This is a genomic window from Phenylobacterium zucineum HLK1, from assembly GCF_000017265.1.
GTDB classification, from domain to species: domain Bacteria; phylum Pseudomonadota; class Alphaproteobacteria; order Caulobacterales; family Caulobacteraceae; genus Phenylobacterium; species Phenylobacterium zucineum.
Genome location: NC_011144.1, coordinates 3,385,326 through 3,439,539 on the forward strand (window position 1 = coordinate 3,385,326; position 54,214 = coordinate 3,439,539).

59 protein-coding genes and 1 tRNA gene (2 of these 60 only partly in view) are annotated in these 54,214 nt (G+C 71.1%); 42 read left to right on the top strand and 18 right to left on the bottom strand.

The annotated features are described in order from the left end of the window. Positions 1 to 1,014 carry the 3' portion of a glutamine--fructose-6-phosphate transaminase (isomerizing) gene (gene glmS / locus PHZ_RS16440; RefSeq protein WP_012523510.1) on the top strand. 804 nt of this gene lie to the left of the window's left edge, so only the last 1,014 of its 1,818 coding nucleotides appear in the window; its start codon lies off the left edge, out of view; it ends in the stop codon at positions 1,012 to 1,014. Between the two features lie 63 nt (positions 1,015 to 1,077). Here glmS and PHZ_RS16445 read toward each other — a convergent pair whose 3' ends face one another. Next, entirely contained in the window at positions 1,078 to 1,326 is a 249-nt protein-coding gene (locus tag PHZ_RS16445; RefSeq protein WP_012523511.1) for a hypothetical protein, read from the bottom strand. Positions 1,327 to 1,567: 241 nt separating this feature from the next. Between PHZ_RS16445 and PHZ_RS16450 the strand changes: the two genes are divergently transcribed. The 3 genes from PHZ_RS16450 to PHZ_RS16460 all read left to right on the top strand — a co-directional run bounded on the left by PHZ_RS16450 (position 1,568) and on the right by PHZ_RS16460 (position 4,612). Next, entirely contained in the window at positions 1,568 to 2,437 is an 870-nt protein-coding gene (locus PHZ_RS16450; protein ID WP_012523512.1) for a UTP--glucose-1-phosphate uridylyltransferase, read from the top strand. A 108-nt stretch (positions 2,438 to 2,545) separates the two neighbouring features. Further along, the gene (locus PHZ_RS16455; RefSeq protein ID WP_012523513.1) at positions 2,546 to 3,754 is read left to right on the top strand and encodes an NAD-dependent epimerase/dehydratase family protein; all 1,209 of its coding nucleotides are present in this window, start codon (positions 2,546 to 2,548) and stop codon (positions 3,752 to 3,754) included. Between the two features lie 3 nt (positions 3,755 to 3,757). Beyond that, positions 3,758 to 4,612: an SDR family oxidoreductase gene (locus PHZ_RS16460; RefSeq protein ID WP_012523514.1), complete on the top strand. Its 855-nt coding sequence runs from the start codon at positions 3,758 to 3,760 to the stop codon at positions 4,610 to 4,612. Here the strand turns inward: PHZ_RS16460 and PHZ_RS16465 are convergent. Beyond that, positions 4,584 to 5,510: a DMT family transporter gene (locus tag PHZ_RS16465; protein WP_041374332.1), complete on the bottom strand. Its 927-nt coding sequence runs from the start codon at positions 5,508 to 5,510 to the stop codon at positions 4,584 to 4,586. The two genes, PHZ_RS16460 and PHZ_RS16465, sit on opposite strands and share 29 nt — an antisense overlap. Further along, positions 5,507 to 6,256, bottom strand: coding sequence for an alpha/beta fold hydrolase (locus PHZ_RS16470; protein ID WP_012523516.1), 750 nt, complete (start codon positions 6,254 to 6,256; stop codon positions 5,507 to 5,509). Before PHZ_RS16470 ends, PHZ_RS16465 begins: the two co-directional genes overlap by 4 nt. Before the next feature lie 59 nt (positions 6,257 to 6,315). On the opposite strand from PHZ_RS16470, the gene PHZ_RS16475 reads away from it, so the two are divergent. The 5 genes from PHZ_RS16475 to PHZ_RS16495 all read left to right on the top strand — a co-directional run bounded on the left by PHZ_RS16475 (position 6,316) and on the right by PHZ_RS16495 (position 11,343). Beyond that, positions 6,316 to 7,482, top strand: coding sequence for a glycosyltransferase family 4 protein (locus tag PHZ_RS16475; protein ID WP_236611847.1), 1,167 nt, complete (start codon positions 6,316 to 6,318; stop codon positions 7,480 to 7,482). Next, positions 7,479 to 8,465: a glycosyltransferase family 9 protein gene (locus PHZ_RS16480; protein WP_012523518.1), complete on the top strand. Its 987-nt coding sequence runs from the start codon at positions 7,479 to 7,481 to the stop codon at positions 8,463 to 8,465. The genes PHZ_RS16475 and PHZ_RS16480 overlap by 4 nt, the downstream gene beginning before the upstream one ends. A 109-nt stretch (positions 8,466 to 8,574) precedes the next feature. After that, positions 8,575 to 9,096, top strand: a complete 522-nt coding sequence (infC, locus tag PHZ_RS16485; protein WP_012523519.1) for a translation initiation factor IF-3 — start codon at positions 8,575 to 8,577, stop codon at positions 9,094 to 9,096. A gap of 10 nt (positions 9,097 to 9,106) precedes the next feature. Continuing rightward, on the top strand, positions 9,107 to 9,982 hold the full coding sequence (bla, locus tag PHZ_RS16490) for a subclass B3 metallo-beta-lactamase (protein ID WP_012523520.1): 876 nt from the start codon (positions 9,107 to 9,109) through the stop codon (positions 9,980 to 9,982). 83 nt (positions 9,983 to 10,065) lie between these two features. Then, complete coding sequence (locus PHZ_RS16495; RefSeq protein ID WP_083770977.1) at positions 10,066 to 11,343, top strand: MFS transporter; 1,278 nt, start codon at positions 10,066 to 10,068, stop codon at positions 11,341 to 11,343. A gap of 40 nt (positions 11,344 to 11,383) precedes the next feature. Here the strand turns inward: PHZ_RS16495 and PHZ_RS16500 are convergent, their stop codons facing one another. After that, positions 11,384 to 11,596, bottom strand: a complete 213-nt coding sequence (locus PHZ_RS16500) for a hypothetical protein (protein WP_041373640.1) — start codon at positions 11,594 to 11,596, stop codon at positions 11,384 to 11,386. A gap of 242 nt (positions 11,597 to 11,838) precedes the next feature. On the opposite strand from PHZ_RS16500, the gene rpmI reads away from it, so the two are divergent. From rpmI to PHZ_RS16525, 5 genes are all read left to right on the top strand, one after another. Next, entirely contained in the window at positions 11,839 to 12,039 is a 201-nt protein-coding gene (rpmI, locus tag PHZ_RS16505; protein ID WP_012523522.1) for a 50S ribosomal protein L35, read from the top strand. 13 nt (positions 12,040 to 12,052) lie between these two features. Beyond that, positions 12,053 to 12,409, top strand: a complete 357-nt coding sequence (rplT, locus tag PHZ_RS16510) for a 50S ribosomal protein L20 (RefSeq protein WP_012523523.1) — start codon at positions 12,053 to 12,055, stop codon at positions 12,407 to 12,409. A 116-nt stretch (positions 12,410 to 12,525) separates the two neighbouring features. Continuing rightward, on the top strand, positions 12,526 to 13,635 hold the full coding sequence (pheS, locus tag PHZ_RS16515; protein ID WP_012523524.1) for a phenylalanine--tRNA ligase subunit alpha: 1,110 nt from the start codon (positions 12,526 to 12,528) through the stop codon (positions 13,633 to 13,635). A gap of 13 nt (positions 13,636 to 13,648) precedes the next feature. After that, entirely contained in the window at positions 13,649 to 16,072 is a 2,424-nt protein-coding gene (gene pheT, locus PHZ_RS16520) for a phenylalanine--tRNA ligase subunit beta (RefSeq protein ID WP_012523525.1), read from the top strand. 56 nt (positions 16,073 to 16,128) lie between these two features. Next, a complete protein-coding gene (locus PHZ_RS16525) occupies positions 16,129 to 16,674 on the top strand; it encodes a TIGR00645 family protein (RefSeq protein WP_012523526.1) in 546 nt (181 codons plus the stop codon). A 74-nt stretch (positions 16,675 to 16,748) separates the two neighbouring features. Here the strand turns inward: PHZ_RS16525 and PHZ_RS16530 are convergent, their stop codons facing one another. After that, on the bottom strand, positions 16,749 to 17,381 hold the full coding sequence (locus PHZ_RS16530; RefSeq protein WP_012523527.1) for a DUF1134 domain-containing protein: 633 nt from the start codon (positions 17,379 to 17,381) through the stop codon (positions 16,749 to 16,751). Positions 17,382 to 17,532: 151 nt separating this feature from the next. Between PHZ_RS16530 and lepA the strand changes: the two genes are divergently transcribed. Beyond that, a complete protein-coding gene (gene lepA, locus PHZ_RS16535) occupies positions 17,533 to 19,338 on the top strand; it encodes a translation elongation factor 4 (protein ID WP_012523528.1) in 1,806 nt (601 codons plus the stop codon). Between the two features lie 25 nt (positions 19,339 to 19,363). Here lepA and PHZ_RS16540 read toward each other — a convergent pair whose 3' ends face one another. Beyond that, the gene (locus tag PHZ_RS16540) at positions 19,364 to 19,570 is read right to left on the bottom strand and encodes a hypothetical protein (protein ID WP_148216896.1); all 207 of its coding nucleotides are present in this window, start codon (positions 19,568 to 19,570) and stop codon (positions 19,364 to 19,366) included. Positions 19,571 to 19,686: 116 nt separating this feature from the next. Further along, the gene (locus PHZ_RS16545) at positions 19,687 to 20,058 is read right to left on the bottom strand and encodes a DUF2784 domain-containing protein (protein WP_012523529.1); all 372 of its coding nucleotides are present in this window, start codon (positions 20,056 to 20,058) and stop codon (positions 19,687 to 19,689) included. A 33-nt stretch (positions 20,059 to 20,091) separates the two neighbouring features. Here PHZ_RS16545 and PHZ_RS16550 point away from each other — a divergent pair, with 33 nt between their 5' ends. The 7 genes from PHZ_RS16550 to PHZ_RS16575 all read left to right on the top strand — a co-directional run bounded on the left by PHZ_RS16550 (position 20,092) and on the right by PHZ_RS16575 (position 23,971). After that, positions 20,092 to 20,562 (top strand): DUF5615 family PIN-like protein, encoded by a 471-nt coding sequence (locus tag PHZ_RS16550; RefSeq protein ID WP_012523530.1) that lies wholly within the window; start codon positions 20,092 to 20,094, stop codon positions 20,560 to 20,562. Positions 20,563 to 20,614: 52 nt separating this feature from the next. Beyond that, on the top strand, positions 20,615 to 20,752 hold the full coding sequence (locus tag PHZ_RS16555; RefSeq protein ID WP_012523531.1) for an entericidin A/B family lipoprotein: 138 nt from the start codon (positions 20,615 to 20,617) through the stop codon (positions 20,750 to 20,752). A gap of 57 nt (positions 20,753 to 20,809) precedes the next feature. Next, positions 20,810 to 21,031 carry a hypothetical protein gene (locus PHZ_RS16560; RefSeq protein WP_012523532.1) on the top strand — a complete coding sequence of 74 codons (222 nt, stop codon included), beginning with the start codon at positions 20,810 to 20,812 and terminating at the stop codon, positions 21,029 to 21,031. Between the two features lie 77 nt (positions 21,032 to 21,108). After that, on the top strand, positions 21,109 to 21,504 hold the full coding sequence (locus PHZ_RS16565) for a DUF983 domain-containing protein (RefSeq protein ID WP_012523533.1): 396 nt from the start codon (positions 21,109 to 21,111) through the stop codon (positions 21,502 to 21,504). A gap of 98 nt (positions 21,505 to 21,602) precedes the next feature. Next, positions 21,603 to 21,761 (top strand): DUF3309 family protein, encoded by a 159-nt coding sequence (locus PHZ_RS22250; protein ID WP_012523534.1) that lies wholly within the window; start codon positions 21,603 to 21,605, stop codon positions 21,759 to 21,761. A 181-nt stretch (positions 21,762 to 21,942) separates the two neighbouring features. Next, positions 21,943 to 23,277, top strand: a complete 1,335-nt coding sequence (locus PHZ_RS16570; RefSeq protein WP_012523535.1) for an MFS transporter — start codon at positions 21,943 to 21,945, stop codon at positions 23,275 to 23,277. A 1-nt stretch (position 23,278) separates the two neighbouring features. Beyond that, the gene (locus PHZ_RS16575) at positions 23,279 to 23,971 is read left to right on the top strand and encodes a DUF599 domain-containing protein (RefSeq protein ID WP_012523536.1); all 693 of its coding nucleotides are present in this window, start codon (positions 23,279 to 23,281) and stop codon (positions 23,969 to 23,971) included. Between the two features lie 11 nt (positions 23,972 to 23,982). Here PHZ_RS16575 and PHZ_RS16580 read toward each other — a convergent pair whose 3' ends face one another. Continuing rightward, complete coding sequence (locus PHZ_RS16580) at positions 23,983 to 24,327, bottom strand: MmcQ/YjbR family DNA-binding protein (protein WP_236611848.1); 345 nt, start codon at positions 24,325 to 24,327, stop codon at positions 23,983 to 23,985. Between the two features lie 11 nt (positions 24,328 to 24,338). Then, positions 24,339 to 24,992: a peptide-methionine (S)-S-oxide reductase MsrA gene (gene msrA / locus PHZ_RS16585; RefSeq protein WP_012523538.1), complete on the bottom strand. Its 654-nt coding sequence runs from the start codon at positions 24,990 to 24,992 to the stop codon at positions 24,339 to 24,341. Between the two features lie 160 nt (positions 24,993 to 25,152). On the opposite strand from msrA, the gene PHZ_RS16590 reads away from it, so the two are divergent. Next, positions 25,153 to 25,242, top strand: a tRNA-Ser gene (locus PHZ_RS16590). An 830-nt stretch (positions 25,243 to 26,072) separates the two neighbouring features. Then, on the top strand, positions 26,073 to 26,390 hold the full coding sequence (locus PHZ_RS22815; protein WP_148216897.1) for a DUF6968 family protein: 318 nt from the start codon (positions 26,073 to 26,075) through the stop codon (positions 26,388 to 26,390). A gap of 190 nt (positions 26,391 to 26,580) precedes the next feature. Here the strand turns inward: PHZ_RS22815 and PHZ_RS16595 are convergent, their stop codons facing one another. Further along, positions 26,581 to 27,183: a hypothetical protein gene (locus PHZ_RS16595; protein WP_148216898.1), complete on the bottom strand. Its 603-nt coding sequence runs from the start codon at positions 27,181 to 27,183 to the stop codon at positions 26,581 to 26,583. Positions 27,184 to 27,531: 348 nt separating this feature from the next. Here PHZ_RS16595 and PHZ_RS16600 point away from each other — a divergent pair, with 348 nt between their 5' ends. The 11 genes from PHZ_RS16600 to PHZ_RS16650 all read left to right on the top strand — a co-directional run bounded on the left by PHZ_RS16600 (position 27,532) and on the right by PHZ_RS16650 (position 37,581). Further along, on the top strand, positions 27,532 to 27,996 hold the full coding sequence (locus tag PHZ_RS16600) for a TadE/TadG family type IV pilus assembly protein (RefSeq protein ID WP_183280186.1): 465 nt from the start codon (positions 27,532 to 27,534) through the stop codon (positions 27,994 to 27,996). Then, the gene (locus PHZ_RS16605) at positions 27,993 to 28,412 is read left to right on the top strand and encodes a TadE/TadG family type IV pilus assembly protein (protein ID WP_041373643.1); all 420 of its coding nucleotides are present in this window, start codon (positions 27,993 to 27,995) and stop codon (positions 28,410 to 28,412) included. The genes PHZ_RS16600 and PHZ_RS16605 overlap by 4 nt, the downstream gene beginning before the upstream one ends. A 1-nt stretch (position 28,413) precedes the next feature. After that, positions 28,414 to 29,664: a pilus assembly protein TadG-related protein gene (locus PHZ_RS16610; protein WP_012523541.1), complete on the top strand. Its 1,251-nt coding sequence runs from the start codon at positions 28,414 to 28,416 to the stop codon at positions 29,662 to 29,664. Between the two features lie 302 nt (positions 29,665 to 29,966). Further along, positions 29,967 to 30,146 carry a Flp family type IVb pilin gene (locus PHZ_RS16615; RefSeq protein ID WP_041373644.1) on the top strand — a complete coding sequence of 60 codons (180 nt, stop codon included), beginning with the start codon at positions 29,967 to 29,969 and terminating at the stop codon, positions 30,144 to 30,146. A gap of 60 nt (positions 30,147 to 30,206) precedes the next feature. Then, a complete protein-coding gene (locus PHZ_RS21875) occupies positions 30,207 to 30,701 on the top strand; it encodes an A24 family peptidase (protein ID WP_012523543.1) in 495 nt (164 codons plus the stop codon). A gap of 12 nt (positions 30,702 to 30,713) precedes the next feature. Then, positions 30,714 to 31,577, top strand: a complete 864-nt coding sequence (cpaB, locus tag PHZ_RS16625) for a Flp pilus assembly protein CpaB (protein WP_012523544.1) — start codon at positions 30,714 to 30,716, stop codon at positions 31,575 to 31,577. Next, complete coding sequence (locus PHZ_RS16630; RefSeq protein WP_012523545.1) at positions 31,574 to 33,028, top strand: type II and III secretion system protein family protein; 1,455 nt, start codon at positions 31,574 to 31,576, stop codon at positions 33,026 to 33,028. The genes cpaB and PHZ_RS16630 overlap by 4 nt, the downstream gene beginning before the upstream one ends. Position 33,029: 1 nt before the next feature. Beyond that, positions 33,030 to 34,265 (top strand): AAA family ATPase, encoded by a 1,236-nt coding sequence (locus PHZ_RS16635; RefSeq protein WP_012523546.1) that lies wholly within the window; start codon positions 33,030 to 33,032, stop codon positions 34,263 to 34,265. A gap of 3 nt (positions 34,266 to 34,268) precedes the next feature. Further along, entirely contained in the window at positions 34,269 to 35,669 is a 1,401-nt protein-coding gene (locus tag PHZ_RS16640) for a CpaF family protein (RefSeq protein ID WP_012523547.1), read from the top strand. Beyond that, positions 35,666 to 36,622, top strand: coding sequence for a type II secretion system F family protein (locus tag PHZ_RS16645; protein ID WP_049758306.1), 957 nt, complete (start codon positions 35,666 to 35,668; stop codon positions 36,620 to 36,622). Before PHZ_RS16640 ends, PHZ_RS16645 begins: the two co-directional genes overlap by 4 nt. Continuing rightward, on the top strand, positions 36,619 to 37,581 hold the full coding sequence (locus tag PHZ_RS16650; protein WP_012523549.1) for a type II secretion system F family protein: 963 nt from the start codon (positions 36,619 to 36,621) through the stop codon (positions 37,579 to 37,581). Before PHZ_RS16645 ends, PHZ_RS16650 begins: the two co-directional genes overlap by 4 nt. Positions 37,582 to 37,588: 7 nt before the next feature. Here PHZ_RS16650 and PHZ_RS16655 read toward each other — a convergent pair whose 3' ends face one another. Next, positions 37,589 to 37,978: a helix-turn-helix domain-containing protein gene (locus PHZ_RS16655; RefSeq protein ID WP_012523550.1), complete on the bottom strand. Its 390-nt coding sequence runs from the start codon at positions 37,976 to 37,978 to the stop codon at positions 37,589 to 37,591. A gap of 166 nt (positions 37,979 to 38,144) precedes the next feature. Here PHZ_RS16655 and PHZ_RS16660 point away from each other — a divergent pair, with 166 nt between their 5' ends. Further along, positions 38,145 to 39,554: a helix-turn-helix domain-containing protein gene (locus tag PHZ_RS16660; protein ID WP_012523551.1), complete on the top strand. Its 1,410-nt coding sequence runs from the start codon at positions 38,145 to 38,147 to the stop codon at positions 39,552 to 39,554. 78 nt (positions 39,555 to 39,632) lie between these two features. Then, positions 39,633 to 40,523: an enoyl-CoA hydratase-related protein gene (locus PHZ_RS16665; protein WP_012523552.1), complete on the top strand. Its 891-nt coding sequence runs from the start codon at positions 39,633 to 39,635 to the stop codon at positions 40,521 to 40,523. On the opposite strand, the gene PHZ_RS16670 is transcribed toward PHZ_RS16665, so the two are convergent. The 4 genes from PHZ_RS16670 to PHZ_RS16685 form a co-directional block, all read right to left on the bottom strand. Beyond that, on the bottom strand, positions 40,520 to 42,826 hold the full coding sequence (locus PHZ_RS16670; RefSeq protein ID WP_012523553.1) for a TonB-dependent receptor: 2,307 nt from the start codon (positions 42,824 to 42,826) through the stop codon (positions 40,520 to 40,522). The two genes, PHZ_RS16665 and PHZ_RS16670, sit on opposite strands and share 4 nt — an antisense overlap. 30 nt (positions 42,827 to 42,856) lie before the next feature. Beyond that, complete coding sequence (locus tag PHZ_RS16675) at positions 42,857 to 44,689, bottom strand: tetratricopeptide repeat-containing sulfotransferase family protein (protein ID WP_012523554.1); 1,833 nt, start codon at positions 44,687 to 44,689, stop codon at positions 42,857 to 42,859. A gap of 56 nt (positions 44,690 to 44,745) precedes the next feature. Further along, the gene (dgcA, locus tag PHZ_RS16680; protein WP_012523555.1) at positions 44,746 to 45,723 is read right to left on the bottom strand and encodes an N-acetyl-D-Glu racemase DgcA; all 978 of its coding nucleotides are present in this window, start codon (positions 45,721 to 45,723) and stop codon (positions 44,746 to 44,748) included. 130 nt (positions 45,724 to 45,853) lie between these two features. Further along, entirely contained in the window at positions 45,854 to 46,903 is a 1,050-nt protein-coding gene (locus PHZ_RS16685) for a mechanosensitive ion channel family protein (RefSeq protein WP_012523556.1), read from the bottom strand. 80 nt (positions 46,904 to 46,983) lie between these two features. Between PHZ_RS16685 and PHZ_RS16690 the strand changes: the two genes are divergently transcribed. The 5 genes from PHZ_RS16690 (at position 46,984) to PHZ_RS16710 (ending at position 52,350) form a co-directional block, all read left to right on the top strand. Further along, positions 46,984 to 48,009, top strand: coding sequence for an adenosine deaminase (locus PHZ_RS16690; RefSeq protein WP_012523557.1), 1,026 nt, complete (start codon positions 46,984 to 46,986; stop codon positions 48,007 to 48,009). A gap of 97 nt (positions 48,010 to 48,106) precedes the next feature. Further along, positions 48,107 to 49,315, top strand: a complete 1,209-nt coding sequence (locus PHZ_RS16695; RefSeq protein ID WP_012523558.1) for a parallel beta-helix domain-containing protein — start codon at positions 48,107 to 48,109, stop codon at positions 49,313 to 49,315. Next, entirely contained in the window at positions 49,312 to 50,367 is a 1,056-nt protein-coding gene (locus tag PHZ_RS16700) for an SO2930 family diheme c-type cytochrome (RefSeq protein WP_012523559.1), read from the top strand. Before PHZ_RS16695 ends, PHZ_RS16700 begins: the two co-directional genes overlap by 4 nt. Further along, positions 50,364 to 51,152, top strand: a complete 789-nt coding sequence (locus PHZ_RS16705) for a CAP domain-containing protein (RefSeq protein ID WP_012523560.1) — start codon at positions 50,364 to 50,366, stop codon at positions 51,150 to 51,152. The genes PHZ_RS16700 and PHZ_RS16705 overlap by 4 nt, the downstream gene beginning before the upstream one ends. 118 nt (positions 51,153 to 51,270) lie before the next feature. After that, on the top strand, positions 51,271 to 52,350 hold the full coding sequence (locus tag PHZ_RS16710; RefSeq protein ID WP_012523561.1) for an NADH:flavin oxidoreductase: 1,080 nt from the start codon (positions 51,271 to 51,273) through the stop codon (positions 52,348 to 52,350). Here the strand turns inward: PHZ_RS16710 and PHZ_RS16715 are convergent. The 3 genes in view from PHZ_RS16715 to PHZ_RS16725 are tightly spaced (at most 43 nt apart) and all read right to left on the bottom strand, a layout consistent with a single transcriptional unit that may run on beyond the window. Then, positions 52,347 to 52,760, bottom strand: a complete 414-nt coding sequence (locus tag PHZ_RS16715; protein WP_012523562.1) for a hypothetical protein — start codon at positions 52,758 to 52,760, stop codon at positions 52,347 to 52,349. The two genes, PHZ_RS16710 and PHZ_RS16715, sit on opposite strands and share 4 nt — an antisense overlap. Further along, the gene (locus tag PHZ_RS16720; RefSeq protein WP_201765260.1) at positions 52,760 to 53,560 is read right to left on the bottom strand and encodes a TIGR02587 family membrane protein; all 801 of its coding nucleotides are present in this window, start codon (positions 53,558 to 53,560) and stop codon (positions 52,760 to 52,762) included. The genes PHZ_RS16715 and PHZ_RS16720 overlap by 1 nt, the downstream gene beginning before the upstream one ends. Before the next feature lie 43 nt (positions 53,561 to 53,603). After that, positions 53,604 to 54,214 carry the 3' portion of an exodeoxyribonuclease III gene (locus tag PHZ_RS16725; RefSeq protein WP_012523564.1) on the bottom strand. The gene runs 160 nt beyond the window's last position, so only the last 611 of its 771 coding nucleotides appear in the window; its start codon lies beyond the right edge, outside the window; the stop codon is at positions 53,604 to 53,606.

A 54,214-nucleotide genomic window follows, 5' to 3' on the forward strand; every position in this document is an offset into this window, starting at 1 on the left:
GCCTATGTGGACATGGTCGCCGGCGCCACCACCTTCGAGGGCGTGGACCTGGCCGGCGTCGAGCGGATCCAGGTCGTCGGCTGCGGCACGGCCTATCTGGCGGGCCTGGTCGGCAAGTACCTGATCGAGCCCCTGGCCGACCTGCCGGTGGACGTCGATGTCGCCTCCGAGTTCCGCTACCGGCAGCCGGCGCTGCGGGAGAACACCCTGACGATCGCCATCTCGCAGTCGGGCGAGACGGCCGACACGCTGGCGGCCCTGCGCTACTGCAAGGACAAGGGCCTGCAGACCGCCGTCGTGGTCAACGCCCAGGGCTCCACCATGGCCCGCGAGGCCGACGTGGTGTGGCCGATCTACTGCGGCCCCGAGATCGGGGTGGCCTCCACCAAGGCCTTCACCGCCCAGGTGAGCGTGCTGACCGCCCTGGCGGTCGCGGCCGCCCGCGCCCGCGGCAGGATCGACGCGGCCGAGGAGAAGCGGCTGGTCGGCGTGCTGGTCGAGGCGCCGCGGCTGATCGCCGAGTCCATCAACCTGGAAGAGGCGGTGCAGGGGATCGCCCACGAGGTGTCGAAGGCGCGCGACGTCCTCTACCTGGGCCGGGGGCCGATGTACCCGCTGGCCCTGGAAGGGGCGCTGAAGCTGAAGGAGATCAGCTACATCCACGCCGAGGGCTACGCCGCCGGCGAGCTGAAACACGGCCCCATCGCCCTGGTCGACGAGGAGACGCCGATCGTCATCCTCGCCCCCTACGACAGCTATTTCGAGAAGTCGGCCTCGAACATGAGCGAGGTGATGGCCCGCGGCGGCCAGGTGGTGTTCATCACCGACCCCGAGGGCGAACGCCATGCGCCGGCAGGGGCGAAGGTGGTCGTCACCGCGCCGCGCTGCGATCCGCTGATCGCCCCGCTGGTGATGTCCGCCCCGATCCAGCTCCTGGCCTACCAGGTGGCGGTGCAGAAGGGCGCGGACGTGGACCAGCCCCGCAATCTCGCCAAGTCGGTGACGGTGGAATAGCCCGCAAAGCAAAACGGCCGCCCCGAGGGGCGGCCGTTCCAGTCTTTCGACCTGGCAGAAGTCTTACTTCTGCTCGGGCGTCGCAGCAGCGTCGGCCGGCGGGGCCGCAGCGGCGTCGGCGGCCGGAGCGGCAGCGCCGTCAGCGGCCGGAGCCGTGGCGTCGGCAGCCGGAGCGGCGGCGTCGGCCGGAGCGGCTTCCATGGCCGGGGCCTCGGCGGCCGGCGCCGGGGCTTCTTCGGTCTTTTGTTGGCAGGCGGCCAGGCCCAGGGCCATGACGCCGGCGGCGGCGACGGTCAGAATGCGAAGCTTCATTGAGTTGGCTCCCCTGAGGGTGAATCCCCCGACGCCTCCACCGTACACAACTTCTCGTGATCGCAAAATCGTGATCGTCGACAAGTCGTGGAATTTTGTCGCCCCGCCTGTGGATTTCGTCCCGGCCCTCCTCTAGTGCGGCCAGGACGCTGGCGGCGGGATCGCTCGGCGGGGAAGCGCGTTTGAGACCCGCCTGAATGGCGGAGCTTCGGCGAGGGGCCGGGGCCTTCGGAGGGGATGAATGACGAAGCGCGTGCGCAAGGCCGTCCTGCCCGTGGCGGGACTGGGAACCCGGGTGCTGCCCGGAGCGAAGACCACTCCCAAGAACCTGCTGAACGTCGTGGACCGGCCGATCCTGTCCTACATCGTCGAGGAGGCGCGGGCGGCCGGCATCGAGCACATCGTCTTCATCGTCGGCCGCGGCCAGGGCGCCATCGAGGACTATTTCGACGCCAGTCCCGAGATCGAGCAGGCGCTGGAGGCCAAGGGCAAGACCGACATCCTGGCCGAGGTGCGCCGCGACCTGCCCCAGCCCGGCCAGATGAGCTTCGTGCGCCAGATGGCGCCCCTGGGCCTGGGGCACGCCGTCTGGTGCGCCAGGGACGTGATCGGCGACGAGCCCTTCGCCGTCATGCTGCCCGACATGCTGATGGCCGCCGAGCCCGGCGCGCTGGCGCAGGCGGTGGCGGCCTACGAGAGGGTCGGCGGCAACATCGTGGTGGTCGAGCCCGCCCCCGAGGGCGAGGCGCACAAGTACGGGATCGTCGCCCTGCAGGGCCAGGACGGCCGGCTGAACCGGATGACCGGCATGGTCGAGAAGCCGAAGCCGGGGACCGAGCCCTCGAACCTGTTCATCTCGGGCCGCTACATCCTGCAGCCCGAGATCTTCGAGATCCTGGAGACCCAGGAGCGCGGCGCGGGCGGCGAGATCCAACTCACCGACGGCATGGCGAACCTGATGAAGGTCCAGGACTTCCACGCCCTGGAGTACGAGGGGACCACCTACGACTGCGGCGACAAGATCGGCCTGCTGCGCGCCAACGTGGCCTTCGCCCTGATGCGTCCCGAGCTGAAGGACGCCGCCCGCAAGGCGATCGAGGCGCTGCTCTGACGCCTGATCCGCGCTTGGCCCGCCGCGGCGCGGGCGCAGGACTTTGCCAAACCCCGCCGGTGCGCTAGCCCTAGCGGCGGGGCGGGGCTCTCGGGACTGGGAGCGACGATGCGGGTACTGATCCTTGGCGGGGACGGCTTCTGCGGATGGCCGACCGCGCTGCACCTTTCGGCGCGGGGCCACGAGGTGGCCGTGGTGGACAACGGGTCGCGGCGCAGGATCGACGAGGAGTTGGGCGCCGGATCGCTGACGCCCATCGAGAGCCTGGAGGTCCGCGCCGACGCCTGGCGCGAGGTCTCGGGGCGCACGATCGAGACCCACGACCTGACCGTCGGCAAGGACTTCGAGGGGCTGCTCGAGCTGCTGGCGCGGTTCCGGCCCGACGCGATGGTCCACTTCGCCGAACAGCGCGCCGCGCCCTATTCGATGAAGTCGGCCAGGCACAAGCGCTACACCGTCGACAACAACCTGAACGCCACCCACGACGTGCTGGCGGCCATCGTCGAGAGCGGCCAGGACATCCACCTGGCGCACCTGGGGACCATGGGAGTCTACGGCTACGGCACGGCCGGCGTCGCCATACCCGAGGGCTATCTGACGGTGCAGGTGGAGGGCGCCGACGGCTGGATTCCCAAGGAGATCCTCTATCCGCCCAATCCGGGCTCGATCTACCACATGACGAAGACGCAGGACGCCCTGCTCTTCCAGTTCTACGCCAAGAACGACGGTCTTCGGATCACCGACCTGCACCAGGGCATCGTTTGGGGCACCCAGACGGCCGAGACGCGGATGGACCCCCGGCTGATCAACCGCTTCGACTACGACGGCGACTACGGGACGGTGCTGAACCGGTTCCTGATGCAGGCGGCGGTCGGCTATCCGCTCACCGTCCACGGCGCGGGCGGCCAGACGCGGGCGTTCATCAACATCCAGGACACGGTGCGCTGCGTGGAGCTGGCCCTGCTCCATCCGCCGGCCCGCGGCGACCGCGTCAAGGTGATGAACCAGATGACCGAATGCTGGCGGGTCCGGGACCTGGCGCAGATGGTCGCCCGCCTCACCGGCGCCCAGGTGGCCCACCTGCCGAACCCGCGCGCCGAGGCCGACGAGAACGAGCTCTGCGTCGAGAACAAGCGCCTGCTGGGCTACGGGCTCGAGCCGATCACGCTGGAGGAGGGGCTGCTGCTGGAGGCGGCCGAGATCGCGCGGGCCTACGCCGACCGCGCGGACCTGTCGAAGATCCCCTGCGTCTCGGCCTGGAACGCCGAGCGGGCGCAGGCGCTGGCGGCCGGCCAGTCCCGCGTCGCCGCGGAGTAGCGGTTGCGGCTGTTCGTCTTCGGCTACGGCTTCTCGGGCGCGGCGCTGGCGCGACGCCTGAAGGCCAGGGGCTGGGACGTTGCGGCCAGCTACCGCACGAGCCCCGAGCCTCTGGAGGCCGACGGCGTGCGCCCCGTCCATGTGGAGGACCGAAAGGGGCTGGCCGAGGCGCTGTCGACGACCCGGGCGCTGCTGGCGACCGCCCCGCCGCAGGCGGACGGCTGCCCGGCGCTGAACGCCCTCGTGCCCGCTCTGGCCAGCGCCGGCGCCTTCCCGGACTGGACCGGCTATCTCTCAACCACCGGGGTCTACGGCGACCGGCGCGGCCGCTGGGTGACCGAGAAGAGCCGCCTCGCCGCCCAATCGGTGGAAGGCGCCCGGCGGGTGCGGGCCGAGCGCGACTGGCTGGACGCCGGCCGCGGCATGGGCCTGACGATCGCCGTCTTCCGCCTGCCCGGCATCTACGGCCCCCGCCGCTCGGCCTTCGACCGCCTGCGCGAGGGCCGCGCCCGGCGCATCGCGGCGCCCGGCCAGGTGTTCTCGCGGATTCACGTGGACGACCTGGCCGCGGGGCTGGAGGCCTCGATCGACAGGCCGCGGGCGGGCGGGATCTACAACCTGTGCGACGACGAGCCGGCGCCGAACTCGGACGTGGTGGCCTATGCGGCGGGCCTGCTGGGCCTGCCGGTCCCGCCGGAGGTGTCGCTGGAGGAGGCCCGGCTGCCGCCGGCGGCCCTGCGCTTCTACGCCGAGAGCAAAAGGGTCTCGAACGCCCTGGCCAAGGCCGAGCTGGGCTGGCGGCCGGCCTATCCGACCTACCGCGAGGGCCTCAGGGCGATCCTGTCGGCGGATGGCTAGCCGCGGGACTGGGACGGGGGGCCGACATCAGGATCCCGGCCAGGATCAGCACCAGGCCGGCCGCGTGGTGCAGGCGGAAGCTCTCGCCCAGCAGCAGGACGGCCAGGACGGCCCCGAAGAGCGGCTGGACGTGCAGGTACTGGCTGGCCCGGGCCGCGCCCGAGAGCTCCACCCCGCGGTTGTAGAAGAGGTAGGACAGGAACGAGGGGAACACCGCGACGTAGGCGATCCCCGCCAGGCTCTCGGGAGAGACGACGATGCGCCGGCCGGCGGCGATCTCGATCAGGTACAGCGGCGCCAGCAGCACCAGGGCGATCGCGAAGGTGGCGAAGAGCAGGCTGAGCGCGTGCACCTGCGGCCGCCGGCGCAGGACCAGCGAATAGATCGCGTAGAACACGACGCCGACCAGGATCAGGCCGTCGCCGGGATTGAGGCCCAGGTGCAGCAGGTCCCATGGCCGGCCGCGGGTGACCACCGCGAGGACCCCGACCAGCGAGAGCGCCACGCCCGCGACCTGCCAGCGCCCGACCCGGTCGCCCAGGCCCAGCCAGCCGAACAGCATCACGAGCGGCGGGATGGCCGCCTGCATCACCACGCTGTTCAGGGCCGTGGTGGTCTGCAGGCCGTAGTAGAGCAGCACCCCGAAGGTCGCCACGCCCAGGGCCGACAGGGCCGCCAGCGTGCGCCAGCGGCGCTTCAGCTCGGGCAGGTCGCGCTTCAGGTGCGGCCAGGCGAGCGGCGTGACCAGCACCAACGCCAGGGCCCAGCGCCAGAACGACAGCGCCACGGGCGGGACCTCGCCCGCCAGCGCCCGGCCGGCGATGGAGTTGCCCGCCCAGAACAGGACCGTCAGGCACAGGAGCAGCGGCGCATTGCGCCAGAGGGCGGCGGGGCTCAGGACACGGCCTCGTCCACGGCGGCCAGCAGGCGCGCGATGTCCTGCGGCCGCGACAGCCGGTGGTCGCCGTCGCGGACCAGGGTGAAGACCACGTCGGGGCCCTTGAGCGCCTGGGCGAGCTGCAGGGCGTGGGCCCAGGGCACGTCGGGGTCCTCCCCGCCCTGGAGGATGCGCACCGGCGCGGCGATGGGGACCTCCTGGGCTTCCAGGATGCTCCAGCGGGCGCCGTCCTCGAGCAGGGCGCGGGTGATCGGATAGGGCTCGCCGTACTCGGACGGCCGCAGCCAGACCCCGTCGCGGGCGAGGTCGGCGAGGCCCTCGGGCGGAATCTCGGGCTTCATCAGCTTCTCGGTGAAGTCGGGCGCGGGGGCCACGAGCACCATGGCCTTCACCCGGGCCGGCGCGGCCATGGCCGCCAGGCAGGCGATCCAGCCGCCCATGGACGAGCCGACCAGCACGGCCTCGCCGTCCACCAGCGCGTCCAGCACCGCCAGGGCGTCCTCGCGCCAGCGGGTGATCGTGCCGTCGCGGAAGTCGCCCGAGGACTCGCCGTGCCCGAAGTAGTCGAAGCGCACATAGGCGCGCCCTCGCGCCAGGGCCCAGTCGGCGAGGGCCTGCGCCTTCGTGCCCGCCATGTCCGACTTGAAGCCGCCCAGCCAGACCACCGTCGGGCCGCGCCCGTCCACCTTCCGCCAGGCCAGCCGCGCACCGCCGGGACGCTCCAGAAATCCGCTGCGTTCGCTCATGGCCGCCTCTTAGCGCGCCGCAGGGTTTACGCGCCATGGTTTCAGGCTATCAGAGGGGCGTGGCCCTCCCCCCGGACTTCACCCTGCTGCAGGTCATCCCGGAGCTCGAGACCGGCGGCGCCGAGCAGAGCACGATCGACATCGCCCAGGCGGTGGTCCGCGCCGGCGGCGTGGCTCTGGTGGCGGCGCGCGGCGGGCGGATGACCTCGCGCCTGCAAGCCGACGGCGGGCGCCTGGCGCAGATGCCGGTGCAGACCAAGAACCCGCTGGTGATGCTGGGCAACGCCGCCCGCCTCGTGGCCCTGATCCGCCAGGAGAAGGTCAGCATCGTCCACGCCCGAAGCCGCGCGCCCGCCTTCTCGGCGCTGTGGGCGGCGCACGCCACGGGCACGCCGTTCGTGGCCACCTACCACGGGGTCTACAAGGCCCGCAGCGGGCTGAAGCGCTGGTACAACGCGGTGATGACCCGCGGCGACCTCGTGATCGCCAATTCGGACTACACCCGCGAGCACATCCTGGCCGAGCACGGGATCGACCCGGCCAAGGTGGTCACCATCCCGCGGGGGGTGGACTTCGACCGCTTCAACCCCTCGTTCGTGACCGCGAACCGGATCGAGGACCTGCGCGCCGCCTGGGGGATCGCGCCCGGCGATACGCGCACCAAGATCCTGCTGGCGGGCCGGCTCACCCGCATCAAGGGCCACCTGACGGTCATCGAGGCGGCGCGGCGGCTGGCGGCGGAGGGGCGGCGCGACTTCCTCATCCTGTTCGCCGGGGACGACCAGGGCCGCACGGGCTATTCCGAGGAGCTCGCCCAGGCGATCGCCGCCGCCGGTCTTCAGGAGGCCGTAAGGATCGTCGGGCACTGTGATGACATGCCGGCCGCCTACCTGCTCGCCGATTTCGCCCTGTTGCCGACCACCGTGCCGGAATCGTTCGGCCGCGCCGCCGTGGAGCCCCAGGCCATGGGCCGGCCGGTGATCGCCTCCAACCACGGCGGCGTGACCGAGACGGTGCTGGACGGGGTCACCGGCTGGCTGGTCCCGCCGCAGGACGCCGAAGGCTGGGCCGCGGCGCTGGGCCGGGCCATCGACATCGGCCCCGGCAAGCGGGGCGAGATGGGCCAGGCCGGCCAGAAGCGGGCGCGGCAGCTCTATTCGGCCGAGGCCATGTGCGCGGCCACCCTGGCCGCCTACGAACGCGTGCTGGAGGCGCGCCGGGGATGACGCGGCGGGTCGAACGGATCCTGGTGATCAAGCTCTCGGCGCTGGGCGACTTCGTCCTGGCCCTGGCGGCCATGAAGAAGATCCGCGAGGCGCACCCGAAGGCGCACATCACGCTGCTGACCACCCCGCCCTTCGAGGCGCTGGCGAAGTCCTGCCCCTACTTCAACGCCGTGGACGTAGGCGGGCGGCCCGAGGGTTTCCCCGAGTGGATGGCGCTGCGCAAGCGGCTGAGGGCCGCCGGCTTCTCGCGGGTCTACGACCTGCAGACCTCCAGCCAGTCGAACCGGATCTTCCAGATCCTGCGGCCGAACCCGCCGGCCTGGTCGGGAATCGCCTTCGGCTGCTCGCTGCCGCACAGGAACCCCCTGCGCGACCAGATGCACACCCTGGAGCGGCAGGCCGACCAGCTGATGTACGCCGGGATCTGGCCCGACGCGCCGACCGAGCCCGGAACCGCGCCGCCGCCCGACCTGTCGTGGATCCTGAAGCAGGCGCCGGCCGAACGCCCGGTGCCGGGCGGGGTGAAGCCCCGGCCCTACGTGATGTTCGTGCCCGGCGGCTCGGCCCACCGGATGGAGAAGCGCTGGCCGCTGGAGCGGTACTCCGAACTCGCCCGCATCCTCTATTCGCGCGGCTTCGACATCGTGATCATCGGCGGGCCGCAGGAGACCTCGCTCGCCCACGCCATCCAGCGCCAGACGCCCAGGGCCCGGGACCTGACCGGCCGGACGGACTTCGCGCGGATCGCGGTCCTGGCCTCGCGCGCGGCGCTGGCGGTCGGCAACGACACCGGCCCGCTGCACCTGGCCGCCGCGGCCGGGGCGCCCGCCATCGTCATCTTCGGCAAGACCTCGGACCCCAGCCTGTCGGCGCCGCGGGGCCGGGTGGCCATCCTCCAGTCGGACGACCTGACCGACCTGACTGTGGCCCAGGTGGCGCAGGCGGCCAATTCTCTCGCCCCGGCGCCCCCCGCGCGACCTTGATACGGAAGTAGTCCTTCGTCATATACTGACCGTTACGTCCGGAGCGCTTGTCGCGCGCCGGCGTTTTTGCGTTTCAACAACCCACGGAGCACTGCCTATTCGCCGCCCCATGCAAGCGCCGCCCGTCAAAGAAGGGCCGCGCATGAACGAAGATATCCGCGTTCCCCGCGTCCTCCTCATCGACCAGCACGGTGAGAAGCAGGGCGTGATGCCGACCTCCGCCGCCATCGAGGCCGCCGAAGAGGCGGGGCTCGATCTGGTCGAGATCGTCCCCAACGCGGATCCGCCCGTCTGCAAGATCCTGGACTACGGCAAGTTCAAGTTCCAGGAACAGAAGAAGAAGAACGAGGCGCGCAAGAAGCAGAAGGTGGTGGAGCTCAAGGAGATCAAGCTCCGTCCGAACATCGACCAGCACGACTACGAGGTGAAGGCCCGGTCGATGCACCGGTTCTTCGAGGAAGGCGACAAGGTGAAGATCACCCTGCGCTTCCGCGGCCGCGAACTGGCCCACCCTGAGCTCGGCATGAAGCTGCTGCAGAAGGTAAAGGTCGACTTCGAAGAGGTCGCCAAGGTCGAGTACGAGCCCCGCATGGAGGGCCGTCAGATGATCATGATCCTGGCGCCGCGGTGAGGCGGAAGGCTTGATCCGCCGGACCTACGGAATTTCGGGAGCGGCCGTCCTCTGGGCGGCCGCTTTCGCATGTCCCGCCGCCGCCCAGGGCCAAGCCCCGGAGCCCGGCAATGCGCCGGTGAAGCCCTTCCAGGTGGCCGACGGGGTCTGGTGGGTGGGCGCATCCGACGTCGCCGCCTACCTGATCCAGTCGAACAAGGGCCTGATCCTGATCGACGGCGGGTACGAGAGCACCGCACCGCAAATCCTCGACAACATCCGGCGGCTGGGCTTCGACCCGGCCGGCCAGGTGAAGATCATCCTGAACTCCCACGCCCACGTGGACCACGCCGGGGGCCTTTCGGCCCTGAAGGCGGCGACGGGCGCAAAGCTCTACGCCAGCGCCGAGGACGGCAGGCTGATGGCGCGCGGCGGCAAGGGCGACTTCTTCCTGGGCGACAAGTACGCCTATCCGCCGGTGAAACCCGACCGCACGCTGCGCGACGGCCAGAAGGTGAAGCTGGGCGAGCGGACGCTCACCGCGCGCCTGACGCCGGGCCACACCCGCGGCTGCACCACCTGGACCTTCCCGGTGACGGTCGCCGGCGTCGAGCGCCAGGCGATGATCCTGTGCTCGAACACCGTCCTGCCGGGCTACAGGCTGACGGGCCAGGAGAGCTATCCCGGCATCGCGGCAGACTTCGAGAAGAGCTACGCGGTGTGGCGGCAGGCGCCGTGCGAGGTGTTCCTCGCCAGCCACGCCATGTTCTTTCGGGCGCACGAGAAGGCGAAGTCGGGCCGCCCCGACGCATTCATGGACCCCGAGGGCTGCCGCGCCTTCTTCGAAAAGGGCTACGCCGGCTTCAAGGCGATCCTGTCCCGCCAGCAGCAGGCCGCCGACCGCTGAACCTGCGGCTTTCGCGCCACAACCGCAGGGCGTCGTCGGCGCCCGGCGTTGCCGCAGGGTGAGGCGCAGCTTACCTGCGCCCCATGTCCGACCTCGCGCCCGGGGAGGCGACGCCGCCCTCCGGCGCGACGCCCGTCCCTTCCGATTCCGCCGCCGCGCCGGCCACGCCCAGAAGCGAGGCCGAGGAGCGCCGCGCGCTGATCGTCCTCCTGACGGTCATCTTCCTGATGATCGCGGGCTTCGGCCTGGTCATCCCGCTGCTGCCGTTCTTCGCCCAGGCGTTCGACGCCCCGGCCTGGCAGGTGACGCTGCTGTTCTCGGCGTTCTCGCTGGGCCAGTTCATCGGCGAGCCCTTCTGGGGAAAGCTGTCGGACCGGATCGGCCGGCGGCCGGTGCTGATCGTCACCATCTCGATGGTCGGCCTCAGCTACGCGGCCCTGGCCTTCGCGCCGAACATCCTGTGGGCCTTCGGGCTGCGGTTCCTCACCGGCGTCTTCGCCGGCAACATCTCCACCCTGCAGGGGGCGCTGGCCGACATCACCCCGCCCGAGAAGCGCGCCCAGCGCATGGGGATCATGGGGGCGGCCTTCAGCGCCGGCTTCATGACCGGCCCGGCCATCGGCGGCCTGCTGGCCCAGCCCAGCCGCGGCACCCTGGGCTTCCAGCTGCCGCTGCTGGTGGCCGCCGGCTTCGCCTTGGCCTCGGCCCTGGCCGTGGTGCTGCTGGTGCGCGAGAGCCGGCCCGAGGGACCGCCGGCGCTCCGCGGGCCCAAGCCCGCCCGCGTCCGCGACGCCTTCGCCCATCCGGTGATCAGCCGGGTGGTGATGATCAGCTTCATCGTGGTGGTGGGCTTCGCCGGGATCGAGGCGACCTACGGCCTGTGGACCGAGGCCCGCTTCGGCTGGGGCCCCAGGCAGATCGGCCTGGCGTTCATGGTGATCGGCAGCCTGGGCGCGGTCTGCCAGGGCTGGCTCTCGGGCCGACTGGCGCGCGCCTACGGCGAGGCCTGGACGCTGTCGGCCGGCCTGGTGCTGATGGGACTGGGGCTGGTCGTGCAGTGGGTCTCGCCGACCTGGCACGTGGCGATGGCCGGCTTTGCGCTGGTCTGCGTCGGCCAGTCGATCTGCTTCCCGAACGTGGCGGCGCTGATCTCGCAGTCCTCCCCGCCGCACCGGCAGGGCGAGATGCTGGGGCTGAACATGAGCGGCATGGCGCTGGCCCGCATCGGCGGCCCGGTGCTGGCGGGCCAGCTGTTCTCGGCGGTCTCGCCCGGCTCGCCCTTCGCGTTCTCGGCGCTGATGGTGCTGCCGGCGCTGTGGTTCGCGCTGCAGGTCCGCGGCAAGGTGCAGCGCCTGGCCTAGGGCACGGCGGGAGCCTGTCCCGCCGTGCCCCTGGTCTTCGTCAGACGCGGATGTCCAGGACGCCGCCCTTACGGGAATCCTTGATGGACTCGGCGGCCACGGCCGTGGCGGTCAGCTCGTTGACCTTCTCGGCGCTCTTCTCGGCGGCCTTGTCGGCCTTCTCGGAAGCGGCCGCCTTGGCGCGGCTGTTGTCGGCGGCGGGCGCGTAGAGCTGCGACGCCGCGGCCGACGAAACGGGGGAAATGCTAGACATTCTGGTCTCCAGCGACCGCTTCGCGGCCGATGGCGCCCGAAATAGAGCGTCTCGGATAACCCTGGTTTAAGTTACGGGGTGAATCCCGGGAAAGCATAACGCGGGTCTGCGAAGCGCCGCCGGCTTGCCTTTCGCGCCCCTTTCCCGTATTAGCCCGCCCCTTCGGAACCGCCTGGCCCCAAGGCATGCCATGGCGGTTCATCAACACGACCAGAGGACGGGGTTTACGAACTCCGAGTGAAATGCCGAAACTGAAGACCAAGTCGGGCGTGAAAAAGCGCTTCAAGATGACGGCGACCGGCAAGCTGAAGGCCGGCGTGGCCGGCAAGCGCCACCGCCTCATCAGCCACAACGGCAAGTACATCCGTCAGAACCGCGGGACCAAGGTGATGAGCGAGGCCGACGCCAAGATCATCAAGTCCTGGCTCCCCTACGGCCTCTAAGGAGAACTGACAGATGGCTCGCGTGAAACGGGGCGTTGTCGCCCACGCCAAGCACAAGAAGGTTCTCGAGCAGGCCAAGGGCTTCTACGGGCGCCGCAAGAACACCATCCGCGCGGCCAAGGCCGCCGTGGACAAGGCCGGCCAGTACGCCTACCGCGACCGCAAGGTCCGCAAGCGCAACTTCCGTTCGCTGTGGATCCAGCGGATCAACGCCGCGGCGCGCCTGGAAGGCTTCACCTATTCCCGATTTATCTTCGGCCTTGAGAAGGCCGGGATCGAGATGGACCGCAAGGTGCTTGCGGACATCGCCGGGAACGACCCCGCCGGCTTCAAGGCCATCGCCGACAAGGTTCGCGCCGCGCTGGCTTGAGGTCGCCTGGATCGTTCGATCCTGACGCTTTTGAAGAGCCCTCCGGCGCAGCCGCCGGAGGGCTTTTTCGTGGCCCTCTTCACCCCGTGAAGACGTAAGGCTAGGACACCCGTCCCATGACAGACCTCACCCAACTCCAGGCCGGCCTCATCGGCCGGATCGAGGCCGCCGCCGACGTGGCCGCCCTCGAGGCGATCCGCGTCGAGGCGCTCGGCAAGTCCGGCTCGATCTCGGAAATGCTCAAGGGCCTGGGCAAGATGAGCCCCGACGAGCGCCGCGAGCAGGGCCCGAAGATCAACGGCCTGCGCGATGCGGTGGCCACCGCCATCGCCGAGAAGAAGGCGGCGCTCGAGGCCGCCGAGCTGGACCGCAAGCTCGCCGCTGAGCGGGTGGACCTGACCCTGCCGCCGCCGCCCGAGCGCCGCGGCCGCGTCCATCCGACCATGCAGGTCCTGGACGAGATGATCGCCGTCTTCGCCGAGATGGGCTTCGGCCTCGCGGAAGGCCCAGACATCGAGGACGACTTCCACAACTTCACCGCCCTGAACTTCCCGCCCAAGCATCCGGCGCGGGAGATGCACGACACCTTCTGGCTGCCGCAGAACGAGGCCGGCGAGCGCAAGCTGCTGCGCACCCACACCAGCCCCGTGCAGGTGCGGGTGATGCGCGGCACGAACGAGAAGCTGCCCGCCTGGATCGCCAACGGCCAGGCGCCGCCGATCCGCGTGATCGTGCCGGGCCGGGTCTACCGCTCGGATTCGGACGCCACCCACACGCCCATGTTCCACCAGCTGGAAGGGCTGGTGATCGACCGGAACATCCACATGGGCCACCTGAAGTGGACGCTGGAGACCTTCACCCGCCGGTTCTTCGAGGCCGAGGGCGTGGTGACCCGCTTCCGGCCGCACCACTTCCCGTTCACCGAGCCGTCCTGCGAGATGGACGTGCAGTGCGACCGCTCGGGCGGGTCGGTGAAGATCGGCCAGGGCAGCGACTGGCTGGAGATCCTGGGCGGCGGGATGGTGCATCCCAACGTGCTGAGGAACTGCGGCCTGGATCCCGACGAATGGCAGGGCTTCGCCTTCGGCCTCGGCGTCGATCGCCTGGGGATGCTGAAGTACGGCATGCCCGACCTGCGCGACATGTTCGGGTCCGACGTGCGCTGGCTGGAGCACTGGGGCTTCTCGGCCTTCCAGGCGCCGAACCCGGCCACCGGCCTCAGCTAAGGGAGAGACGCACATGAAGTTCACCCTCTCCTGGCTGAAGGAGCACCTGGAGACCGACGCCACGGTCGAGCAGGTCGTCGAAGCCATGACCATGGCGGGGCTCGAGGTGGAGTCCGTCGAGGACCCGGCCGCCAAGCTCGCCAAGTTCACGGTCGCCAAGATCGTCGAGGCCGTGCAGCACCCCAACGCCGACAAGCTGCGGGTCTGCCAGGTCGACACCAAGGACGGCCGGCTGGAGATCGTCTGCGGCGCGCCGAACGCGCGGGCGGGCCTGACCACCATCTACGCCCCGATCGGCGCCTATGTGCCAGGCAGCGGCATCACCCTGGAGCCGCGGCCGGTGCGGGGCGTCGTCTCCAACGGCATGCTCTGCTCGGCCAAGGAGCTGGAGGTGGCCGAGGAGTCCGACGGCATCGTCGAACTGCCCGAGGCCCTGCCGGTGGGCGCGAGCGCGGCCGAGGCGTTCGGTCTGGAGGCGGTGATCGACTTCGAGGTCACGCCGAACCGTCCCGACTGGCTGGGCGTGCGCGGCATCGCGCGCGACCTGGCGGCGGCGGGCCTGGGCAAGCTGAAGCCCGAGACCGTCCCGCAGGTGAAGGGGAGCTTCCCCTGCCCGGTGGAGATCCGGGTGGACGGGACCGCCTGCCCGGTGTTCGGCGGCCGGCTGATCCGCGGCGTGAAGAACGGCCCCTCGCCCGAGTGGCTGCAGAAGCGCTTGGCCAGCGTCGGCCTGCGCCCCATCAACGCCCTCGTGGACATCACCAACTTCATCACCCACGACCGCGCCCGGCCGCTGCACGTCTACGACCGCGCCCTGATGGTCGGCGACGTGATCGAGGCGCGCCTCGGCAAAGGCCCGGCCGAGCCCAGCGCGACCGACGCGGCGAGCCCGGCCGCCCACAAGGACGAGCAGCTGATCGCCCTCGACGGCAAGACCTACGACCTGACGCCGGAGATGAGCATCATCGCCGACGCCGACGGCCAGCGCCCGATCGGCCTGGGCGGCGTCATGGGCGGGGAGTCCACCGGCTGCTCCGAGACGACCACCGACGTCTTCGTCGAGTGCGCCTGGTTCGATCCGATCGTCACGGCCCAGACCGGCCGGATCACGGGGATCAATTCGGACGCGCAGTACCGCTTCGCCCGCGGGGTCGACCCGCAGTCGGTGGTCCCGGGGCTCGAGCTCGCCACGGCGATGATCCTGGAGCTGTGCGGCGGCGAGGCGTCCGAGATCCGGCTGGCGGGCGAGGCCCCCGCCCCGCCCGCGCCGATCGCCTTCGACCGCGCCTACGTCAAGAAGCTGGCGGGCCTGGACCTTCCGGCCCAGCGCATCGACGCCATCCTGACGGACCTCGGCTTCGAGGTCGCGGGGAACGCGGTCACGCCGCCCAGCTGGCGCCGCGACGTGGAGGGCAAGGCCGACCTCGTCGAGGAGGTGGCCCGCATCGCCGGCTACGACAACCTGCCGACCGAGCCCCTGCCCGAGGTCGCAACACCGGCCGGCGGGGTGCTGACCCTGCGCCAGCGCCGCCTGCGCGACGCGCGGCGCAGCCTGGCGGCGCGCGGCTACTCCGAGGCGATCACCTGGAGCTTCATGCGCCGGGCCTTCGCCGAGCTGTTCGGCGGCGGCCAGGCCGAGCTCGTGCTGGCCAATCCCATCGCCTCCGATCTCGACTGCATGCGCCCCTCGGCGCTGGGCAACCTGATCGAGGCGGCGGCGCGCAACGCCCGCCGGGGCTTCCCCGACGCGGCGCTGTTCGAGGCCGGGCCGAACTTCCGCGGCGACGCCCCCGGCGACCAGTGGACGGCGGTGACCGCCCTCGTGGCGCCGCATGCGCCCAAGTCGTGGACCAAGACCGCGCCCGATCCGCTGTTCGCGCTGAAGGCCGACCTCATCGCCCTGCTGGACGAGCTGGGCGCGCCCCAGCTGCAGGTGGTCCAGGGCCAGAACAGCCCCTGGTGGCACCCCGGCCGCTCGGCCCGGCTGCAGCTCGGACCCAAAGTGGTGGTGGCGGAGTTCGGCGAACTGCACCCGCAGGTGCTGAAGGCGCTCGACGCCGAGGGTCCCATGCTGGCCTTCGAGGTGAACCTCGACGCCATCCCCGAGCCGAAGAAGAAGGGCCTCAAGACCCGGGCCGCCCTGGAGCTCTCGCCCCTGATGCCGCTGAAGCGCGACTTCGCCTTCGTGGTGTCGGCGGACACGCCCGCCGGCGACCTCGTCCGCCCGATCCTGGGGGCCGACAAGCAGCTGATCGCCGACGTGCGGGTGTTCGACGTCTACCAGGGCCCGGGCGTGCCCGAGGGGCAGAAGTCGGTGGCGATCGAGGTCACCGTCCAGCCGCGGGAGAAGACCCTCACCGACGCCGAGATCGAGGCCCTGTCGGCCCGGATCGTGGCGGCGGCCGAGAAGGCCGCGGGAGCGAAGCTGAGGGGCTAGCCCCACGTCCGGCGGCTGGGTTTGCGCGAGGGCGGCCCAGCCGCTAACTAGCCGCCATGCCCAAGCTTCCCGAGACGATCCGCAAGCCCGCCGCCGAGCGCTGGCTGGAGACCGGCCTGTTCCGCGCCCGCTGGCTGATGGCCCCGTTCTACGTGGGCCTGGTGATCGCCCTGGGCGCCCTGCTGGTGGTCTTCGTCAACGAGGCCTGGCACGAGCTCTCGCACCTGACGTCCATGTCGCCCGAAGAGGCGATCCTGATGGTGCTGGCGCTGATCGACCTGTCGCTGGCCGGCAACCTGCTGCTGATCGTGATCTTCTCGGGCTACGAGAACTTCGTCTCGAAGATCGACACGGGCGACGACGAGGACCGGCCGGGGTGGATGGGCACGGTGGACTTCTCGGGCCTGAAGATGAAGCTGATCGCCTCGATCGTGGCGATCAGCGCCATCGCGCTGCTGCGGTCGTTCATGCAGCTCTCCGAGGGCGCGGAGATCTCGGACCGCACCCTCGGCTGGCTGGTGGGCATCCACCTGACGTTCGTCGTCTCGGGCGTGCTGCTGGCCCTGATGGACTGGCTGGCGTCCAAGACGGACAAGCACTGAACGTCCTCACCGCTGGGCAGCGAGGACTGGGCAAGCACTGAGCGGCCTCACCGCCTGGGCGGCGAGGCGCCAGGTCAGAACGGCAGGACGTGCCGTTTGCGGCTGTAGGAGAGATAGCCCACGTTGGCGCCCAGGCGCAGGCCGACGCCAGCGCGGATCGGGGCCAGGGTGACGCCGCCGGCCTTCTGGTAGTTCACGCCCAGGCCGCCGACCAGGTAGGCCGAGCCCTCCACGCCCGGGAACCGCTGGAAGATCACCTCGGGCTCCCAGAGGTTGTAGCAGAGCGTGAAGACGCGCGAGGCGTTGCCGCCGAAGTCCCAGCCGGCGCTCGGCCCCTGCCAGAACACCTCCATCGGCTGGCGGTCCTTCATGTAGAGCAGGCCGCGGCCGTAGCGGGCGCCGAGGATGAACGAGCCCGAGCCCTCCTCGCCGGCGATGTAGGCGGTGGGGCGGCCGTTGTTGGCGAACAGCTTCTCGACCACGCCGCCGGCCGTCTCGGCGGTGACGCCCATGAAGTCGGAGACGCCGCGGACGATCTCGTCCTGGCTGTAGGTCTTGTCCTCGTTGCCGGCCGAATAGGTCGGCTGCGGCGGCACGGGCGTCGGCGGCCCCTGCGTGGCGGCCTCCTGCGCCCGCACGAGTCCGGGCGCAGCGAGGGGCGCGGCGAGGCTGGTCACCCCGGCGATGATGAGCGTGCGGCGGTCCATTGGGCGGCTTGCCTCCTTGAAGTTGCCAGCTCCCCGTCCCTTGGGCTCTCTGTGCGGCGCGTCAGTTTAATGGCGGATTAACCACCTTCGACGTGGCGCGACGCCGCGCGTCCTCGCGCGCTGCGCGGAATGTGCTAGACGCACGCGCGACATGACCACTCCGCTCGACAAGATCCGCAACTTCTCGATCGTGGCGCACATCGACCACGGCAAATCGACCCTGTCAGACCGCCTGATCCAGGAGACGGGCGCCCTGACCGCGCGCGAGATGTCCGAGCAGGTGCTGGACAACATGGAGATCGAGCGCGAGCGCGGGATCACCATCAAGGCCCAGACCGTGCGGCTGCACTACAAGGCCGACGACGGGGAGACCTACGTCCTCAACCTGATGGACACTCCCGGCCACGTGGACTTCGCCTATGAGGTCAGCCGCTCGCTGGCCGCCTGCGAAGGCTCGATCCTGGTGGTCGACGCGTCCCAGGGCGTCGAGGCCCAGACCCTGGCCAACGTCTACCAGGCGATCGACAACAACCACGAGATCGTGCCGGTCCTGAACAAGATCGACCTGCCGGCCGCCGAGCCCGACCGGGTGCGCCAGCAGATCGAGGACGTCATCGGCCTGGACGCCTCGGACGCGGTGGAATGCTCGGCCAAGTCCGGCGTCGGCATCCACGACGTGCTGGAGGCCATCGTCACCCGCCTGCCGCCGCCCAAGGGCGACCGGGACGCGCCCCTGAAGGCCCTGCTGGTCGACGCCTGGTACGACCAGTACCTGGGCGTGGTCGTGCTGGTCCGGGTCTTCGACGGGACCCTGAAGGTCGGCCAGAAGGTCAAGATGATGCAGACCGGGGCCGAGTATCAGATCGACCGCCTCGGCGTGTTCCGGCCCAAGCAGACCGAGATGCCCGAGCTGGGGCCGGGCGAGGTCGGCTTCATCACCGCCTCGATCAAGGAAGTCGCCCACGCCGCCGTCGGCGACACCATCACCGACCTGCGCAAGCCGACCGACAAGCCCCTGCCGGGCTTCCGCGAGGTGCAGCCGGTGGTGTTCTGCGGCCTCTTCCCCGTGGACGCAGCCGACTTCGAGGACCTGCGCGCCGCCATCGGCCGCCTGCGCCTGAACGACGCCAGCTTCACCTACGAGATGGAGACCAGCGCGGCGCTCGGCTTCGGCTTCCGCTGCGGGTTCCTGGGCCTGCTGCACCTGGAGATCATCCAGGAGCGGCTCTCCCGCGAGTTCGATCTCGACCTGATCGCCACCGCGCCGTCGGTCGTCTACCGCGTGAAGCTGACGAACGGCGAGGAGATCGAGCTGCACAACCCGGCCGACCTGCCCGATCCGGTGAAGATCGACAGCATCGCCGAGCCGTGGATCAAGGCGACCATCTTCACGCCCGACGAGTACCTGGGCGCCATCATCAAGCTGTGCCAGGACCGCCGCGGCGAGCAGCGCGAGCTGTCCTACGTCGGCGCCCGGGCCATGGTGGTCTACGACCTGCCGCTGAACGAGGTGGTGTTCGACTTCTACGACCGGCTGAAGTCGATCTCGAAGGGCTACGCCAGCTTCGACTACCAGGTGGAAGGCTACCGGGTGGGCGACCTCGTGAAGATGTCGATCCTGGTCAACGCCGAGCCGGTGGACGCCCTGTCCATGCTCGTCCACCGCGACCGCGCCGAGAGCCGCGGCCGGGGCATGGTCGAGAAGATGAAGGAGCTGATCCCGCCGCACATGTTCCAGATCCCGATCCAGGCGGCGATCGGCGGGCGGATCATTGCGCGCGAGACCGTGCGCGCCCTCCGCAAGGACGTGACCGCCAAGTGCTACGGCGGCGACATCACCCGCAAGCGCAAGCTCCTCGAGAAGCAGAAGGAGGGCAAGAAGCGCATGCGCCAGTTCGGCAAGGTGGAGATCCCGCAGGAGGCGTTCATCGCCGCCCTGAAGATGGACGCGGACTGACCGCAGAGGTCAGCCGCGGCCCGGATCAGATCTGGTTGTATTCCCCGCAGCGGCACTTCACGACCACGTCCCGCAGCTCGGACTGTTCGGGACCGGCGAGGATGAGCTCGTTGCACGCCCCGCAGCGGTAGGCCGCGGTCCCCTCCGCCGTATCGACGACCTCCTGGGCCATCATCACGGTGCGGCGGCCGACGAACAGGCCGGGGAAGGTACGCATGGGAACGGCGAGCACGGGTTACTCCTGTACGCAGGGGCTGCGACTTCGCATCGCACAATGATCCTGGCAAGCCTTCGTTGCAGCGCAGCGACAGGCTTCTTGAAAGTTTCACGAAGGCGCCGCCTTTCCGGTCAGCGGCGGACCGGCGGAACGGCCTTCCACAGCCACAGGACCAGGGCGAACAGCGCCAGGTACAGCGCCGTGAAGACCCACATCGGCAGGTCCCAGTAGATCAGGCCGTTGACGAGGCGCATGATCATCGGGTCCTCGGCCCCGCCGCCGGTCAGGCCGTCCTGCCAGAAAGTCAGGAAGCAGGCGCGGCCCAGGACGGCCTGGACGGCCACCACGACCCAGGAGGCGACGTGCAGCGCCCGCCACCAGCGTATGCGCGCCCAGGTCCAGCCCAGCCGCGCGCCGAGCGGTATTGCGAAAAGGCCCACGACGTTGAAGGCGATGACCGCCAGATGCAGGGCGAGGACCAGCTGGCCGAGGGCGGCGTTCATGCCACGAGCCTAAGCCCCATGCGTTGAACCGCCATGCGTTTCCTGTGCGACGAGATGCTCGTGCGCCTGGCCCGGCTGCTCCGGGCGGCGGGATACGACACCTACCTGGCCACGGACGGCGAGGCGGACGCCGCGCTGCTCCGGCTGGCCCGCGACGAGGGCCGCATCCTCCTCACCCGCGACAAGCGGCTGGCGGCCGCGGCGCCCGAGTCGGTGCTGGTGGAGGGCCGCGGCGCGATGGCCGAGGCCGAGAGCCTGTCGCGCGCGGTCGTCCTGGACTGGAACTTCGCCCCCTTCACCCGCTGCGTCATGGACAACGCCCGGCTGCGCCAAGCCTCGCTGGACGAGATCGACCGCATGCCCGAAAGCGCCCGGGCGGGCCGCGGCCCGTTCCGCGCCTGTCCGGCCTGCGGGCGGCTCTACTGGCCGGGCAGCCACGTGCGGCGGATGGGCGAGCGGCTGGAGGGACTTTCCAACGGCGCCCCATTGCCGCCGCAAGCTTGACTAGAGAAGCGGCGTCCCGGACCTAGGGACAGACATTTCCGAGGAGCTCGCCATGCGCAAACTGATCGTGCTCGCCGCCGCCGCGTCCGCGCTGCTGGTCGGCGCCTGCAACACCGTCTCGGGCCTGGGCCGCGACGCCGAGGCCGTGGGTCGGGCCGTCACCGGCGCGGCGGAAGACGTCAAGCGCTGACGGAACCGGGCGGGCCTCCCGCGGTTCGGGTCTCGACACCGAACGAAGGAGGCCCCGATGTCCACGTCCAAGCACCCCGCCCCCGGCGAGGCCCAGCCGCCCCGCGACGACCTCGAGGACGATCCGGGCATCGGCGCCTCGCGCGGGACGACGATGGCCGGCGAGGATCCGCACATCCTGCGCGAGGAGGGCGAGAACACCGAGGAAGGCGACGTGGGCGAGGACGCCGACGCGACCGGCGCGCCGAAGCCGCGGGACACCTACCGCACCAACCCATAGCGGCGGTCGCGAAATAGCTGCGGCGGAACGCCCTCGCCTCTTTCGCCGCAGCTCCCGAAAGCGCATATGGCGGGCCCATGACCGAGATCGTCCACCCGCTGCTGCGCTCGATCGGCCGCGGCCTGCGCCACAAGTGCCCTTCGTGCGGCGATGCTCCGCTGTTCCGGCGCTACCTGAAGGTGAACGAGGCCTGCCCCGCCTGCGAGCACCGGCTGGCGCAGTACCCGGCCGACGACGGTCCGGCCTATGTGACGATCCTGCTGACCGGCCACCTGATCATCGCCCCGCTCCTGCTGTTCCCCATCGTCTGGGAATCCGATCCGATCTACTCGGTGCCGATCATTCTGGGGTCCCTCACGATCCTGATGCTCGCGGCCCTGCCGCGCGTGAAGGGGGGCTGGATCGGCCTGATGTACGCCCTGGGGGTCAACGACCAGGACGCGCGCCTGCACACCGCCGACGCCGCGGACTAGGCGCCGGCGCCGATTGGGGCGCGGTTCTCCGGAACCTCGACTGTGGCGCGCACGTTGGCAGCAACGGCGCAGGTCGGGGACAGCACGAGGAGAGCTGAATGTCCCTTGGCACCATCCTGATCATCATCCTGATCCTGCTCCTGATCGGCGCGCTGCCGAGCTGGGGCTACTCGCGCGGCTGGGGCTATTTCCCGAGCGGCGGCCTGGGTCTGGTGCTGGTGATCGTCATCATCCTGGTCTTGTTGGGACGGATCTGACGTCGCGGCCCTTGGCGCAGGCCGCGCAACACCCCGCGCGCCGTCAGGCGAAGTGGGCCCGGTTCGCCGCCCGGACGGCGCGCTCTTTCACAGTTTGAGCGCGCTCGGACGCAAAACCGGTTCCCACTTTTGCTGAGCGCGCTCTAGCATCCGCCCCCAAAGCCAAGTTGGGGGGAGATGCATGACGGCCACGGAAACCGGGGCTGACAGCCAGGCGCCGGCCGCGCTGACGACCGCGGGGCTGACGCCGCTGCAGAGGGCGAAGGCGATCGTCGGCGGCTCGGCCGGCAACCTCGTCGAATGGTACGACTGGTTCGCCTACTCCTCCTTCGCCCTCTACTTCGCCCCGCACTTCTTCCCAGAGGGCGACACCACCGCCCAGTTGCTGCAGACCGCCGCCATCTTCGCGGTGGGCTTCTTCGCCCGGCCGCTCGGCGCGTGGCTGATGGGGCTCTACGCCGACTGGAAAGGCCGGCGCGCCGCCCTGGCCGTCAGCGTCGGCATGATGTGCGCCGGGGCCTTCGCCATCGCCATCCTGCCCGACGCGCGGCAGATCGGGGCCCTGGCGCCGGTGGGCCTGCTGGCCGCCCGCATCCTGCAGGGCCTGTCGGTGGGCGGCGAGTACGGCGCCAGCGCCACCTACATGTCCGAGATGGCCGGCCGCGCCCGCCGCGGCTTCTGGGCCAGCTTCCAGTACGTGACCCTGATCGCCGGCCAACTCCTGGCGCTGGGCGTGCTCGTGCTGCTGCAGAACGTGATGGACCCGGCGGTGCTCGAGGACTGGGGCTGGCGCATCCCGTTCGTCATCGGCGGCCTCCTGGCCGTGGTGGTCTTCTGGATCCGCGCCGGCATGGACGAGAGCCCGTCCTACGAGGCCGCCAAGGCCGAAGGCGCCGAGCGCGCGCGGACCATGATGCTGTTCGCCCGCTTCCCGCGCGAGAGCGCCATCATCTTCGTGCTGACGGCGGCGGGCTCCTTGGCCTTCTACGCCTACACCACGTACATGCAGAAGTTCCTGGTCAACACCGCCGGCTTCGACAAGAGCGCGGCGACGGCCGTCACCGCCGTGGCCCTGGTGGTCTACATGGGCTGCCAGCCGCTGTTCGGATGGCTGTCGGACAAGCTGGGCCGCAAGACCACGATCGCCTTCGCCTTCGCCGGAGGCGCGCTCGCCACCTATCCCGTGATGTCGGCCCTGGCCGGCGGCCCCAGCCAGGGCGAGGCCCTGGCGCTGGTCACCCTGCTGCTGGTGGTGCTGTCGGGCTACACGGCGGTCAGCGGCCTGGTGAAGGCCGAGCTCTTCCCGGCGCACGTGCGGGCCCTGGGCGTCGCCCTGCCCTATGCCCTGGCCAACGCCCTGTTCGGCGGCACGGCCGAGTACGTCGCGCTCTGGTTCAAGGACGTGGGGGCGGAAAGCGGATTCTACGTCTATGTCTCGGGGATGATGGCGGCCGGCTTCCTGGTGGCCGTCCGCCTGCGCAACACCAACGTGCACAGCCTGATCCGGGAGGACTGACGTGGATGGCCTGAACGTCGCCGCCTTCGGGGTCTTCGTCCTGGCCTGGCTGTTCTACGAGCCGGTCCTGACCCTGGTGGCCAAGAAGCGCGGCGGGGTGCTGAACACTGACATGACCGTCATCCGCAACGCCTGGATGACCAACATGACCGGCCGCGACCCGCGGCTGATGGACGGCCAGCTCCTGGGGCACGCGCTCAACTCGGCCTCGTTCTTCGCCTCGTCCAACCTGCTGCTGATCGCGGCGGCCGCCGGCGCCCTGTTCGGCGGCGAGAACACCTTCCGCTCGGTCTCGGCCCTGGAGGTGATCCGCACCTCCTCGCGCATGCTGTTCGAGCTGCAGCTGGCGCTGGTGCTGATCGCCCTGGCCCGCGGCCTGCTCGACTTCATCTGGGCGATCCGCCAGATCAACTACTGCATCGCCGCCGTGGGCGCGGTGCCCGACCCGCTCGAGGACCAGGAGCAGCGCAAGGCCTACGGCCAGGCGATCGCGCGCCTGCTGAACCCGGCGCTGTCGTCGTTCAACGCCGGCGTGCGCGGCTACTACTTCGCCCTGGCGGCCGCGGCCTGGCTGTTCGGCCCCTGGGCCTTCATGGCCGCCACGGTGGGCGCCATCGGCCTCTTGTTCTGGCGCCAGCGCCATTCGCCCGCGGCGGCCGCGATCCGCGACCTGCGCGAGATGCTGGAGCGTTAGATCAGGCTAGGTCAGGTCAGGCCGAGCTCGGCGCGGACGGCCCGGGTCAGCTTGGCGGCGATCAGGCCGTGGGAGGTCGCGATCCAGTCCGCGAGGTCGGCCTCATCCACGTCGGCGAGGTTGACGCTCACCCACTGGCCCTTGGCGAGATAGGGCGCCTGCCGCGCCGGCCCGCCCTCGGTCAGGGCCACGAAGCCGATCTCGGTGACCTTGAACGAGACCGCCTCGTCGCCGCAGATGGCGAACACCTTGCCGCCCACCTTGTAGACGTCGTGGCCGCCCCACTGGACCACGTGGGTGGCCGCGGGCAGGCCCAGGGCCGTCCGCGCCACGGTCTCGTGCGTCGGCGCCCCCACCGACCCGGCCCCTAGGCTTCGACGCCGACGCCGATCGGGCAGGTCACGCCCGTGCCGCCGATGCCGCAGTAGCCGTGCGGGTTCTTGGCCAGGTACTGCTGATGGTAGTCCTCGGCGAAGAAGAACGGGCCAGCCGGGGCGATCTCGGTGGTGATGCGCTCGAAGCCCTGGCGCGCCAGCGCCTGCTGGTAGGCCTCGCGCGAGGCCTCCGCCGCCTGGGCCTGGGCGTCGTTCGCCACATAGATCCCCGAGCGGTACTGGGTGCCGATGTCGTTGCCCTGGCGCATGCCCTGGGTCGGGTCGTGGTTCTCCCAGAACACCTTCAGCAGGTCCTGGTAGCCGACGACCTTGGGATCGTAGACCACCATCACCGCCTCGGCGTGGCCGGTGCGGCCCGAGCAGACCTCCTCGTAGGTCGGATTGGGCGTGATCCCGTTCTGGTAGCCGGCGGCGGTCGCCCAGACGCCGGGGACCTGCCAGAACTTGCGCTCCACGCCCCAGAAGCAGCCCATCGCGAAATAGGCGATCTCGGCGCCTTCCGGGTAGGGCCCCTTCAGCGGATGGCCGTTCACGAAGTGGGTCTCGGCGGTGGGGATGGCGTTCGGCCGCCCGGGCAGCGCCTCCTCGGGGGTCGGCAGATCGAGGGACTTCTTGGCGAACAGCATCGGCGCCTCCGGGCGGGTGTGGGCTGGCGTCGTAAAATAGGGTGCGGCCGCGGCTTTTGCACGCGGCCGGAGCCCGCCTCCACGCGCCGCTTGCCCCCCGGGGCATCCTGACTATATTCGCGCCCTCTCCGCCGCAGGCCTCCCGGGGCCGCGGACGTGGGGTGAGGTGGCCGAGTGGTTGAAGGCGCACGCCTGGAACGCGTGTATAGGTGAAAGCCTATCGAGGGTTCGAATCCCTCTCTCACCGCCACTCAGGCGGTCGTGTTCGTCTCTTTCGGACGCTGAACCGCCAAGCTGCGGAAACTCCGGGGCCCGTCATCCTCGCCTAATGTGCATTCCGGGAAGGAAGAGAGCGGAGTCATTTGTTCTCTCTTTGTTCTTGCCTCCCGTTGGAGCATCTGTCACGCTGCCGGAGCGTCGATCAGTGCGCCACGCCACCCGCTCTTGAGCGGACAAGGCGTCAAACCAAGAGCCACGCACTCCACAGCTCAATAGCAGCGCCAAGCCACACGAAAGCTCGCGCATGCCTTCGTTCAAGGAGAGCAAGATGGCCTATGGCCAGATCGATCCCGCGCGCCTGAGTGGCGCCGCGCTCACACAGTAGTATCTGCGCTCCCCGCAGGAAATCGAGAAGCAGCGGCGACAGTTAGTAGAGCAGAAACATCAGGCGTTCTTCGGACACCTGCGATCGCCATCATCCGCTGACGCGAGGCAGACTGAAGGGCATTTCGGAACGGAGACCGGCGCACCTTCCCAGCCCCGAACTACTGCATTTGCGGCCGGTAGCACTTGCACAAGTTGCCACCGGCTGCCTCGACCGCCTTTTCCATTCCCTTGGCCAAGTCGTCCAGCGCTGCGGGACGTGCCGGGGTCACCTCCCTCAGGCCCGCCCAAGCCAGAACATCCGAAGCAGTGCGACATCCAACTCGCGCGCGACACAGAGGTCTGCAATGGTCAGCCGAATCCGGCCTCGCGCTCGATGTGTCACGCAAGTGCGAACGAGCGTAATGCGCGTTGCATAAAGACAAACGGTGAGGTCGGTTGGCCGCGGCTCTTCACTCACCCTCAAGGACCGCGCAGATGACGATCATAGCTGAACTGGCGCTCGACTTCGCTGAATCAGGCGACGCGGTGCCGGTTCGGCTATTCGCTCCGGAGAAGCGGGAGCGCTCGTGGGTGTGTCGTTATGAAATCGGCGACCGGATCGATCACGGCCTGGATGTGCACGGAGAATCCAGCCTTCAGGCTCTTGCGCTCGCGATGAAAGCGCTTTCCGCGGCGCTTTATGGTTCAGCCGCGTATAGAAACGGAAAGCTCGGTCTCTATGGTCAGTTCGGAGGCTATCTCGGCATTCCCGCGCCGAACGTCTTTCTGGACGAGGCCCCATATCCATTCTGAATCTGAATCGAACGATCAGAAGGAGGATGGCTGGGCTGGCGGGCGGCGGGACGGTCATCGCGTTGGGCGGAGGACACTTGGCTGTCGACCGCCCTCACCGCCACTCAGGCGGGCGCATTCGTCTCCTTCGGACGCTGAACCGCCAAGCTGCGGAAACACCGGGACCTTTCCGCGGCGCCGATAGGCGGCATCAACCTCTGCGTTGGCCGAAGAACCGCGCGAGCAGGCCCGGCTTGCGCGGCGTAGGGAGCTCCGAGCCGCCCGGATCGGCCAAGGCGCTGGCGAGGGGCTGGTCACGGAGCTTCATCAACTCACGACGCACGACGCTCAGTTCCAGCATATCGACCTCGCCGGAGAACTGGTTGGGATCAAAGCCGCACACCGTCGCCGCAAGCTCCGTTGGCGCGTCGAACAGGTAGTCAACGTCATCGTCATCGTCCGTTCTGAGCTCCTGAAGCAGCCGCGCCCGGATTCCCGTCAAGGCGGCCGGCGGTTCACCCCACACGTCCAAGTGTTCCTGGCCGAACTCCGGATCATGCTGCACCGACCAGGCCAGGCGCCCGTCGGATGCGCCGAACGCGCCGCTGACCATCACATGCTCTTCGAGATAGGCCCCCACGGCGGAGCCAGCCTGAGACACGGCGCTGACGCGCTCGCGACTGGCGAAACGGCGATCGGGCGATATGACGAACACCCAGCCGCCCAGCTCAAACGCAGCCAGCTTCGCCGGCGGCGGAACGGGATGGCCCCTGGCCGGGCGGCCGACATCGGCCAAACCCAGCGCGCCGAGCATGGCGCTCCTGTTGACGCCCTCGGCCGCGACCCACGATATCGACAACCCCATAGTTCATCCTCCCGTCGCTGGAAGCTTGACCAGACAACGTCGCTGCGAGGACGTGGTCAAGAACAAAGGCGGAACCGACCGCAAGCCAGGTGGAGACGGCCAGCCTCTCGACGGCCTCCACCACTCCCTAGTCCTCCGATATCCGTAGGCCGCCATCGGCTGCGACCTCTGCGCGCAGCGGATGTGGCCACGCTTTGAGCGCAACCCCTGCGCGATATATGGCCCGGTCCCGACCGGCGCATGCCGGCCGCCCGCGCGCGCCAGCGCCGCGGGATCGACCCGAGGACCCCGATCCCCATGCCGACCTTCGGTCGCACCGGCGCGCGCGCCCTCGCCCGATTGCCCGCGGACCGCCGCGGCGCGGCGGCGGTGGAGTTCGCCCTGCTGCTGCCGATGCTGGCGCTGCTGCTGGCCGGCCTGATCGACGTCTCGCGGCTGATCTCGGCCTCGATGCAGGTCCGCGCCGCCGCCCAGGCCGGCGCCGACTTCGCCCGGACCCACGGGTGGGACGCGGCCAAGGTCGAGACGGCCGCCCGGAGCGCCACGCCCCTGGCCGGCGTGACCGCCGCGCCCGCCGCCTTCCAGGGCTGCGCGAGCGCCGGCGGGATCGTACCGGCGCCCGGCGCGGCCTGCGCGGGAGGCGCGCCCCCCGGGAGCTTCGTAGCCGTCGCCGCCAGCGCGCCGTTCCGGCCGCTCGCGCCGTGGCCCGAGGTGGTCCTGCCGGACGAGGTCCGCGCCAGCGCCGTGGTGCGCATCCGATGAGCCCGCCCGTTCGCCAGCTCCGCCGTCTGGCGCGCTGCCGCCGGGGCGCGGCGGCGGTCGAGGCGGCCTTCGCGCTGCCGCTGCTCGTGCTGATGCTGACCGGCCTGGTCGAGGGCGGCCGGCTCGCCTGGACCCGCACGTCGCTGGAGTTCGCCGTGCAGGAGGCCGCCCGACAGGGCGCGCTGGACCTGAGCCGCTGCACGAGCGGCGGCGCCGATCCCTGCGGCGCGCTCGCCAACGCCCGGAACGTCGCCGCGGCGAAGGCCAGCGCCGCAGGCGTCCCCGCCAGCGCCTTCACCGTCGCCAGCGACCCGGCCTGCGGCGTGCGCGTGCGGGCCGCGCACCGTTTCCGTTTCGTGGCCGCGGGCTTCGTCGGCGCCGCCCCGACGCTCGCCGCCGAAGTCTGCCGAACCTGACATGCGACACGCCCCTCTCTTCCGCCGCCTGCGCGACGATCGCTCCGGCGCCAGCGCCCTGACCACCGGCCTGTCGATGGTCGTCATCCTGGGCTTCGTGGGCCTGGGGACCGACGCGGGCGCCTGGTACGCCGCCCGCCGCGACGCCCAGCACGCGGCCGACTCCGCCGCCTTCAGCGCCGCCGTGGCCGTCCACGCGGGCGGCGGCGATGCGACGGGCGAGGCTCGGGCGATCGCCGCGACCTATGGCGCGACCCACGGCGAGGACGGCGTGACGGTGCGCGTGAACCGCCCGACCGCGGATCGTGTCGAGGTGATCGTGGAGCGGCCGGCCCGCCGCTTCTTCTCGCGCCTCTACCGCGACCAGGACGGGGTGATCCGCGCCCGCGCCGTCGCCCAGACGGGCGAGGGCGGCGACGGCTGCGTGCTGGCCCTGGATCCCAAGGCCGACGCCGCCGCCAGTCTGACCGGCGGGGCGAGCGTCAACCTGAACGGCTGCGACCTGGTCGCCAACTCGACCAGCGCCACGGCCCTCGACGCCACCGGCGGCGCGCGCCTGAACGCCGACGGCGTCGCCCTGGGCGGCGACTACCGCGTGCGGGGCGGCGCGGCCATCAACGCCCGGGATGGGGTGCGCACCCGCCAGGCGCCGACCCTGGATCCCTACGCCGCCCTGCCCGCCTCGCCCGGCTTCGGCGGCTGCGACTATCCCAGCCGCACGACGGTGACCTCGGGGAAGACCCGTTCCTTCCCGAACGACGGGGTGGAGGCCGAGTTCTTCTGCGGCGGGCTCACCGTCACCGGGGGCGGGACGGCGATCCTCGCGCCCGGCGTCTATGTGATCCGCAGCGGGGCGCTGAGCGTCACCGGCGGCGGGACGCTGAAGGCGCTGGGTCCCGTGACCTTCGTGTTCACGGACGGCGGGACGCTCGACCTCACCGGCGGGGCCAACGTCGACCTGACGGCGCCCGGAGCCGGGACCTACGCCGGCCTCGTCTTCTTCCAGCACGCCTCGGAGAGCGGCGGGCGGAAGATCGACTTCACCGGCGGCGCGAGCACCCGCCTGCGCGGCGCTATCTATTTCCCGGGCGAGCACATGACGTTCACCGGCGGCTCGTCGACCGGCAGCGGCGCCTGCCTGCAGGTGATCGCCCGGACGGTGAAGTTCACGGGCGGCTCGACCCTGGGCCTCGACTGCGCGGGCGTGGGCGTGCGCCCCATTGGAGGTTCGGCGGCCGCGCTGATCGAGTAGCAGCCAGGCCGGAAAGCCTCACATTTGGCTGCGCCATGTACTGGCGCACCATCAATGAATAACATTTGATGATTTAGGTACAGCTAAGCCATTAGATTGGCGCCAGAATGTCGCACTACGACTTTCGTTCATAACTCATCTACTGAAGATATACCTGCGCCACACGCTAGGGATGAACACTATGTCGCACTCTGCAACCATTGCGACTGGTTAACGCCCTATTTATCTGCGTGTCCATCGGGCGGCGACGCGAAGTTCTCGTGTCCTGTCCCGACGAAAGTCGAGAGAAGGACACACCTCCAATGACCAAGCTGATCAAGAAGCTCGCCGGCGACCGCAGCGGCGCGACCGCCATCGAATACGGCCTCATCGCGGCCTTCATCGCCGTGGCCCTGGCCGCCGCCCTGCCGAACGTCCGCACCAGCCTGACCGAAACCTTCGGCACCATCCAGGGCGGTCTCGACACCGCTCAGGCCGACTAACCGAAGCCGACCTCGGCGGACCGGACGGGATCCGCCGGACCTGACAGCCGAGGGCGAACGATGACCTACGCACCCCACGCGGCGCTCGCGTTCGCCCTCGTCCTCTTCGCCGCCAGCCTCGTCTGGGCCGCGGCCAGCGACTTCTTCCGCTACCTGATCCCCAACCGCGTCTGCGCCCTCATCGCCGGCGCATACCTTCTGGCCTTCCCCGCCCTGGCGCTTTCCGCCTGGGTGGGCGGCCTGGGCGTGGGGATCGCCGCCCTGGCGCTCGGGACGATCCTGTTCGCCCGCGGCTGGGTGGGCGGCGGCGACGTGAAGCTCGCCGCAGCCCTGTCGCTCTGGGCGGGACCTGCGCTGCTGTCCGGCTTCGCCTTCGTCACCTCGCTCGCGGGCGCGGCCCTGGCGGTGGCGATGCTGAGCCCGCTGCGCCGCCTGATGCCGCGGCCCGCCGGCGAGACCCTCGCCGAGGGCCTGCGCCAACCGATGCCGTTCGGCGTGCCGCTGGCCGCCGGCGGCGGCTGGGTGCTGACCCAGCATCTCGCCAGCCTCTTCTAGGGAGCCGCTCCGATGGTTGTCTCGCGCCGCATGATGTACCTCGGCGCCGCGGCCCTGCTGTCCAGCGGCGCCGTCTTCCTCACCCAGCAGTGGCTGCAGGGCCAGCTCAGCCAGGCGACCGCCTCCGCGCGCGCCGGCGCCGCGCCCGCGGCGGCCGAGGCCCAGGTGCTGGTGGCCGCCCAGGCGCTGCCTCCCGGCACGATCCTCAAGCCCTCGCACGTGCGCTGGCAGGCCTGGCCCGCCGACGCGCCCACCGCCGGCTATCTCACCAGCGCCGCCAGCGGACCGGCCCAGATCGCCGGCGCGGTCGTGCGCGGCGAGCTCCAGCCCGGCCAGCCCCTCACCACCACCGGCGTCGTCCAGCCCGGCGACCGCAGCTTCCTGGCCGCGGTGCTGAAGCCCGGCCACCGGGCCGTGACCGTCAACGTCTCGGCGGCCAGCGGCGTGGCCGGCTTCATCTTCCCCGGCGACCGGGTGGACCTCGTCCTGAGCCGCCGGATCGGCGACGACCGCCATGTCAGCGAGACCGTGCTCACCGATGTGCGGGTGGTCGGCATCGACCAGCGGGTCGCCAACGAGAAGCAGGAGGTCGTGGTCCCGCAGACTGCGACGCTCGAAGTCACCCCCAAGCAGGCCGAGATCGTCGCGCTGATGCCCGAGCTCGGCAAGCTGTCGCTGAGCCTGCGCAGCCTGGCGACGGACGCCGGCGAGGGCGTCCCGCGCCACGCGGTCAGCCGCACCTGGGACTCCGAGGCCACCGGCCTCGCGGCCCCCCGTCCCGCCGCCCCGACGAACGCCCGCCCGGTCCGCCGCCCCGCCGCGTCGGTCGTGGTCGTCCGCGGGAACACCGTCAGTACCGTCGGAGGCGCCGAATGAAACGCTTCGCCGCGATCGCCGCCGCCCTCTCCGTCGGCGCCGGAACGCTCGCCCCACAGTCCGCCCTGGCCGCGGCCGCCGTCGTCGCCGGCCCGTCCTCCGAGCTGGCCGTAGAGGCCGGCAAGGGCCGGCTGATCCGGCTGGACCGCCCGGCGGCCACCGTCTTCATCGCCGACCCGAAGATCGCCGACGTCCAGGTGAAGTCGCCGACGCTCGTCTACGTGCTGGGCAAGGCGCCCGGCGCCACCAGCCTGTTCGCCCTGGACGCGGGCGAGCGGATGATCGCCGACCTGGCCGTCAACGTCGGGATCGACACCGCGCGTCTCGACCAGGCGCTCAAGCGCCACGCGCCGAACAGCCAGATTCAGGTCGAGAGCGTCGATGGGGCGCTGATCCTGTCGGGCAAGGCCGGCTCGGCGGCCGAGGGCGCGGACATCCTGCGCATCGCCGCCGAGTTCGTGCCGGGCGAGGGCGAGGCCCGGGCCGGGCGCCTGATCAACCGCATCGTCGTGGAGCAGCCGAACCAGATCAACCTGCACGTCCGGGTGGCCGAGGTCTCCAAGCAGGCGCGCGAGGTGCTGGGCGTGAACTGGGACGCCATGGGCCTGCTGGGCGAGGGCATGGTGGGGTTGGCCACCGGCCGGCAGATCTTCACCAATCCGGCGAGCCGGGAGACCTTCTCGCGGCTGAACGGGACCGACACCATCGTCGGCAGCTACCAGGACGGCGACCTCGACCTGAACGTCCTCGTCGACGCCCTGAAGCAGAAGGGCCTCGTTAAGGTGCTGGCCGAGCCGAACCTGACGGCGGTCTCGGGCGAGCCCGCCAGCTTCCTGGCCGGCGGCGAGTACCCGATCCCCGTGCCGCAGCGGGGCGAGGACCTGATCACCATCGACTACAAGCAGTTCGGGGTCAGCCTGTCGTTCGTGGCGACGGTGCTGGACGGCGGCCGGATCAGCCTGAACGTCCGCCCCGAGGTGAGCCAGCTCTCGGAAGCCGGCGCGATCACGGTCCAGGGGCTCACCGTCCCGGCGCTGACCACCCGCCGGGCCGAGACCACCGTCGAGCTCGGCAGCGGCCAGAGCTTCGCCATCGCCGGCCTCCTGCAGAACACCTCCAACGAGACGCTGCGCAAGCTCCCGGGCCTGGGCGACATCCCGGTGCTGGGCAATCTGTTCCGCTCGAAGGAGTTCCAGAAGAACGAGTCCGAGCTCGTCATCATCGTCACGCCCTACCTGGTGAAGCCGGCGAGCCGGACGCTGGCGACGCCCGCCGACCTGACCACGGGGGCCAACGCCCGGAACCGCGCGGCCATGGCGGCCGACCCCGCCGACCTGGAGCGCGGCGTGGAGCCCGGCGCGCCCACGGGCGACGCCGCGGTGGAGGCCGCCCAACGCCATGGCGCCGGCAAGACCAAGCCGCTCGCCGTCCAGACCATGGGAGGGCTGTAGGATGGCCCTGCCCCGCATCCTGCCCGAAGGCGAGCGCGGACCCGACCGGCGGGCCGAGCCGCTGGCCGTGATCGCGGACCCGGTCACCCGCGAGACCGTCCGGGCCGTGGCCGCCCAGCTCGGCTGGCCGCAGAACCGGATCCGCGAGGGCGGCCTTTCCGCCGCCTGCGCCCTGCTCCAGACCCAAGCCCAGGCCGCTCCCGGCGTGCTGCTGGTCGACGTCAGCGACGCGGCCGACGTGCTCGCCGGCATGGACGCCCTGGCCGAGGTCTGCGAACCGCACACTTCCGTCGTGGCGGTCGGCACGGCCAACGACGTGGACCTCTACCGCGCCCTCATCGGGCTCGGGATCAGCGACTATCTCGTCAAGCCGGTCTCGCCGGTCGCCCTGGCCGAGGCCCTGCGCAAGGCCGAGCGGGCGGGCCGCGCGCCGGTCACGGCGGCTCCGCAACAGGCCTGCCGCACGGTGGCGCTCGTCGGGGCGCGCGGCGGGGTGGGCGCGACCAGCCTGGCGGTCGCCCTGGGCTGGAGCCTGGCGCACGAGCACGAGCGCCGGACGGTGCTGATCGACCTCGACCTGCAGTTCGGCGCCGCCGCCCTCAGCCTCGATCTGGAGCCCGGCCGCGGCCTGCGCGAACTGCTGGCCCATCCCGACCGCATCGACAGCCTGCTGATCGGCTCGGCCGCCAGCCAGGAGAGCCCGCGCCTGCGCGTGCTGGCCGCCGAGGAGCCGCTGGACGCCGAACCCGCCTTGAGCGGCGCGGGGCTCGAGGCCCTGCTGTCCGCCGTGACCGAAGGCTCTGACGCGGTGATCCTGGACGCGCCCAGGCGTCTCGACGCGCCCGCCCGCGCCGCGCTCGCGGCCGCCGACGTGGCGATCGTCGTCACCGACCTCAGCCTGGCCGGCCTGCGGGATTCCCAACGCCTGCTCGCGCTGCTGGGCGGGATGCGGGCCGAGGGCGAGATCCTGGTCGTCGCCAACCGCGTGGGCGGCGTGGCCGGCGAGGTTCCCCAGGCCGAGTTCGAGCGCGGCCTCGGCCGCAAGCTGGACCTCGTACTCCCGTTCGACGCCAGGGCGGCCGAGGCCGCCGCGGCGCAGGCCAGGGCGCTGCCGGCCATCGCGGGCCAGAGCGCCCTCGGCGCCGGCCTGCGCGCGCTGACGCGGCGCGTCGCCGGGGTGGACGAGGCGCCTGCCGCCGGGCGCGCCGCCTGGTTCAAGCGCGTGCTGGGGAGATAGCCGATGTTCGGTCGCCGGGGGATCGGTCCCGAACCGCCGGCCGGCGCAGCCACGCGCCCGCCGCCGAAGCTCACCGTCGTTTGCAGCGAGCCGGCCGCCCCGGCCCTGGCGCCCGACGCGCCGCCGCCGGCGCCCGCCCCGGTCGACGACAAGGTCCAGGAGGCGGCCCGCGCGGTCCAGCCGCTGGTCCTGCAGCGCATCGACAGCGAGGCGGCGAGCCGCCTGGAACGTCCCGAGCTGGGGCGCGAGCTCTCCGGCGTCGTCGCCGAACTGGCGGCCGAGCTGAAGCTGCAGCTCAATCAGCGCGAGCAGGGCGAGCTCGTCGACCTGCTGCTGAACGACATGCTGGGCCTGGGCCCCCTCGAGCCGCTGCTGGCCGACGAGGCGGTCACCGACATCATGGTCAACGGCCCGAAGCAGATCTACGTCGAGCGAAAGGGCAAGCTGACGCTTACCGGCGCCCGCTTCCGCGACAACGCCCACGTCATGGCCGTCGCGGGCCGGATCGTCAGCCAGGTGGGCCGGCGCGTGGACGAGTCCTCGCCGCTGGTGGACGCGCGCCTGGCCGACGGCAGCCGGGTGAACATCATCATCCCGCCGCTGGCCATCGACGGGCCCTCGATCTCGATCCGGAAGTTCTCCAAGCGGCGGATCGACCTCGACCTGATGGCCCGCCAGGGCAACCTCTCGCCCGAGATGGCGACGGTGCTGAAGATCGCCTCCCGCTCGCGGCTCAACATCCTGATCTCGGGCGGCACCGGCTCGGGCAAGACCACCCTGCTGAACGCGCTCTCGCAGATGATCGCCGCCGACGAGCGGGTGGTGACCATCGAGGACGCCGCCGAGCTGCAGCTCCAGCAGCCGCACGTCGTGCGCCTGGAGACCCGGCCGGCCAACCTGGAAGGCCGGGGCGAGATCACCATGCGCGAGCTGGTGAAGAACGCGCTGCGCATGCGGCCCGACCGCATCATCCTCGGCGAAATCCGGGGCGGCGAGGCGCTGGACATGCTGCAGGCCATGAACACCGGCCACGACGGCTCGCTCGGCACCATCCACGCCAACCGCCCGCGCGAGGCGCTGACCCGGCTGGAGAACATGGTCGGCATGTCGGGCGTCGCCCTGCCCGCCCAGGCCGTGCGCACCCAGATCGCGGCGGCCGTTCACCTGATCGTGCAGATCAGCCGGATGCGCGACGGCGTGCGCCGGGTGACCAGCATCACCGAGGTCGTCGGCATGGAAGGCGAGGTCATCACCAACCAGGAGCTGTTCGCCTACCGCTTCGAGGGCGAGGGCGCCGACGGCATGCTGAAGGGCCGCTTCGAGTCCGCGGGCCTTCGGCCGCACTTCGCGAGCCGGGCCGAGTACTTCGGCCTCGACCGGCTGCTGCTGGAGGCGGTGGGGTGAGCCTGCCCCTCCTGATGATCCTGGCCGGCGGCGCCATGCTGCTGGCCGCGCTCGCCGGCGGCGGCGGGACGGGCAAGCGCCGGCTGGCCCGTCGGGCCAGGGCGCTGACCGAGGCGCGCAGCGCGCCGGCGGTCCAGGCGGCCAGGCTGTCCCTGCGGCGGCCCGGCGCCTCGCGGCTGGACGCGCTCGCCCAGCGCATCCTGCCCCGACCCGCGGTCCTGCGGGCGCGGCTCGCCGCCACCGGCCTGCCGATCACCCTCGGCCATTACGCTGTGGCCAGCGTCGCGGTGGGCGTGGTCTTCGGGGCCCTGGCGCTCGCCGCGGGCGCGCCGCCGATCCTGGCGCTGCTGGCCGCCGCCGCCGACGGCCTGCTGCTGCCCCACCTGGGCGTCGGGATCCTGATGGGCCGGCGGCGCGGGCGCTTCCTGAAGACCTTCGCCGAGGCCATCGCCCTGATCGTCCGGGGCCTGCGCGCCGGCCTGCCAGTGACCGAGACCGTCGGCGTCGTCGGCCGCGAGATCGAGGGGCCGGTCGGCGAGGAGTTCCGCCGCGTGGCCGACGAAGTGCGCCTGGGCGCGCCGATCGAGGGGGCCATGGGCGAGGCGGCCCGCCGCATCGGCCTGCCCGAGTTCGACTTCCTGGCCATCTGCCTGGCGGTCCAGCGCGAGACCGGCGGCAACCTCGCCGAGTCCCTCGAGAACCTCGAGCACATCCTCCGCCGCCGCCAGCAGATGCGGCTGAAGATCAAGGCCATGTCGTCCGAGGCGACCGCCAGCGCCCTGATCATCGGCGTCCTGCCGTTCGCCATGGCCGTGCTGATGAGCATCGCCAGCCCCGACTACATGCGGGTTCTGTTCACCGGACCGCTGGGCCGGCTGATGATCGCCGCCGGCCTCGCCAGCCTCGCCGTCGGCGGCCTGATCATGCGCAAGATGGTGAGGTTCGAGATATGAGCCCGCAGGACCTGATGCCCGGCGGGACCGCCGCGCCGGCCGTGGCGCTCGCCGTGGGCGTGGCCAACTTCCTCGCCATCCTGGCGGTGCTGCGGGCGCTCTCCCCCAAGGACCTGGTGCGCGAGCGGGCCCGCAGCCACGCCCGGCGGCGCAACGACCTGCGCGCAGCCCTCCTGCAGCCGCGGCGCGGCGCTCGCCCGCGCTCGGTGGGTCTGGCGCGGCGGCTGGTGGAACTGCTGAAGCTGAACCGCGACGGCCGGGCGGGCGGCGCGGCCGCCCTGCTCGTCCAGGCCGGCTGGCGCTCGCCCGATGCGATGCACGTGTTCCTGGCGCTGAAGGTGCTGGCGCCCCTGGCGCTGGCGGCGGCGGCCTGGCTGCTGGCTCCGGGCGTGCTGCACGACGACGACCCGCTGCGCCGCCTCGCCGCCACGCTGGGCGGCGCGGTGGCCGGGCTCTACCTGCCCCGGCTGATGCTGAAGAACGCCATCCAGAAGCGCAGCCTGAAGATCCAGCGGGCCTTGCCCGACGCCCTGGACCTGTTCGTGATCTGCGCCGAGGCAGGCCTCAGCCTGGACGCCGCCCTCGCCCGCGTCTCGCGCGAGATCGGCCCCGCCGCGCCCGAGCTGGCGGACGAGCTGGGCCTGACGGCGGTGGAGCTCGGCTTCCTGCCGGACCGGCGCGAGGCGCTGCTGAACCTGACCCGCCGGGTCGCCGCGCCTCAGGTGCGGGGCCTGGTGAACACCCTGGTGCAGACCGAGAAGTACGGCACGCCGCTGGCGCAGGCCCTGCGCGTGCTGGCGGCCGAGTTCCGCGACACCCGGATGATGAAGGCCGAGGAGAAGGCCGCGCGGCTGCCGGCCACGCTCACCGTGCCGATGATCGCCTTCATCCTGCCGCCGCTGTTCGTGGTGCTGATCGGCCCCGCGATCGTGCAGGTGCTGACCACCTCGTTCCGCTGAGCCGGCTTCAGGCCGCGGCGGCCTCGCCCCCCGTCTCGCCTTGCAGGGCGGGGATCAGAGCGTCCACGGCGGCCAGCTCCTTGGCCAGTTCCTCGCGGCGGACCAGCAGCTTGCGCAGGGCCGTCTGCGAGCCGGCGCCGGCGCGCTGCTCGGCCTCCAGCACCTGGCGGATGTCGCGCAGCGACAGGCTCACCGAGCGCAGGCGGCTGATCCAGGCCAGCTTCTGGCGGGTCCAGCCGTCGTAGTAGCGGTGGTTGAGCCGGTCCCGGCGGGCCTCGATCAGGCCCTTTTCCTCGTAGAACCGCAGCGCCCGGGGCGTCATGCCGAAGAGGCGGCAGGCGTCCGCGAACCCGAGCCTGGGCAGGTGATGCAGCGTCTCGCCGCGCCGTCCGAGCATGTCGATCCTCGCCGAACTCAATGATCGCGCTGAGCGGCGCCGCGCTGAATTTTGCAAAACTGCACGTCACCCTCGGGCAGGGAGAAAGCGCCCTTTCCCTCTGGATTTCAAACGAGAACGTGCGAAGGTTTCGCCCCTCGCCCGACCACTTCTGTGAAATTGTGAAATGTCTGCCAAGCTGTTCGTTGGCCCGCAGGTGCGCAGCCTCCGCCAGGAGCAGGGGCTGAAGCTGCAGGCCTGCGCCGCGCGGCTGGGCATCTCGGTCAGCTACCTGTCCCAGATCGAGGCCAACCAGCGGCCGGTCACCTCGCGGGTGCTGGCGTCCATCGCCGAGGTGTTCGGCGTCGCGCCCGAGGTGTTCGAGGCCCGCGAGGACGAGCGGCTGATCGCCGACCTTCGCGAAGCCGTGGCGGAATCGGCCCATCCCGGCGCGCCGGTCGGCCTGTCCGAGATCCGCCGCGTGGCTCTGCAGGCCCCCGCCTTCGCGCGCCGGTTCCTCGACCTGCACCGGGCCAACCAGCGCCTGACCGAGCGGCTGAACCTGACCGAGGAGGCGGTCGCGCTGGACGAGGCCACCGCCGCCAGTTCGCTGCTGCCCTACGAGGAGGTGCGCGAGTTCTTCCACGACCTCGACAACTACGTCGACCGGCTGGACCGCGCGACCGAGGATCTGGCCGAGGCCATCGGCCTGGCCGACGGCGAGGCGCCGGACGAGCGGATCGTCGGCTGGCTGAAGGCGCGGCAGGGCGTGACGGTGGTGCGCGGCGCGCCCGGCGAGGTGATGCGGCGGTACGATCCCGAGACCCGCACGCTCTGGGTCAATCCGCGCCAGCCGCCCGAGACCCAGACCTTCCAGCTGGCCTACCACCTCGCCGCCGCCGACCTCTCGGCAGTGATCGAGGCCGAGCTTGCCCGGGCCCGCTTCCGCACGGCCGAGGCGGTGGACGTGTGCCGGGTCGGCCTCGGCAACTACGCCGCCGGCGCCCTCCTGATGCCCTACCGGCGCTTCCACACCGCCGCGCGCGCGCTGCGCCACGACGTAGAGGCCCTGGGCCTGGCCTTCCACACCAGCCTCGAGCAGGTCTGCCACCGGCTGTCGAACCTGCAGCGGCCGGGCCTGCGGGGCGTGCCGATCTTCTTCGTGCGGATGGATTACGCCGGCAACATCACCAAGCGCCACTCGGCGACCCGGCTGCGCTTCGCCCGCTTCGGCGGGGCCTGTCCGCTATGGAACGTCCACCAGGCCGTGGGCGCGCCGGACCGCTTCCTAGTGCAGGTGGCCGAGATGCCGGACGGGGCGCGCTACCTCTCGGTCGCCCGCAGCGTGGCCAAGCCGTCGGGCAGCTACCTGGAGCCCGACCGGCACTTCGTCCTGGGCTTCGGCTGCGAGATCGCCCACGCCGACCAACTCGTCTATTCCGCCGGCGTGGACCTGGCCGGCCCGGCGGCCCGGATCGGCGTGAGCTGCCGGATCTGCGAGCGCAACGACTGCCCGCAGCGGGCCTTCCCGCCCGTCGACCGGCCCTTGCGCGTGCCGCCGCACGAGCGGCGCACGGTGCCCTTCCGCCTGGACTAGCCGCTCCCGCCGCCCCTGTTGCCTGCCGTCTCGTCAAGCGCGCGTAATCGCCGGAACGACCGACGAAGGGAGGCGACGATGGCGGCGAAGGCTTACGAGACCCTGCTCTGGGAAACCGACGGCCCGGTGCTGACGATCACCCTGAACCGGCCCGACAAGCTGAACGCCTACACCGGCCAGATGGGCGCCGAACTGGCCGACGCCTTCCGCCGCGCCGACGAGGACGACGGCGTCCGGGTCGTGATCGTGACCGGCGCCGGCCGCGGCTTCTGCGCCGGCGCGGACATCTCGTCGGGCGCCGGCGCCTTTGACACGAGCACCGCAGGGTCGGTGGCCTTCTCCGCCCCCGGCAAGCCGCGCGAGGAGGGCGGCGGGTTCGTGGGGGCCATCTTCGCCTGCCGCAAGCCGTCGATCGCGGCGGTGAACGGCGCCGCCGTCGGCGTCGGCGCGACCCTGACGCTGCCGATGGACATCCGCATCGCCGCCACGGACGCCCGTTTCGGCTTCGTGTTCGCCCGGCGCGGCCTGGTGCCCGAGGCGGGCAGCGCCTGGTTCCTGCCCAGGCTGGTCGGCCTGCCGCAGTCGCTGCGCTGGTGCCTGTCGGGCCGGCTTATTCCAGCCGAGGAGGCGCTGGCCGGCGGCCTCGTCAGCGAGGTGGTCGAACCCGAGGCGCTGCTGGCCAGGGCCCGCGAGATCGCGCTGGAGATCGCCGAGAACACCGCCCCGGTGTCGGTCGCCCTGACCCGCCAGATGCTGTGGAAGTACGCCGCCGCCCCTGATCCCTGGGAGCTGCTGAAGCTGGACGGGCCGCTGTCGATGGAGCTGGGCGCCGGGCCCGACGTCAAGGAAGGCGTCGCCGCCTTCCTGGAGAAGCGCCAGCCGGTCTTCCCCGGCAAGGTGTCGAAGGACATCCCGGCGCGGGCGGCGGAGCTGGTCCCCGCCGCCGCGCGCCGGAACGCCGCCTCCTAGAACGACTGGCCGAACCGCACGCCGATGATCCGTGGCCGGATCGGCGTCACCCAGACGCGGGAGCAGACCACGCAGGCGACCGCGCGGTCGAGCTGGCCGTTCTCGTCGAACAGGTTCTTGGCGAAGGCCTCCACGCGCCACGAGCCGTTGGTGAGGCCCGCGGTCATGTCGAAGGTGGTGTACTCGGGCATCTTGCCGACGAGGGCCCGGTCGGCGCTCCGCAGCTCGGAATAGGCCGAGCCCGAATAGACGACCGAACCCTGGACGTGGGCGTCGTAGCCCCCCATCGCCCACTCGTAGCGGACGTTCAGGTTGCCCTTGAACTTCGGCGTCACCGGCAGGGACTGGCCCTTGGGCGCCAGGATGGGCCCCGCGGGATCGGCCCGGTAGTCCTGGGCCAGCTCGGCGTCGATCAGGCTGGCTGCGCCGTTGACCGTCAGCCCTTCGGCCAGCACCCACGAGACGTCGGTCTCGATCCCCTTCATCTTGGCCTTGCCGCCGTTGGCGATGATGGTCAGGCCGTTCTGCCCCAGGAACGAGAACTGGTAGTCGTTCCACTTCTCCTTGAAGATCGCGCCGTTCCACCGCAGCCGGTTGTCGAGCCAGGTGGTCTTCCAGCCGAACTCCAGGTTCTTCAGGTAGTCGGGCTCGTAGGGATCGCCGCCCCGCCGGTTGACCCCGCCGGGACGATAGCCGGTGGAATAGGTCAGATAGACCATCCGGTTGTCGTCGAAGTCGTAGGTCGCGTTCAGGCGGTAGGTGTCGCCCTTGTCCTCGGTGAGCTGCAGCAGGTTGGTGCAGGGGCTGCCCTCGACGATCTCGGGGCCGAAGCAGGCCGCCTCGCCGGTGCGTGAGCTGTAGCCCGAGCCGTAGCCGAAGAAGCCCTCCAGCCCGTTGCGGGCCTTGAAGAAGCGGATGCCGCCGTTGATCGTCAGCTTGTCCGTCACGTCGATGCCGAGGTCCGCGAACGCGGCCAGATCGCGATCGACCCGCAACTGCTTCGTCAGCCAGATGGTGTCGGGCCAGCCGGTCACCTCGACGCCCGAGGCCAGGTTGTCGATCTTGTAGCGCTGCTGAATGTTGTGGGTCTGCTTCTGGTAGAAGAGGCCCATGGTCACCCGCAGGCGCTCGTCCGCCGGCGTGCTCACCCGGAACTCGTGGGACTGCTTGGTGAAGTAGTCCTTGCCCTGGATGTACTGGCTGATGTCGTTCGGATTGCCGGCGTCGTCCGTCCAGTAGGCGCCGTACCCGTAGAGGGTGTCGTAGAAGTAGGCGTAGTCCGAATAGTCGGACTCGCTGTCGATCCAGCGCCGCATGTAGGCCCCGGCGTAGACGAGATCGAGGTTGGAGGCCGTCCCCTCGATGGTCATGGCCGCCTGGAACCACTTGTCGTCCGAGCGGTCGGGCCGGAAGCGGGCGGTGTCGAGCCGGCCGCGGCCGGGATCGTAGAAGAACGCGCCGTCGGCCTCGGTCCGCTGTCCCTGGATGGCCGGCGTGATCGACCAGTTCTCGTCCAGGTCGATGCGCAGCGCCGCACGGGCGCCGTAGGTGTCGACCTCGTTGAAGTCGTCGTCGGCGAGGTCGGCGTTGTCGATGGTCACCGGCCCCGTCGGATAGGTGAGGGTCGCCGCCTCGTTGTCGATGTAGCCGGCGTCGTGGATCGCCCAGCCGACCAGGCGGACGGCGGCCTGATCGCCCAGCGGCTGGTTCACGAAGCCTTCGGCGCCATAGCCGATACCGCCGTGGCTGACGCTGTTGACCTCGAGGTCGTAGCCGGCCGCGAAGCCCGCGGGCGAGGGCTTGTTGGTGATGATCCGGATCGTGCCCGCCTGAGAGCTCGCGCCGTAGAGCGTGCCCTGCGGGCCGGCCAGAACCTCGACCCGCTCGATGTCGTAGACGTGGATGTCCAGCGGCCCGGTGATAGTCGTCACCGGCTGCTCGTCCAGATAGACCGCCACGCTGGGCAGCGGCCCGGAGTGGTTGCTGTTCTCGCCCGAGGCGACGCCGCGCATGTAGATGGTCGTGAAGCCGGGCGCGCCCGACTGGATGGTCACGTTCGGCAGGAATTTCACGTAATCCGCCATGTCCGAGACCTGCAGCTGGTCCAGCCGCTCGGTCCCCAGCGCCTGCACGCTGATCGGCACGTCCTGCAGGTTCTCGCTGCGCTTCTGGGCGGTGATCACCACCTCTTCCAGCGTCGGGCCGCCGGTCTGCGCGGCGGCAGGCGCCGCGACGGCCGTCAGCATGGTCGTCGCGAGCAGGCCCATCGACCAGCGCGACACGTTTCGTCCACTCACCTTCATCCAAGCCCCCTCGTTCGGCAGGTGGCGGCGTCAGTACTCAGGCGCCTCCGGGTACGCGTTCAACACAGGTCCCAGCGCGGCCTTCAGCGGGCCGAGCCAGATATCGTAGTTACGCCAGTGGTCGGCGGCGTCGGTAAAGATCGGCTTACGGACCTGTTCCGAGCTCGCCGTCCGCACCGCCCGCTCGTTTTCGTAGAACCGCAGGCAGGCCTCCTCGAAGGGAAGACCGCAGTAGTCGAGCAGCCGGCGCGTTTCCGCCTCGGGATCGGTCACCATCTGCTCGTAGATCACGCGATGGACCCGGCCGGGCAGCACGACGTCGAAGTGGGCCATCAGCTCCACGTAGTCGGCGTAGTAGCGGCCGATGTCCGTCAGGTCGTAGGTGAAGCCCTGGCCGCGGGCGAAGTGCTGCTTGAAGCCCGAGAACCCGCAACCCAGCGGGTGGCGGCGGGCGTCCACGATCTTCGCGTTCGGCAGGGCCAGGCAGATCAGCCCCAGGTGCGCCCAGTTGTTGGGCATCTTGTCGATGAAGAACGGCCGCCCCAGCTTCCGGTGCACCTTAGCCCGCGCCAGGTACTCCTCGCCGAGCGCCTTCAGATCGGCGGGCGACAGCTCGGCCAGCACGTCGGGATAGCGGCCGGCCGAGGACCGCTTCGCCAGCCCGCCCAGCCGCTTGGCCATGGCGATGATGTCGGGCAGCTCCTGGGTGCCCTCCACCTGGCTGTGGCTGGAGAGGATCTGCTCGACCAGCGTCGAGCCCGAGCGCGGCAGGCCCACGATGAAGATCGGATCCGGCGCGGGACAGCCCTGCCCTGCCCGTTCGGCGAAGAACGCCGGCGTGAACAGCGCCTTCGAGCGCTTCACGTGCAGGCTGGTCTCGTCGGCCTCGTAGCCGAGGTCGCGGCGGCGCAGGGCGTTGCCCTGTTCGTAATGGCGGAAGGACGCCTCCCAGCGGCCCTCGTCCTCCAGGGCCTTGCCGAGCGCGAAGTGCAGGTGGAAGCGGTCCTCGTCTCCGATGTCGGTCCGGGCGAGCTCAGCCTCCATGGCGGCGATGTCCTCCCTCGAGAACGTCACCGTCTTCAGGTTCGCCAGGCTCCACCACGCCTCGCCCAGCTGCGGCGCCAGCGCCAGGCTCCTGCGGTAGGCCTCGATCGCGTCGGCCTGCCGGCCGACCGTCTTCAGCGCGTGGCCGTAGCTCATCCAGGTCTTGGGATGGCGCGCGTGGGTGCGCAGCACCCTGGCGTAGAGCTCGATCGCCCCCTCGTACTCGCCGATCCGGCCGAGGGCCGCGGCCTTGAGGTTCAGGTAGGCGGGATTGTCCGCCTCGCCCGCCAGGAGCAGGTCCAGCTGTCCGATCGCCTCGACGGGCTTGTTGTTGCGGTAGAGCACCGTCGCATAGTTGTGCCGGGCGGCGGTGAAGCCGGGCGCCAGCTCGAGGCAGCGCGCCAGCAGCTTCTCGGCGTCGTCGTAGCGGCCGAGGCGCATGCCGGTCTCGGCCAGCATCCGGATGGCGGCCACGTCGGTCGGCCGGGCCTTCAGCACGCCGCGCAGGATCTGTTCGGCCGCGGCCAGCCGGTTCTCGGAAAGGGCGGTCGCCGCGACGACCAGCTCGGGATCGTTCACCGAGGCCTTGACCGAGCGGAGATAGGCCGCCTCCGCGCCCGCAACGTCGCCCTGCCGGCGAAGCGCCGCCCCCAGCAGGCGCAGCGCCTGCGGATGCTCGGGGGCCGCCTTGAGGATCTCCCGCGCCTGTTCCTCGGCCAGACGCGCGTCCTGGGCGAGCAGGCGCGCGGCGTGCGCAAGGGCGACCTCGAGCGTCCCAACAGGAGCCGTCCCAACCGGGTCTGCGGTCGCGCTGCCCAAGCCCCCTCCATCGAACAGTGTTCGGATGAAGCGGCTGATGCGCTGACACTGTCAATCTATGGCCGGGCGCCCGGCTCGCCCCAGAAGCCCACCTGTGGCGGAAGAACCACGCCGCGCTCGAAGCGGCAGCCGCCCGGGCGGTCCTCGGCCAGCCACCACGGCCCGTCCAGATCGACGAAGTCGGCGTCGGCCGCCAGCAGCAGGGCCGGCGCGATGGCGAGGGAGCTGGCCACCATGCAGCCGACCATCACCTTCAGGCCCACCCCCCTTGCCTGCTGCATCATCGCCGACGCCTCGGTAAGGCCGCCGGCCTTGTCGAGCTTGATGTTGACGGCCCGGTAGCGTTCGGCCGCGGCGGGCAGGTCGGCGCAGGTGTGCACGCTCTCGTCGGCGCAGATCGGGACCGGATAGTCCAGGCCGGCGAGCGCGGCGTCCTCGGCCGCCGGCAGCGGCTGCTCGACAAGCACCACGCGATGGCGGGCGATCGGCTCGGCCATCGCCTCCAGCAGCGGCCGGCTCCAGCCTTCGTTCGGATCGACGATCAGGTCGGCGCCCGGCGCCGCCTCGGACACGGCGGCGAGGCGCTCGGCGGAGCCCTGCGCCCCCAGCTTGACCTTCAGGAGCGGCGCATCGGCCGCGGCCCGGGCCGCCGCGGCCATGTCCTCGGGAGAGTCCAGGCTGATGGTCACCGCCGAGGCGACGGGCTTCGGCGCCGGCCGGCCCAGCCGTTCGGCGACCGGACGGCCCTCCAGCCGCGCCCGGAGGTCCCAGGCGGCGCAGTCGACCGCATTTCGGGCCGCCCCCGGCGGCAGGGTGGCCAGCAGGTCTTCCGGACTGCGCCCCCAGAGCTGGGCCATCACCGAGGCGACGGTCTCGCCGTAGCGGGCGTAGGGGACGCACTCGCCCAGGCCGACCTGACCGTCCTGATGGAGCTCGACCACCACGACCTCGGCATGGGTCTTCACCCCGCGCGAGATGCGGAAAGGCGCGCGCAGGCGCAGGCGTTCGGGCCGGAGGCGGAGGTCGGGACCCATCAGGCCCCTCTTCTCCTGCATTGCAGGGCGGGCGTCGACAGGCCTCATGCGAGGCGGAAGAAGACGACGAGGACCACGGCCCCCAGCACGGCGAGCAGCGCGGCGGCGGCCCGCCGCAGGGCGCGCCTCGTCACCCCGGGCCGTCCCGGCGGCCGCCGGGGGCCGTCCCCTCAGGGTCCGAGAAGATGGGGGCGTTGTCGTCCTGCGGCCCGGCGAACGGCCGCGCCAGGTCCTCGGCGGCGTCATTGACGCTGGGCGGATGCGGCTCGGCCGCAGGCTCGGGCGCCGCCTCTTCCAGGCCCAGCGCCTTGCGGGCGGCCTCGCCCTCGCGCCCGAACAGGCTGCGCAGGCGCACGTCGAGCTGCGGGAACGGGACCTCGACGCCGGCGCCTTCGAGCGCCTCGGCGATGGCCCAGGTGTAGGCGGCATGCACCGATCCCGGCCGTTTCACCGCCTCGAGGCTTGGCCAGACGACCAGCTCGAAGTTCAGTCCGGACTCGCCGAACCCCACCAGCCAGACCTGGCTCTTCTGCGTCTCGGTTTCCGGAAGGGTGAAGGGCACCGTCCGGGCGGCGCTCAGCACCACGTCCCGCACCGTCTCGCGATCGCAGCCGTAGCCGACTTGGAAGGGGATGTGGATGCGCCGGGTCCCCCCGTGCAGGGTCCAGTTGACCACCGGCCCCTCGATGAACTTCGAATTGGGGATGACGAGGTCGATGTTGTCGTTGGTGCGGATGCGCACCGCCCGCGGCCCGACCTCCTGGACCACGCCGCGCTTGCCGTCCTCCAGTTCGACGAAGTCCCCGACGCTCAGCGCGCGGTCGAAGATCAGCACCAGGCCCGAGACGAACTCCTTCACCACGCCCTGCAGGCCCAGGCCGACGCCGACGCCCACGGCGCCGGCGAACACGGCGAGCGAGGACAGGTTGAGGCCGACGGTGGACAGCCCGATCACCACGGCGATGATGACCATCCCGTAGGTGACCAGCTTCTCGACGATATAGAGGGCGCCGACGCCGTGGCGCGCCCGCCGGCGCAGCCGCCGGATCCCGCCGCCCGCCAGCCGGGCCGCGACGAAGCCCAGGACGATGACCGCGATCCCGGCGACGACCCCGCCCAGGGTGACCGGCGTGCGGCCGATGGCGAAGAGCACGACGCCCTGCAGCTCGTCGAAGTCCATGCCGGGCGAACGCCTTGGCCGTGGCGGCGTTCCGATCCCTGCGCGCTTGACGCCCGGCGGCATCGGAGGATGCTTGCGGCATGACTGCGCTCGCCGACTTCATCCGCGGCCTGCCCAAGGCCGAGCTCCACCTCCACATCGAGGGCAGCCTCGAGCCCGAGCAGATGTTCGAGTTCGCCCGCCGCAACCGCGTGGACCTGCCGTTCAGGACCGTGGAGGAGGTGCGCGCCGCCTACGCGTTCTCCAACCTGCAGGACTTCCTCGACATCTACTACCAGGGCGCGAACGTCCTGCGCACCGAGGCGGACTTCCACGACCTCGCCCTCGCCTACTTCCGCCGGGTGGCGGCCGACGGCGCCAGGCACGTCGAGCTGTTCTTCGATCCCCAGACCCACACCGACCGGGGCGTCCCGTTCCAGGTGGTGGCCGATGGCCTGATGGGCGGCATGGCCGAGGCCGAGAAGACCCTGGGCGTCAGCTCCAGCCTGATCCTCTGCTTCCTGCGCCACCTGGACGAGGACGCCGCCTTCGCCACGCTCAACATGGCCGAGCCCTACCTCGACCGCATCCTGGGCGTGGGTCTGGATTCCTCGGAGGTCGGCCACCCGCCGTCGAAGTTCGCCGGGGTGTTCAAGGCCGCCCGTGAGCGGGGGCTGAAGCTGGTCGCCCACGCCGGCGAGGAGGGGCCGCCCGAGTACGTCTGGGAGGCGCTGGACGTCCTGGGCGTCGACCGGATCGACCACGGCAACCGGGCCCTGGAGGACGAGGCCCTGGTCCGCCGGCTGGTGGCCGAGGGGATCACCCTGACGGTCTGCCCGCTGTCGAACCTGAAGCTCTGCGTGGTCGACGACCTGAAGCAGCACCCCCTGAAGCGGATGCTGGCCCTGGGGCTGAAGGCCACGATCAACTCGGACGACCCGGCCTATTTCGGCGGCTACCTCGCCCAGAACTGGACCGAGACCGCTGAAGCTCTGGGCCTGACGCGCGACGAGCTGGTGACCCTCGCCAAGAACAGCTTCACCGGCGCCTTCCTGCCGCCCGAGGTCGTCGCCCGCCACGTGGCCGACATCGACGCCTACGTTCAGCGGAGCGCCGCGCCCGCCTGACGCCTTCGCGGCGCCCCCTTGAAAGGTTCGGCGGAACCGCGTCATCTCGAAAGTTGAACGGCGCGTCACGTCGCCGAACGATGAGGGATGGAACGACATGCTGAGGTTCGCCGCCGCGACCGCCGCCGCCGCGCTTCTGGCCGGCGCGGCCCACGCCAAGACCATCGCCGTGGAGCCCGGCCCCGACGCCCAGGAGCGGCTGCAGATCGCCCTGCTCGACGCCAGGCCCGGCGACGTGGTGCAGCTCGCCGCCGGCCGCTACGAGCTGACCGACGGGCTATCGCTCGACGTGGACGACGTGACGGTGAAGGGGGCGGGCCCCGACGCCACGGTGCTCTCGTTCAAGGGCCAGAAGGGCGCGGGCGAGGGCCTGCTGATCACCTCGGACCGGGTCACCGTGCGCGACCTCGCGGTGGAGGACACCCGCGGCGACGGGGTGAAGGCCAAGGGGTCCGACGAGATCAGCTTCCTGAACCTGCGGGTCGAATGGACCGGAGGGCCGAACGAGAAGAACGGCGCCTACGGCGTCTATCCGGTCAGCTCCACGAACGTGCTGGTCGACAAGGTGGTGGTGCGGGGCGCGTCCGACGCCGGCATCTACGTGGGCCAGTCGAAGAACATCGTGGTCAAGCGCAGCGTCGCCGAGTTCAACGTCGCCGGCATCGAGATCGAGAATTCGTACAACGCCGACGTCTTCGACAACGTCGCCACCCGCAACGCCGGCGGCATCCTGGTGTTCGACCTGCCGAACCTGCCGCAGATGGGCGGGCACTCCACCCGCGTGTTCCGCAACAAGGTCGTGCAGAACGACACGCCGAACTTCGCGCCCAAAGGCAACATCGTCGCCAACGTGCCGACGGGCACCGGCGTGATGGTGATGGCCAACCGCAACGTCCACGTCTTCGAGAACGAGATCGACGGCAACCAGTCCTCGGCCGTGATGCTGGTCAGCTACACCGAGGCGTTCGACGACAAGAGCTACAACCCGCTGCCCCGCGACATCGTCGTGCGCGACAACCGGCTGGGCCGGAACGGCTGGGACCCGCAGTTCGACGGCGGCAAGATGCTGGCCCTGATCGGCGGCGGCGCCGTTCCGCCGGTGCTCTGGGACGGCGTGGCGACCTTTAACGGCGGCGAGCCGGCGCGCATCCGGCTGGTGGACGGCCCGGTGATGAACCTGCAGCTGCCCGGCCCCGGCCAGCTCGACAAGGCCAAGCCCAAGGTTGCGCCGACCTGGGGCGATGCGGCCCTGCCCGAGCCCGAGCCCGTCGTCCTGCCGCAGCGCCAGATCGACCTCGGCGCATGAGGCGGCTGCTCGCCGGCCTCGCCGCGCTGGCGGCGCTGGGCGCGGCCCCGAAGCCGGCCGAGCCGGCCCTGGACCTGCTGCTCGCCGAGGCGCCGGCGCCGAAGCTCTCGGACTACCGCCTGCCGCTGCGCGACGGCGGCCGCGCCGCGGGTCCCGGCCTGACGCCCTACGACCTGAACACGCCGCTATTCAGCGACTACGCCGAGAAGTTCCGCTTCGTGTACCTGCCGCCGGGGGCCAAGGCCGAATACCGCGCGCAGGGCGCGTTCGAGTTCCCGGTGGGGACCACCCTGGTGAAGACCTTCGCCTATCCGGCCGACTTCCGCGCGCCGGACCGGGGCGTCCGCTCGCTGGAGACCCGGCTCCTGATCCGCAAGGCCGAGGGCTGGGTCGCCCTGGCCTACGCCTGGAACGCCGACCAGACCGAGGCGGTGCTGAAGCGCGCCGGCGCGCGGATCGACGTCGCGTTCGTCGACGCCGCCGGCCGGCCGCGGACGGTGGACTACGCGGTCCCCAACCAGAACCAGTGCAAGGAGTGCCACCAGCTCGACAAGGCGGTGCAGCCGCTGGGCCCCAAGGCGCGCAACCTGAACGGCGAGTTCGCCTACGCCTCGGGGCGCGAGAACCAGCTCGCCCACTGGACCCGCCTGGGGCTGCTGGCCGGGGCGCCGCAGCCGGCGGCCGCGCCGCGGACCGCCCGCTGGGACGACCCGGCCGAGCCGCTGGAGGCGCGGGCGCGGGCCTATCTCGACGCCAACTGCGCCCACTGCCACCATCCGCGGGCCATCGCCTCGAACAGCGGCCTCTTCCTGCAGTGGGAGGAGACGAACCCCGTCGCCATCGGGGTCGGCAAGCGGCCGGTGGCCGCCGGGCGCGGCTCGGGCGGGCTGGAGTTCGCCATCGCCCCCGGCCATCCCGAGGCCTCAATCCTCGTCCACCGGATGGCCTCGAACGAGCCCGGCGTGATGATGCCCGAGCTCGGCCGATCGGTGGTCCACGAGGAGGGGCTGGCCCTGGTGCGCGAATACGTCCGCAGCCTGAAGGCGCCGTGAGCCGACCCGCCGCGCCGACCCGGCGGCTGGTCCTGGCGGGGGGCCTGGCCGCCGCCGGCGTGGCGCAGGGCGCGCGGGCCGCGCCGGGCATCGCCGACGCCTCGCCCTGGATCGCCTACGAATCGCGCCTGCGCGCCCGCCTGGCCGACGCCGGCGGCGGACGTTTCGACGGCCCGGCCGAGCGCGAGATCCTGGACCTGACCAACGCGGCCCGCGCGGCGTCCGGCGCGCCGCCGCTCCGGTGGGACGAGGAGCTGGCCGAGACGGCGCGGGCGCACGCGGCCGACCTCGCCCACCGGAACTATTTCGAGCACCTCTCGCCCGAAGCCTTCGATCCCAGCCACCGGTTCTGGCTGCTCGCCCGGCGGACCATCGGCTCGCCGTCCGAGAACCTCGCCCTTCACCGCGGGAGCGGCCGCGCCGACCCCGCCGGCCTGATGCGCAACTGGCGGGGAAGCCCGCCCCACTGGCGCAACCTGCTGAAGCCCGGCCACACCCACGCCGGCTTCGGCCTCGTCCGCATCGGCGACAGCGACTACCTGGCCGGGCTCTATGCGCGGCCGGTGCTCACCCTGCCGCAGCCGTTCCCCTTCCGCCCGAGCGCGCGGGAGTTCGCCGCCGCGCTGCAGGCCGTGCCAGAGGCCGTCGAAGCCAGCACGCCCCAGGGCGGCGCCTGGTCGCGCGCCGACGGCGCGCCCCGGGTGATGCAGCTGTCCGCCCGCCGCCCCCTGGAGGGACGCGCCTACGAGCGGATCGGCGGCCCCATCTTCGTCACGCCCGCCTGAACCCGGCCCAAGGCGCGGCGAGGGGGCCTGAGGGGCTGCGCAGAATCCCTGGGCTTGCCTGCCCCCGGCCGGGCCCATAGCTCTGACGCCGACACGCGAGCCACCGGAGACCCGAGCCTTGGCCAACCCGACCCTCTTCGATCCGATGTCCTTCCAGCACGGCAAGCCCATGAAGAACCGCCTCATGCTGGCGCCGCTGACCAACCAGCAGAGCCATCCCGACGGGCGGCTGTCGGACGAGGAGTTCCACTGGCTGACCATGCGCGCCAAGGGCGGCTTCGGCCTGACCATGACCTGCGCGGCCCACGTGCAGGCGCAGGGCCAGGGCTTCCCCGGCCAGCTCGGCGTCTTCTCGGACGACCACCTGGAAGGCCTGACGCGCCTGGCCTCGGCGATCCGCGAGGCGGGCAGCCTTTCGTCGGTCCAGCTGCACCACGCCGGCAACCGCTCGCCCAAGGAGCTGGTGGGCCAGCCGGTCAGCGCCTCGGACGATCCAGAGACCGGCGCGCGCGGGCTCTCCACCGGCGAGGTCGAACAGCTCGTCGAGGACTTCGTGGCCGCCGCCGTCCGCGCCGAGACGGCCGGCTTCGACGGCGTCGAGATGCACGGCGCCCACGGCTACATCCTGGCCCAGTTCCTCTCGCCCGAGATCAACCGCCGCGACGACCGCTACGGCGGCAGCCTCGAGAACCGCTCGCGCATCTTCTTCGAAATCATCGACGGGATCCGTCGGCGCACCGGGCCCGACTTCCAGCTCGGCCTGCGCCTGTCGCCCGAGCGGTTCGGCCTGAAGCTGGCCGAGATCGTCGAGGTCGCCCAGGCGATCCTGCGCGACGGCCGCATCGACTACCTCGACATGTCCCTGTGGGACGTCTTCAAGGAGCCGGTCGAAGAGGAATTCAAGGGCTGGTCCCTGATGTCCTATTTCACCGAGCTCGACCGCGGGGACGTGCGGCTGGGCGTGGCCGGCAAGATCACCACCGCCGCCATCGCGGCCGAGATGCTGGACAAGGGCGCCGACTACGTCCTGATCGGCCGGGCCGCCATCCTGCACCACGACTTCCCCGAGCGCGCCCGCGATCCGGCGTTCCGGCAGGTCCCGGTTCCGGTCAGCGCCGACTACCTGCAGGGCGAGGGCGTCAGCCCGAAGTTCGTCGACTACCTGCGCGACACCTTCCGCATGGTCGAGCCGGCCTAGGGCGCCTCGTAGCCTTCGGCGACGATCCGCAGTTCGTAGTCCGAGGGGTCGCGCTCGAAGAGCAGCCCCCCCTTCGCCTGGCCGCGTCCTGGGACATAGGCGAAGGTGGCGCGGCGCTCCTCGACGACGGCCCCGCCCTGGCTCAGCACGCCCCGGACCTCGACCGCCGCGGCGGTGGCGGGGGCCTCGTTGCGGATCGTCAGGGGGACGACGTAGCCGCCCCCCGTCCGCTCGGCGGGCTCGGACATGACCGACAGCTCTGGCGCTCCCGGCCGCGCGGCCAGGCCCTCCCACAGCGAATAGCCGATCACGCCCAGGGTCAGGACCAGGCCGATCGCGGCGGCCGTCCATTCCGCCACCGGCGTGCGCTCGAGCAGGCTCTTCCGCGAGGGAGGCTTGCGGGTCGCCATCAGACCACCAGCCGCGCGGCCGCGGCGCCGAGGGCGGCGGGAAAGCCCAGGACCGCCACCGCCCGCACGGCGTCGCTGATCGGCCCGTCCAGCCGGCCGAACGTCCAGAGGATGTAGAGGCTGACGATGAGGGCGATCCCGTAGCCCGCCAGGGTGAAATGGAAGAACGCCAGCGTCGGCCGCTCGTGCGCCTCCTGGCCGGCGAAGCCGACGGTGAACACCAGGGCGTGGAGCCCGGCGATCGAGGCCGCGATCAGCGCCAGGGCGTGCCAGGGGGTCATCTTGAAGGCGATCAGGATCATCTCCTCGGTGGGGGCCACGTTGAACGCGAAGAACAGCGCGCCGGCGGCCATCAGGAACAGCTGGCCGAGATAGCCCGCCCGGTCCTCCTTCTCCGCGCCCGGATCGTGGGTCCCGAGCTGCTTGTTGGCGAGCACCGCGCCGAAGCTGGCTGGCGCGGCCTGGATGGCGACCATCCCCACCGCTTCCCGCAGCCCGGTCTCGAGGGTGAGCAGGCCGAGGAGCGCGAGCATGACGGCCGAGACGACGAAGCCCACCGCCAGGGCGGCCAGGGCGTCCAGCAGGTCGTCGGCGAAGTCGCTGGGATCGCGGAAGCCGGCGAACCGGGCCAGGCCGAACACGGTGAGCGCATTGACGGCCAGGAAGAGCGCCAACTTCAGCCGGTCCATGTGGAAGCCGAAGGCCCACATCTCCATCGTCATCATCAACGGCAGGCTGAAGACGATCGCGCCGGCGGCGGCGCGGGCGAGGCCGCGCGCGTAGCTTTCCTCATTGGCCATCCGGACCGACATCCAGCCTCAAACGCCGGACGGCGAAGCTTGTTCAGTCGAGCTCGATCCAGACCGGCGCGTGGTCGCTGGCGCCCGGCCTTCCGCGCACGTCCCGGTCGACCCCGGCCGCCCGCAGGCGCGGGGCGAGCGAGGGGCTGAGCAGCACCGCGTCCAGCCGCATCCCCGCGTCCCGGTCCCAGGCGTTCCGCAGATAGTCCCAGAAGCTGAACATCGGCGCGTCCGGATGCAGGGCGCGCACGGCGTCGGTCCAGCCCTGGTCCAGCAACCGGCGCCAGGCCGCCCGGGTCTGCGGCTGCTGCAGGGCGTCGGTTGTGTGCGGCTTCACCCGATAGATGTCGAGGGCGGTGGGCACGACGTTGAAGTCGCCCGCGAGCGCGACGGGGGCGCCGCTGGCCACGAGCCCCTCGGCGTGGGCGATCAGGCGGTCGAACCAGGCCAGCTTGTAGGCGAACTTCGGCCCGGGCTGCGGATTGCCGTTCGGCAGGTAGATCGAGGCGACCAGCACCCCGTTCACCGCCGCCTCGACGTAGCGCGCCTGGCGGTCCGTGGGATCGCCCGGCAGGCCATAGCGGGTGGCGACCGGCTCGGCCCCGCGGGCGAGGATGGCCACCCCGTTCCAGGTCCGCTCGCCCTGCCATACCG

Coding starts and splice junctions, on each gene's coding strand:
- PHZ_RS16530 (WP_012523527.1), bottom strand. CDS start 17,381: ATGGACCGCCGCACGCTCATCATCGCCGGGGTGACCAGCCTCGCCGCG.
- PHZ_RS16685 (WP_012523556.1), bottom strand. CDS start 46,903: ATGGACTTCGACGAGCTGCAGGGCGTCGTGCTCTTCGCCATCGGCCGC.
- dgcA (WP_012523555.1), bottom strand. CDS start 45,723: ATGGGTCCCGACCTCCGCCTCCGGCCCGAACGCCTGCGCCTGCGCGCG.
- PHZ_RS16670 (WP_012523553.1), bottom strand. CDS start 42,826: ATGAAGGTGAGTGGACGAAACGTGTCGCGCTGGTCGATGGGCCTGCTC.
- PHZ_RS16560 (WP_012523532.1), top strand. CDS start 20,810: ATGTCCACGTCCAAGCACCCCGCCCCCGGCGAGGCCCAGCCGCCCCGC.
- pheS (WP_012523524.1), top strand. CDS start 12,526: ATGACAGACCTCACCCAACTCCAGGCCGGCCTCATCGGCCGGATCGAG.
- PHZ_RS16595 (WP_148216898.1), bottom strand. CDS start 27,183: ATGCTCGGCGCGCTGGGTTTGGCCGATGTCGGCCGCCCGGCCAGGGGC.
- PHZ_RS16455 (WP_012523513.1), top strand. CDS start 2,546: ATGCGGGTACTGATCCTTGGCGGGGACGGCTTCTGCGGATGGCCGACC.
- PHZ_RS16500 (WP_041373640.1), bottom strand. CDS start 11,596: ATGTCTAGCATTTCCCCCGTTTCGTCGGCCGCGGCGTCGCAGCTCTAC.
- PHZ_RS16700 (WP_012523559.1), top strand. CDS start 49,312: ATGAGGCGGCTGCTCGCCGGCCTCGCCGCGCTGGCGGCGCTGGGCGCG.
- PHZ_RS16720 (WP_201765260.1), bottom strand. CDS start 53,560: ATGGCCAATGAGGAAAGCTACGCGCGCGGCCTCGCCCGCGCCGCCGCC.
- PHZ_RS16715 (WP_012523562.1), bottom strand. CDS start 52,760: ATGGCGACCCGCAAGCCTCCCTCGCGGAAGAGCCTGCTCGAGCGCACG.
- PHZ_RS16445 (WP_012523511.1), bottom strand. CDS start 1,326: ATGAAGCTTCGCATTCTGACCGTCGCCGCCGCCGGCGTCATGGCCCTG.
- PHZ_RS16660 (WP_012523551.1), top strand. CDS start 38,145: ATGTCTGCCAAGCTGTTCGTTGGCCCGCAGGTGCGCAGCCTCCGCCAG.
- PHZ_RS16615 (WP_041373644.1), top strand. CDS start 29,967: ATGACCAAGCTGATCAAGAAGCTCGCCGGCGACCGCAGCGGCGCGACC.
- PHZ_RS16565 (WP_012523533.1), top strand. CDS start 21,109: ATGACCGAGATCGTCCACCCGCTGCTGCGCTCGATCGGCCGCGGCCTG.
- PHZ_RS16545 (WP_012523529.1), bottom strand. CDS start 20,058: ATGAACGCCGCCCTCGGCCAGCTGGTCCTCGCCCTGCATCTGGCGGTC.
- rpmI (WP_012523522.1), top strand. CDS start 11,839: ATGCCGAAACTGAAGACCAAGTCGGGCGTGAAAAAGCGCTTCAAGATG.
- PHZ_RS16690 (WP_012523557.1), top strand. CDS start 46,984: ATGACTGCGCTCGCCGACTTCATCCGCGGCCTGCCCAAGGCCGAGCTC.
- PHZ_RS16550 (WP_012523530.1), top strand. CDS start 20,092: ATGCGTTTCCTGTGCGACGAGATGCTCGTGCGCCTGGCCCGGCTGCTC.
- PHZ_RS22250 (WP_012523534.1), top strand. CDS start 21,603: ATGTCCCTTGGCACCATCCTGATCATCATCCTGATCCTGCTCCTGATC.
- msrA (WP_012523538.1), bottom strand. CDS start 24,992: ATGCTGTTCGCCAAGAAGTCCCTCGATCTGCCGACCCCCGAGGAGGCG.
- PHZ_RS16655 (WP_012523550.1), bottom strand. CDS start 37,978: ATGCTCGGACGGCGCGGCGAGACGCTGCATCACCTGCCCAGGCTCGGG.
- PHZ_RS16630 (WP_012523545.1), top strand. CDS start 31,574: ATGAAACGCTTCGCCGCGATCGCCGCCGCCCTCTCCGTCGGCGCCGGA.
- PHZ_RS16650 (WP_012523549.1), top strand. CDS start 36,619: ATGAGCCCGCAGGACCTGATGCCCGGCGGGACCGCCGCGCCGGCCGTG.
- PHZ_RS16635 (WP_012523546.1), top strand. CDS start 33,030: ATGGCCCTGCCCCGCATCCTGCCCGAAGGCGAGCGCGGACCCGACCGG.
- PHZ_RS16450 (WP_012523512.1), top strand. CDS start 1,568: ATGACGAAGCGCGTGCGCAAGGCCGTCCTGCCCGTGGCGGGACTGGGA.
- PHZ_RS16640 (WP_012523547.1), top strand. CDS start 34,269: ATGTTCGGTCGCCGGGGGATCGGTCCCGAACCGCCGGCCGGCGCAGCC.
- PHZ_RS16610 (WP_012523541.1), top strand. CDS start 28,414: ATGCGACACGCCCCTCTCTTCCGCCGCCTGCGCGACGATCGCTCCGGC.
- PHZ_RS16480 (WP_012523518.1), top strand. CDS start 7,479: ATGACGCGGCGGGTCGAACGGATCCTGGTGATCAAGCTCTCGGCGCTG.
- rplT (WP_012523523.1), top strand. CDS start 12,053: ATGGCTCGCGTGAAACGGGGCGTTGTCGCCCACGCCAAGCACAAGAAG.
- PHZ_RS16555 (WP_012523531.1), top strand. CDS start 20,615: ATGCGCAAACTGATCGTGCTCGCCGCCGCCGCGTCCGCGCTGCTGGTC.
- PHZ_RS16470 (WP_012523516.1), bottom strand. CDS start 6,256: ATGAGCGAACGCAGCGGATTTCTGGAGCGTCCCGGCGGTGCGCGGCTG.
- pheT (WP_012523525.1), top strand. CDS start 13,649: ATGAAGTTCACCCTCTCCTGGCTGAAGGAGCACCTGGAGACCGACGCC.
- PHZ_RS16665 (WP_012523552.1), top strand. CDS start 39,633: ATGGCGGCGAAGGCTTACGAGACCCTGCTCTGGGAAACCGACGGCCCG.
- PHZ_RS21875 (WP_012523543.1), top strand. CDS start 30,207: ATGACCTACGCACCCCACGCGGCGCTCGCGTTCGCCCTCGTCCTCTTC.
- cpaB (WP_012523544.1), top strand. CDS start 30,714: ATGGTTGTCTCGCGCCGCATGATGTACCTCGGCGCCGCGGCCCTGCTG.
- PHZ_RS16695 (WP_012523558.1), top strand. CDS start 48,107: ATGCTGAGGTTCGCCGCCGCGACCGCCGCCGCCGCGCTTCTGGCCGGC.
- PHZ_RS16495 (WP_083770977.1), top strand. CDS start 10,066: ATGTCCGACCTCGCGCCCGGGGAGGCGACGCCGCCCTCCGGCGCGACG.
- PHZ_RS22815 (WP_148216897.1), top strand. CDS start 26,073: ATGACGATCATAGCTGAACTGGCGCTCGACTTCGCTGAATCAGGCGAC.
- lepA (WP_012523528.1), top strand. CDS start 17,533: ATGACCACTCCGCTCGACAAGATCCGCAACTTCTCGATCGTGGCGCAC.
- infC (WP_012523519.1), top strand. CDS start 8,575: ATGCAAGCGCCGCCCGTCAAAGAAGGGCCGCGCATGAACGAAGATATC.
- PHZ_RS16600 (WP_183280186.1), top strand. CDS start 27,532: ATGCCGACCTTCGGTCGCACCGGCGCGCGCGCCCTCGCCCGATTGCCC.
- PHZ_RS16605 (WP_041373643.1), top strand. CDS start 27,993: ATGAGCCCGCCCGTTCGCCAGCTCCGCCGTCTGGCGCGCTGCCGCCGG.
- PHZ_RS16525 (WP_012523526.1), top strand. CDS start 16,129: ATGCCCAAGCTTCCCGAGACGATCCGCAAGCCCGCCGCCGAGCGCTGG.
- PHZ_RS16570 (WP_012523535.1), top strand. CDS start 21,943: ATGACGGCCACGGAAACCGGGGCTGACAGCCAGGCGCCGGCCGCGCTG.